The 53424-nt window shown below is 67.1% G+C and carries 50 protein-coding genes and 1 pseudogene (1 of these 51 running past the window's edge); 24 read left to right on the forward strand and 27 right to left on the reverse strand.

What is annotated here, in order from left to right; all coding sequences use genetic code 11:
- Together scpC and AC07Z7_RS01025 are read right to left on the reverse strand one after the other, a co-directional pair.
- On the reverse strand, nt 1-1271 hold the 5' portion of the coding sequence (gene scpC, locus AC07Z7_RS01020; protein ID WP_494765028.1) for a succinyl-CoA:acetate CoA-transferase ScpC. Its footprint begins 301 nt before the window's first position; the window shows 1271 of its 1572 coding nt (coding positions 1-1271); it begins with the start codon at nt 1269-1271; its stop codon lies off the left edge, out of view.
- 116 nt (nt 1272-1387) lie between these two features.
- Nucleotides 1388-2677, reverse strand: a complete 1290-nt coding sequence (locus AC07Z7_RS01025; protein ID WP_494765029.1) for a solute carrier family 23 protein — start codon at nt 2675-2677, stop codon at nt 1388-1390.
- A gap of 147 nt (nt 2678-2824) precedes the next feature.
- Here AC07Z7_RS01025 and AC07Z7_RS01030 point away from each other — a divergent pair, with 147 nt between their 5' ends.
- From AC07Z7_RS01030 to AC07Z7_RS01040, 3 genes are all read left to right on the forward strand, one after another.
- Complete coding sequence (locus AC07Z7_RS01030) at nt 2825-3568, forward strand: zf-TFIIB domain-containing protein (protein WP_494765030.1); 744 nt, start codon at nt 2825-2827, stop codon at nt 3566-3568.
- 422 nt (nt 3569-3990) lie between these two features.
- Nucleotides 3991-4194, forward strand: a complete 204-nt coding sequence (locus AC07Z7_RS01035; RefSeq protein ID WP_494765031.1) for a hypothetical protein — start codon at nt 3991-3993, stop codon at nt 4192-4194.
- A gap of 317 nt (nt 4195-4511) precedes the next feature.
- On the forward strand, nt 4512-5432 hold the full coding sequence (locus AC07Z7_RS01040; RefSeq protein WP_494765032.1) for a class I SAM-dependent methyltransferase: 921 nt from the start codon (nt 4512-4514) through the stop codon (nt 5430-5432).
- A 10-nt stretch (nt 5433-5442) separates the two neighbouring features.
- Here the strand turns inward: AC07Z7_RS01040 and ubiM are convergent, their stop codons facing one another.
- The 5 genes from ubiM to AC07Z7_RS01065 form a co-directional block, all read right to left on the reverse strand.
- Nucleotides 5443-6762, reverse strand: coding sequence for a 5-demethoxyubiquinol-8 5-hydroxylase UbiM (gene ubiM / locus AC07Z7_RS01045; protein WP_494765033.1), 1320 nt, complete (start codon nt 6760-6762; stop codon nt 5443-5445).
- 236 nt (nt 6763-6998) lie between these two features.
- Nucleotides 6999-7430, reverse strand: a complete 432-nt coding sequence (locus AC07Z7_RS01050) for a hypothetical protein (RefSeq protein WP_494765034.1) — start codon at nt 7428-7430, stop codon at nt 6999-7001.
- Nucleotides 7431-7547: 117 nt separating this feature from the next.
- Entirely contained in the window at nt 7548-9089 is a 1542-nt protein-coding gene (locus tag AC07Z7_RS01055) for a BCCT family transporter (protein ID WP_494765035.1), read from the reverse strand.
- A 471-nt stretch (nt 9090-9560) separates the two neighbouring features.
- Complete coding sequence (locus AC07Z7_RS01060; protein ID WP_494765036.1) at nt 9561-10523, reverse strand: alpha/beta fold hydrolase; 963 nt, start codon at nt 10521-10523, stop codon at nt 9561-9563.
- Nucleotides 10524-10761: 238 nt separating this feature from the next.
- Nucleotides 10762-11373: a TetR/AcrR family transcriptional regulator gene (locus AC07Z7_RS01065; protein WP_094290006.1), complete on the reverse strand. Its 612-nt coding sequence runs from the start codon at nt 11371-11373 to the stop codon at nt 10762-10764.
- Nucleotides 11374-11479: 106 nt separating this feature from the next.
- Between AC07Z7_RS01065 and AC07Z7_RS01070 the strand changes: the two genes are divergently transcribed.
- Nucleotides 11480-13555, forward strand: a complete 2076-nt coding sequence (locus tag AC07Z7_RS01070; protein WP_494765037.1) for an acetoacetate--CoA ligase — start codon at nt 11480-11482, stop codon at nt 13553-13555.
- Between the two features lie 286 nt (nt 13556-13841).
- Here AC07Z7_RS01070 and AC07Z7_RS01075 read toward each other — a convergent pair whose 3' ends face one another.
- Both AC07Z7_RS01075 and AC07Z7_RS01080 read right to left on the reverse strand, forming a co-directional pair.
- Nucleotides 13842-14837, reverse strand: coding sequence for a Bug family tripartite tricarboxylate transporter substrate binding protein (locus tag AC07Z7_RS01075; protein WP_094290007.1), 996 nt, complete (start codon nt 14835-14837; stop codon nt 13842-13844).
- 90 nt (nt 14838-14927) lie between these two features.
- Nucleotides 14928-16895 (reverse strand): acyl-CoA synthetase, encoded by a 1968-nt coding sequence (locus tag AC07Z7_RS01080; protein WP_494765038.1) that lies wholly within the window; start codon nt 16893-16895, stop codon nt 14928-14930.
- A gap of 116 nt (nt 16896-17011) precedes the next feature.
- On the opposite strand from AC07Z7_RS01080, the gene AC07Z7_RS01085 reads away from it, so the two are divergent.
- Together AC07Z7_RS01085 and pssA are read left to right on the forward strand one after the other, a co-directional pair.
- Nucleotides 17012-17974 carry a LysR family transcriptional regulator gene (locus AC07Z7_RS01085; protein ID WP_494765069.1) on the forward strand — a complete coding sequence of 321 codons (963 nt, stop codon included), beginning with the start codon at nt 17012-17014 and terminating at the stop codon, nt 17972-17974.
- On the forward strand, nt 17971-18597 hold the full coding sequence (pssA, locus tag AC07Z7_RS01090) for a CDP-diacylglycerol--serine O-phosphatidyltransferase (protein WP_252660620.1): 627 nt from the start codon (nt 17971-17973) through the stop codon (nt 18595-18597). The genes AC07Z7_RS01085 and pssA overlap by 4 nt, the downstream gene beginning before the upstream one ends.
- 66 nt (nt 18598-18663) lie before the next feature.
- Here pssA and AC07Z7_RS01095 read toward each other — a convergent pair whose 3' ends face one another.
- Nucleotides 18664-19587 carry a DMT family transporter gene (locus tag AC07Z7_RS01095; RefSeq protein ID WP_494765039.1) on the reverse strand — a complete coding sequence of 308 codons (924 nt, stop codon included), beginning with the start codon at nt 19585-19587 and terminating at the stop codon, nt 18664-18666.
- Nucleotides 19588-19757: 170 nt separating this feature from the next.
- On the opposite strand from AC07Z7_RS01095, the gene minC reads away from it, so the two are divergent.
- The 4 genes from minC to AC07Z7_RS01115 are packed head-to-tail and all read left to right on the forward strand — an operon-like array spanning nt 19758 to nt 22079.
- A complete protein-coding gene (gene minC, locus AC07Z7_RS01100) occupies nt 19758-20516 on the forward strand; it encodes a septum site-determining protein MinC (RefSeq protein WP_494765040.1) in 759 nt (252 codons plus the stop codon).
- 44 nt (nt 20517-20560) lie between these two features.
- On the forward strand, nt 20561-21379 hold the full coding sequence (gene minD, locus AC07Z7_RS01105; protein WP_063462148.1) for a septum site-determining protein MinD: 819 nt from the start codon (nt 20561-20563) through the stop codon (nt 21377-21379).
- Nucleotides 21380-21382: 3 nt separating this feature from the next.
- Nucleotides 21383-21649 carry a cell division topological specificity factor MinE gene (minE, locus tag AC07Z7_RS01110; RefSeq protein ID WP_015011987.1) on the forward strand — a complete coding sequence of 89 codons (267 nt, stop codon included), beginning with the start codon at nt 21383-21385 and terminating at the stop codon, nt 21647-21649.
- A 37-nt stretch (nt 21650-21686) separates the two neighbouring features.
- Entirely contained in the window at nt 21687-22079 is a 393-nt protein-coding gene (locus AC07Z7_RS01115; protein WP_094290012.1) for a VOC family protein, read from the forward strand.
- A 19-nt stretch (nt 22080-22098) separates the two neighbouring features.
- Here AC07Z7_RS01115 and AC07Z7_RS01120 read toward each other — a convergent pair whose 3' ends face one another.
- Both AC07Z7_RS01120 and AC07Z7_RS01125 read right to left on the reverse strand, forming a co-directional pair.
- Entirely contained in the window at nt 22099-22689 is a 591-nt protein-coding gene (locus AC07Z7_RS01120; RefSeq protein WP_494765041.1) for an MOSC domain-containing protein, read from the reverse strand.
- The gene (locus AC07Z7_RS01125) at nt 22686-23207 is read right to left on the reverse strand and encodes a flavin reductase family protein (protein ID WP_291469499.1); all 522 of its coding nucleotides are present in this window, start codon (nt 23205-23207) and stop codon (nt 22686-22688) included. The genes AC07Z7_RS01120 and AC07Z7_RS01125 overlap by 4 nt, the downstream gene beginning before the upstream one ends.
- 104 nt (nt 23208-23311) lie before the next feature.
- On the opposite strand from AC07Z7_RS01125, the gene AC07Z7_RS01130 reads away from it, so the two are divergent.
- On the forward strand, nt 23312-24100 hold the full coding sequence (locus AC07Z7_RS01130; protein ID WP_094290014.1) for an alpha/beta fold hydrolase: 789 nt from the start codon (nt 23312-23314) through the stop codon (nt 24098-24100).
- A gap of 48 nt (nt 24101-24148) precedes the next feature.
- Entirely contained in the window at nt 24149-24934 is a 786-nt protein-coding gene (locus tag AC07Z7_RS01135; protein WP_494765042.1) for a YdcF family protein, read from the forward strand.
- Between the two features lie 5 nt (nt 24935-24939).
- Here AC07Z7_RS01135 and AC07Z7_RS01140 read toward each other — a convergent pair whose 3' ends face one another.
- Together AC07Z7_RS01140 and AC07Z7_RS01145 are read right to left on the reverse strand one after the other, a co-directional pair.
- Nucleotides 24940-25515 (reverse strand): NAD(P)H-dependent oxidoreductase, encoded by a 576-nt coding sequence (locus AC07Z7_RS01140; RefSeq protein WP_494765043.1) that lies wholly within the window; start codon nt 25513-25515, stop codon nt 24940-24942.
- Nucleotides 25512-26162, reverse strand: a complete 651-nt coding sequence (locus AC07Z7_RS01145) for a TetR/AcrR family transcriptional regulator (RefSeq protein ID WP_494765044.1) — start codon at nt 26160-26162, stop codon at nt 25512-25514. Before AC07Z7_RS01145 ends, AC07Z7_RS01140 begins: the two co-directional genes overlap by 4 nt.
- Before the next feature lie 96 nt (nt 26163-26258).
- Between AC07Z7_RS01145 and AC07Z7_RS01150 the strand changes: the two genes are divergently transcribed.
- Complete coding sequence (locus tag AC07Z7_RS01150) at nt 26259-26942, forward strand: hypothetical protein (protein ID WP_494765045.1); 684 nt, start codon at nt 26259-26261, stop codon at nt 26940-26942.
- A 33-nt stretch (nt 26943-26975) separates the two neighbouring features.
- On the opposite strand, the gene AC07Z7_RS01155 is transcribed toward AC07Z7_RS01150, so the two are convergent.
- Nucleotides 26976-28313 carry a D-amino acid dehydrogenase gene (locus tag AC07Z7_RS01155; RefSeq protein ID WP_494765046.1) on the reverse strand — a complete coding sequence of 446 codons (1338 nt, stop codon included), beginning with the start codon at nt 28311-28313 and terminating at the stop codon, nt 26976-26978.
- Nucleotides 28314-28485: 172 nt separating this feature from the next.
- Between AC07Z7_RS01155 and AC07Z7_RS01160 the strand changes: the two genes are divergently transcribed.
- Complete coding sequence (locus tag AC07Z7_RS01160; protein WP_494765047.1) at nt 28486-29397, forward strand: LysR family transcriptional regulator ArgP; 912 nt, start codon at nt 28486-28488, stop codon at nt 29395-29397.
- A gap of 127 nt (nt 29398-29524) precedes the next feature.
- Complete coding sequence (locus tag AC07Z7_RS01165; RefSeq protein WP_094290020.1) at nt 29525-30139, forward strand: TetR/AcrR family transcriptional regulator; 615 nt, start codon at nt 29525-29527, stop codon at nt 30137-30139.
- A gap of 78 nt (nt 30140-30217) precedes the next feature.
- Here AC07Z7_RS01165 and AC07Z7_RS01170 read toward each other — a convergent pair whose 3' ends face one another.
- The 4 genes from AC07Z7_RS01170 to AC07Z7_RS01185 all read right to left on the reverse strand — a co-directional run bounded on the left by AC07Z7_RS01170 (nt 30218) and on the right by AC07Z7_RS01185 (nt 33717).
- Nucleotides 30218-31156, reverse strand: coding sequence for a fasciclin domain-containing protein (locus tag AC07Z7_RS01170; protein WP_494765048.1), 939 nt, complete (start codon nt 31154-31156; stop codon nt 30218-30220).
- 197 nt (nt 31157-31353) lie between these two features.
- Entirely contained in the window at nt 31354-31776 is a 423-nt protein-coding gene (locus tag AC07Z7_RS01175; RefSeq protein ID WP_094290022.1) for a universal stress protein, read from the reverse strand.
- A gap of 114 nt (nt 31777-31890) precedes the next feature.
- Nucleotides 31891-32736, reverse strand: a complete 846-nt coding sequence (locus AC07Z7_RS01180; protein WP_494765049.1) for a metallophosphoesterase — start codon at nt 32734-32736, stop codon at nt 31891-31893.
- 12 nt (nt 32737-32748) lie between these two features.
- Nucleotides 32749-33717, reverse strand: a complete 969-nt coding sequence (locus AC07Z7_RS01185; RefSeq protein WP_252660646.1) for a LysR family transcriptional regulator — start codon at nt 33715-33717, stop codon at nt 32749-32751.
- A gap of 125 nt (nt 33718-33842) precedes the next feature.
- On the opposite strand from AC07Z7_RS01185, the gene AC07Z7_RS01190 reads away from it, so the two are divergent.
- Nucleotides 33843-34283 (forward strand): hypothetical protein, encoded by a 441-nt coding sequence (locus AC07Z7_RS01190; RefSeq protein ID WP_094290025.1) that lies wholly within the window; start codon nt 33843-33845, stop codon nt 34281-34283.
- Between the two features lie 194 nt (nt 34284-34477).
- On the opposite strand, the gene AC07Z7_RS01195 is transcribed toward AC07Z7_RS01190, so the two are convergent.
- The 7 genes from AC07Z7_RS01195 to pdxR form a co-directional block, all read right to left on the reverse strand.
- The gene (locus tag AC07Z7_RS01195; protein WP_494765050.1) at nt 34478-36349 is read right to left on the reverse strand and encodes a phosphoenolpyruvate carboxykinase (GTP); all 1872 of its coding nucleotides are present in this window, start codon (nt 36347-36349) and stop codon (nt 34478-34480) included.
- Nucleotides 36350-36639: 290 nt separating this feature from the next.
- The gene (queC, locus tag AC07Z7_RS01200; RefSeq protein WP_252660652.1) at nt 36640-37350 is read right to left on the reverse strand and encodes a 7-cyano-7-deazaguanine synthase QueC; all 711 of its coding nucleotides are present in this window, start codon (nt 37348-37350) and stop codon (nt 36640-36642) included.
- 88 nt (nt 37351-37438) lie between these two features.
- A complete protein-coding gene (locus AC07Z7_RS01205; RefSeq protein WP_165773906.1) occupies nt 37439-37585 on the reverse strand; it encodes a hypothetical protein in 147 nt (48 codons plus the stop codon).
- Between the two features lie 77 nt (nt 37586-37662).
- Nucleotides 37663-38862 carry a threonine ammonia-lyase gene (locus AC07Z7_RS01210; protein WP_494765051.1) on the reverse strand — a complete coding sequence of 400 codons (1200 nt, stop codon included), beginning with the start codon at nt 38860-38862 and terminating at the stop codon, nt 37663-37665.
- Between the two features lie 936 nt (nt 38863-39798).
- Nucleotides 39799-40644, reverse strand: coding sequence for a hypothetical protein (locus AC07Z7_RS01215; protein WP_494765052.1), 846 nt, complete (start codon nt 40642-40644; stop codon nt 39799-39801).
- A gap of 144 nt (nt 40645-40788) precedes the next feature.
- Entirely contained in the window at nt 40789-42696 is a 1908-nt protein-coding gene (gene recQ, locus AC07Z7_RS01220; protein ID WP_494765053.1) for a DNA helicase RecQ, read from the reverse strand.
- Nucleotides 42693-44168: a MocR-like pyridoxine biosynthesis transcription factor PdxR gene (gene pdxR, locus AC07Z7_RS01225; protein WP_494765054.1), complete on the reverse strand. Its 1476-nt coding sequence runs from the start codon at nt 44166-44168 to the stop codon at nt 42693-42695. The genes recQ and pdxR overlap by 4 nt, the downstream gene beginning before the upstream one ends.
- Nucleotides 44169-44278: 110 nt before the next feature.
- Between pdxR and AC07Z7_RS01230 the strand changes: the two genes are divergently transcribed.
- The 7 genes from AC07Z7_RS01230 to AC07Z7_RS01260 all read left to right on the forward strand — a co-directional run bounded on the left by AC07Z7_RS01230 (nt 44279) and on the right by AC07Z7_RS01260 (nt 52140).
- A complete protein-coding gene (locus tag AC07Z7_RS01230; protein WP_494765055.1) occupies nt 44279-44740 on the forward strand; it encodes a rhodanese-like domain-containing protein in 462 nt (153 codons plus the stop codon).
- A complete protein-coding gene (locus AC07Z7_RS01235; RefSeq protein ID WP_494765056.1) occupies nt 44734-45282 on the forward strand; it encodes a GNAT family N-acetyltransferase in 549 nt (182 codons plus the stop codon). The genes AC07Z7_RS01230 and AC07Z7_RS01235 overlap by 7 nt, the downstream gene beginning before the upstream one ends.
- A complete protein-coding gene (locus AC07Z7_RS01240; RefSeq protein ID WP_494765057.1) occupies nt 45279-46343 on the forward strand; it encodes a homocysteine S-methyltransferase family protein in 1065 nt (354 codons plus the stop codon). The genes AC07Z7_RS01235 and AC07Z7_RS01240 overlap by 4 nt, the downstream gene beginning before the upstream one ends.
- A gap of 181 nt (nt 46344-46524) precedes the next feature.
- Entirely contained in the window at nt 46525-47454 is a 930-nt protein-coding gene (gene ttcA, locus AC07Z7_RS01245) for a tRNA 2-thiocytidine(32) synthetase TtcA (protein ID WP_494765058.1), read from the forward strand.
- 34 nt (nt 47455-47488) lie between these two features.
- Entirely contained in the window at nt 47489-48928 is a 1440-nt protein-coding gene (gene trhP, locus AC07Z7_RS01250) for a prephenate-dependent tRNA uridine(34) hydroxylase TrhP (RefSeq protein ID WP_494765059.1), read from the forward strand.
- Between the two features lie 29 nt (nt 48929-48957).
- A complete protein-coding gene (locus AC07Z7_RS01255; protein ID WP_494765060.1) occupies nt 48958-50328 on the forward strand; it encodes an SH3 domain-containing protein in 1371 nt (456 codons plus the stop codon).
- A gap of 159 nt (nt 50329-50487) precedes the next feature.
- The gene (locus AC07Z7_RS01260; protein ID WP_494765061.1) at nt 50488-52140 is read left to right on the forward strand and encodes a hypothetical protein; all 1653 of its coding nucleotides are present in this window, start codon (nt 50488-50490) and stop codon (nt 52138-52140) included.
- A 118-nt stretch (nt 52141-52258) separates the two neighbouring features.
- Here AC07Z7_RS01260 and AC07Z7_RS01265 read toward each other — a convergent pair whose 3' ends face one another.
- Nucleotides 52259-52900, reverse strand: coding sequence for a DUF8692 domain-containing protein (locus AC07Z7_RS01265; protein WP_494765062.1), 642 nt, complete (start codon nt 52898-52900; stop codon nt 52259-52261).
- 193 nt (nt 52901-53093) lie between these two features.
- Here AC07Z7_RS01265 and AC07Z7_RS01270 point away from each other — a divergent pair.
- A pseudogene (locus AC07Z7_RS01270) lies at nt 53094-53424 on the forward strand (hypothetical protein); the annotation flags it as partial.

Here is a 53424-nt window from a genome sequence, read left to right on the forward strand (position 1 = left end):
TCCACATGCGAGGCCATGGGCACGATGCACGAGATGCTGCCATTCTTGGCCAGCGAGGGTGTCATGAAGACCGACAGGTAGGCGTTGCGCGCAAAGTCGCCCGAGCCGCCGATGCCATTCATGATGGCCGAGCCCATGACGTGGGTGCTGTTCACGTTGCCGTAGATGTCGGCCTCGATCATGCCGTTCATCGCGATCAGGCCCATGCGGCGGATCAGCTCGGGGTGGTTGCTGATCTCCTGCGGGCGCAGCACGATGCGCTGCTTGTAGAACTCGATGCGGTCGTTGAAGTCCTGCATGGCGGCCGGGCTCAGCGACAGCGCGGTGGCCGAGGCGCTGGCCAGCTTGCCCGAGCGCAGCATGTCCAGCATGCCGTCCTGCAGCACCTCGGTGTAGGCCGTGAGGTTCTCGAACGGGCCGTTGTTCAGCCCCGCGAGCACCGCATTGGCGATATTGCCCACGCCCGACTGCAGCGGCAGCAGGTCTTTGGGCAGGCGGCCCTTCTTCACCTCGTGCTGCAAGAACTCGATGATGTGGCCCGCGATGCGGTTGGAGGTGTCGTCCGGCGCGGCATACACACTGTTGCGATCGGGCTGGTTGGTCATCACCACCGCGATCACCTTGGACGGGTCGCAGCGCAGATAGGGCTCACCGATGCGCTCGTCGGGCCGCGTCATGGGGATCGGCTTGCGGTGTGGCGGCAGGTCGGTGCCGTAGTAGATGTCGTGCATGCCTTCCAGCTTGGGGTTGTGCCAGGCATTCACCTCCAGGATGATTTTGTCGGCCTGGTCCAGCCAGGTCTTGTTGTTGCCGACCGAGGACGAGGGGATCAGTCGTCCGTCGGGCAACACGCCCGCCACCTCGACCACGGCCACATCCAGCTTGCCAAGAAAGCCAAACCACACAAACTGCGCCACGTGCGACAGGTGGATGTCCACATACTGCATCTGCCCCGCATTGATCTGGCGGCGCACCGTGGGGTCGGACTGGTAGGGCAGGCGCATCTCGATGCCATCCACCTGGGCCAGCGCGCCGTCCAGCTCGGGCGCGGTGCTGGCCCCCGTCCACAGCCCGATCTTGAAACCATGGCCCTGCGCGTTCAGGCTCTCGATGCGGCGCGCCAGCGCGCCGGGCACGGCCTTGGGGTAGCCCGCGCCGGTGAATCCGCTCATGCCCACATGGGCACCGGCAGGAATCAGGGCGGCCGCCTCGTCGGCAGACATCGTGCGGGAGAGAAAGTCGGGGTACAGCACCCGATCGGCCAGGGACATGAACAAACTCCGCAAAAAGAAAAAGGCCACCCGCCCGGTGAGCGGATGGCCCTGTGGACAAAACCCAGGATGCTAGCGGTCGTTGCTTACAAAATCAGGGTTAACCCTTGCATGATTCATTGGCCTTTGCGATTGAGCAAGGCATACAGCAGGATCGCGCCGAACGTGGCCGTGCCAATGCCGCCCAACGCAAACTGGCCGAACTTGAGCGTGAAGTCGCCCGTGCCCAGGATCAGGGTGATGGCCGCCACGATGAGGTTCTTGTTCTGCGAAAAATCCACCTTGTTGTCCACCCAGATCTTGGCGCCCGCCACCGCGATCAGGCCAAACACCACGATGGACACGCCGCCCATCACCGGCAGCGGAATCGTCTGGATCAGCGCGCCGAACTTGGGGGAAAAACCCAGCACCAGCGCAAACACACCCGCCAGCAAAAACACGGCGGTGGAGTAGATCTTGGTCGCCGCCATCACGCCGATGTTCTCGGCATAGGTCGTCACGCCCGTGCCGCCTGCGGCGCCGCTCACCATCGTGGCCACGCCGTCGCCGATGAACGCGCGGCCCATGTAGCGGTCCAGGTCCTGGCCCGTCATGGCCGTCACGGCCTTGATGTGGCCCAGGTTCTCGGCCACCAGAATGATGGCCACAGGCGCAATCAGCAGCATGGCATTGGCCTCGAACACCGGCGCGGCAAAGTTGGGCAAACCAAACCACGCGGCGTTGGCGAGGATGGAGAAGTCCATCGGCTTGCCCAGCCCCAGGCCATTGGCCAGCACCGCGTAGATGATGCTGGCCACGATCAAGCCCACCAGAATCAGCAGGCGCTGCACCATGCCACGTGTGAGCACCGCTACCAGGCCCACGCTCACAAAGGTCACCACCTGCATCCAGCTGTCGAAGTTGCTGGCCGCCATGTTCTTGATGGGGATGCCCGCCAGGTTCAGGCCGATCACCGCCACCACCGAGCCCGTGACCACGGGCGGCATGAAGCGCTCGATCCAGCCCGTGCCCACCGCCTGCACCAGCGCGCCAATCAGCGTGTAGAGCAAGCCGCAGGCGATGATGCCGCCCAGCGCCACGGCAATGTTGGCATTGGGCCCCTGGCCCGCATAGCCCGTGGCCGCAATCACCACACCAATGAACGCAAAGCTCGACCCCAGGTAACTGGGCACCTTGCCGCCTGTGACCAGGAAGAAGATCAGCGTGCCGATGCCGCTCATCAAGATCGCCACGTTGGGGTCAAAGCCCATCAGGATGGGCGCCAGCACCGTGGCGCCAAACATCGCAATCACGTGCTGCACCCCCATCACCGCCGTCTGCGGCCAGGGCAGCCGCTCATCGGGCGCAATCACCCCACCTTGTTGCAGCACCTCAGCGCTTTTTGTGCGCCAGTTCATGAATCCCATCTTGTTGGTTCCTTGTTGTTGAGGCGCGAATGCTAGTGGATGGGCAGGGCGTTGCCGTGAACCTGCGCGTCATGCGCCCGGCGTCCGCCTTGTGCCGGGTTAGCATTTGCGCCAATCCCCGCTCTGCCGCCTACAGGCACCGCCGCCATGCACCCTCTGCCGTCCTGCCCCTCCTGCCGCCAGCCCATGGAGGCCCACCGGTTCACCAGCAACCAGGGGCACACGCTGGAGCTGGACATCTGTTTTGCCTGCCAGGGCCTGTGGTTCGACCGGCACGAAAACCTCAAGCTCGCGCCCCAGTCGGTGGTCGAGCTGTTCCGCCTGTTGCACGAACACCGCACCGACCAGCACCAGCCCCTGGCAGAACGCATGGCCTGCCCGCGCTGCAACACCAGCCTGGCCAAGGGTTTTGACGTGGTGCGCAGCGGCCGCTACATGATCTACCGCTGCGGGCGCCAGCACGGCCGCTTCAGCAGCTTCTCGTCCTTCATGGTCGAAAAAGGCTTTGTGCGCCACATGACGCGCCCCGAGATCGACGACCTGGCCAAACGCGTGGGCGCCATCTACTGCACCAGCTGTGGCGCCCCCGTGGACATCCGCAAGGACCACGCCTGCCCCTACTGCCGCGCTGCCTTCTCCCTCATCGACCCCGACGCCGTGGTGCGCGCCATGGAGGGCTACGCCAAGGCCAGCAGCGAGCGTTCCACCCACGCCACCCCCTCGGTGGACATCGGCGACGCCCTGGTGGCCCTGGAGCGCGACCGCAGCCGCGCCGAGCGCGAGCGGCAAAAGCGCGCATTCACCAGCAGCAGCGATGCTGCCGACAGCTCATTCACGGGCGACCTGGTAGCGGCGGGGGTGGCGTTGGTGTGGGCGCTGGTGAAGGACTAGTGGGCACCAGGGCGTATGAGGCTGGACGCGCTGGCAGCCCCGCAGCCGCGCTGGCATTCCTGGGTTTGAAGCCAAATTGGGCGTTTCCGCCTGATAGGTAAGCGCTGATAGCTATCAATTCAGGAGCTTCTGACAGCCGCAAGCCCGCACTTGGGAGTGGGCTGTACTTCAGCTTGCATCCTCCGCTTCGGGATGCGACAGCTACCTTCACGTCCCTGACACGTTCCGGCGGCGCAGATCGTCAACAAATGTCATGCCTCCTTCTCACAGGTGTTGGGCAGAGGTATCTTTCAAATCGCACTTCCCGATCCTTTGCAGGCAGTCAAAAAGCGACAAGGCGCTGCATGGGGTTCCGCCAAATGGCGCAAAGGGGAGTCTCCAAAAAACATCCAAACATTCATCCCAATCAACCCACCAGCAGCATGACCGTCGAACACAGAAGAGGCGCGGAGCGGCGCAGCGGCAAAGATCGCCGCCAGATCGACAATGGCCCTCCCACCAATTTCGAGCGCCGCCGCGCAGTCGAAGCGAGGCAGCCAGAGCTGATAGAGGTGCATATGAGCGAGGACGAGATCCGCGCGCTGGGGTTCGTGTTTGAACAAGCCACGGCTTCAGCGAACGGCTGAGGCCGGTACACCCTGTTGTGTCATGGCGCTGCGCGCGTGCTCAAGGCCTCGCAGTGCGGGTTGAGGAGCACCTCGGTGGACATCGGCTATGCCGTGGTGGCGGCGGGGTGGCGCTGGTGAAGGCTTAGCGGGTTGCCCCCAGTCGCTGGGCACTGGCGGGCCACAATGTGTTGACATACCGCAGCGCGTGTTGCGGCCATTCGCCACGTTGCGTAGCGGAGCGATCAGAATGGCGTGGCAAGCCGTTCAAGGGCCCAGATTCCGGGCCTCCCGCATCCCACCCCACCGTGGCGCCCGCTGCCACAGGAGGAGCGCCCGTGCCGCAGACCCCCGCCCGACGCCGTGTTCGACCGCCGCGCAGCCCCGTGCCGCATGTGGCCCCGGCCAGCCGCTCTCCTGCCAACAACCTGCTGCAGAGCGCCCACCTGCACCCCGTGCCCAGCACCCTGCTGATCCCGCTGGCGGCGCGGGCGCGGGGGGCGCGCTACTTTCCGTGGCTGGACTGCCGCGATGCCGTGGCGGGCGAGCTGCTGCAGCGCCTGGGCGCCGATGTGGATGCGCTGCTGGACGACCTGCCTACGGTGTTCCAGGTGCTGTGGCGCACCGGGGCCGTCAAGGCGGCGGGGCGCGCTTTTTTTGCGGCGCACCCGCAGGGCCTGGGGGCCAACCTGGGGTGTGGGCTCACGCAGCATTTCCAGTGGCTGGATGCGGGTGCCAACCGGTGGCTGGATGCCGACCTGCCCGAGGTGATGGCGCTGCGCCAGCAACTGCTGCCGGTGCAAGGCCCGCGCATGCGGCAGGCCGATGTGGACCTTGCCCAGCCTGGCTGGTGGCAGCGCCTGCGGTTGCCGTCGCGCAGCAACGCACAGCCGGTGCTGCTGGTGTGCGAAGGTGTGCTGATGTACCTGCAGCCCGCGCAGGTGCAGGCCGTGCTGGCCGAGTTTGCGCAGTGTGCGCCCCCCGACTCGCGCATGGTGCTGGATGTGCTGACGCGCCAGGCCGTGGGCTGGGCCGCCCGGCACCCCAGCGTGGGGCCCACGGGGGCCGAATTCTGCTGGGGCGTGGGCCGCATGGCCGAGCTGGCGGCTGCGCATCCGCGCCTGCGTCTGCTGCGCGAGCAGAGCGTGGCCGAGGCTTACGGTTGGGCGGGGCTCGGTTTAGATGCGCTGTGGCAGCACTGGCTGGGGGCACCGCCGTATGGGGTGGCAACGCTGGGGGTAGGGGATGGCTCCCCCTGAGCCGCAGTAGCTAGTTTTTTCGCAATTCTGCCAACTGCCCGGGCGCCAGCACCCGCATCCACGCGGGGGCCTGGCCCGTGAGCTGCCCCACGATGGCCGCCTGCAGCGGCGGCAGGCGCCGCGCGCCCTGCAGCACCAGCTGGCGCAGCAGGCGCGGTACCGGGCGGGCGTCGGTGTACAGGCGCACGATGGCGTTGGTGCCCTGGTAGATGGGCCAGGCGTGGCGGTGGTGGCCCTGGGCGTAGGGCGCGAGTGCGTCGGCGCTGCCGATGTCCTGCCCGCGCTGGCGCGCGCTGACCAGCGCGGCGGTGAGCCGCTCCACCCCGGCCAGGCCCAGGTTGTAGCCATGGGCCGTCACGGGGTGCATCCCCACGGCGGCGTCGCCCAGCAGCGCACAGCGGTGGCCCGCAAAGCGCTGCGCATACACGGCGACCAGCGGATAGGCATGACGTTCGCCCACCAGGGCCATGGGGCCCAGCCGGTTGTTGAACTGGGCCTGCACCTGGGCGGTGAAGGCCTCGGGGGTCTGCGCCATCAGCGCGGCGGCGTCGGCCGCACCCGCCGTAACCACCACCGAGCACAGCGCATGCCCTTCGTGTGGGTCGTCCGGCAGCGGCAGCACGGCCAGGGTGCGGTCGTAGCCAAAGCACTCGTGCGCTACGCCGCCGTGGGGCTGTGTGTGGCGCATGCGGCAGACGATGACGGTGCGGCCAAAGTCGGTCATCTGTGCGCCGATGCCCAACTGGCGGCGTGTGGCCGAGAAGCGGCTGTCGGCGGCCACCAGCAGCGGTGCCGTCAGGCGCTGGGGCGTGGTGGGGTCGCCGGGGGCTGTGCTGGCAGGTACGCAGTCCAGCTCGGCATGGCCGGGCAGCGTGGCCACGCGGGTGACCTGGGTGCCGGTCAGCAGGCGCACGCCCGGCATGTGCGCCGCCACGGTGTGGGCCGTGCGGCGCAGTGCATGGTTGGGCACGATAAAGCCCAGCGGGCCGGGGGCTGCGGCACCAGAAGCGCCACCCTGGGCGCTGCTGGTCGTGTTCAGCTGCAGCGCACTGTGGCGGCCCAGCGGGCCGTCGTGCACCTGGGCCTCCACGATCTGGCCCACTTCGTGGTCTGCCAGATGGGCCCAGGTGCCCAGCCGCTGCAGCGTGGCCCGGCTGGGGTGGGTGAGGGCGATCTCGCGGCCGTCGGGCGCGGGCTGGGCCAGGGCGCTGTCGCTCTGCTGCTCCACCACCGTGGCGGTGAAACCGGCCTGGGCCAGGGAGATGGCCAGCGACAGGCCCGCCGGGCCTGCGCCGACGATGAGCACGTCGCTGTGGTGGGTGGTGGTCATGGCAGGGGGAAACCTAACGGGGCCGAACAAGAGCCCAAGCGCCTGCGATTGTGGGCGCAGCCCGCGCGGCGGGGTTTGCCCTGGGTCAAGCGGCCGTGCAGGTGATTGCTATTGAAATAATAGCTATTTGGGCAATGCCAGTGCGCGGTAGCGGCCCAAAAACCTTCAAATTTCTGAACCCCGGGCCTGCGTTGCGCAAGGTGGGCTCGTCCCCACCGTCCCCACCGCTCAGCCGTTCAGTCCTTGGCAACCTTGCGCGTGCCCCTGGCCGGTTTCTTCTTGGCCGTGCCTGCCTTCTTGCCGCGCAGGTGCAGCCCCCAGGTCACCAGCAGCCACAGATAGGACGCGGGGATGCTGTACGCAGCAAAGGCGGCCAGCGACAGCGGCGGCGCGGTGATGGAGCGCGGGTTGGCAATGGTCGCCAGCAGCTGGCGTGTGCCCGTGCCCACTTCGGGCGTGGTGTGCTGGCTGCCCGAACGTGCCATGAGCGCGCCCATGAAGGTGAAGAACTCCATGAGCAGCGCGCCAATCAGAAAACACGCGGCCAGGGCCAGCAGCTGCGCAAACGCCCGGCGGTTGCCCTTGGCCAGAAAAACGATGGCCGACACCAGCACCAGGGCGGGCAGCACAAGGACCACGGCGGGCCAGGCGGACAGGAGCAGGGGCATGGGAGTCGGTACCGGTATCAGCCGCGAAGCAACAAGAGGAGACAGAAGGACGCTGGGACGGGTGTGGCTGCGGATGATAGACGCATGCGCACCGCCCCTCGCGCCCATGGCGCCGGGCTACGGCTGCGGCTGCGGTGGCGTGGCCGGGCCTGCCATTTCGCGCAGGCGGCGGCGCAGTGCGCGGTCGCGGCGGTCTTCGGCCTCCCAGTCGGCCTTCACGCCGCGCCACAGCGCCAGCGCCATGAGCAGGATCACGGCGGTGAAGGGCAGGGCGAACACGATGGTGGCGGTCTGCACCGCCTTCACGCCCCCGGCCAGCAGCAGGCTCACGGCAATGCCCGAGATGAGCAGGCCCCAGACCACCTTGACGCGCGCGGACGGGTTCTCGTTGCCCCGGGTGCTCATCATGCCCAGCACCAACACGGCCGAGTCGCCCGAGGTGACGAAGAACACCACCACCAGCACCGTGGCCACCCCCGACATCAGCGCGCCCCAGGGCAGCGCGTGGAACAGCGAGAACAGCGCGGTGGAGACATCGGCGTTGACCGCATCGGCAATGGGCACGCCCTGCATGATCTGCAGGTGCAGCGCCGTGCCGCCAAACACCGAGAACCACACAAACGCCGCCAGCGTGGGCGCCAGCACCGTGCCCAGGATGAACTCGCGGATGCTGCGCCCGCGCGAGACGCGTGCGATGAACAGGCCCACAAACGGCGACCAGCTCACCCACCAGGCCCAGTAGAACACCGTCCAGCCGCTCACCCAGCCGCTGTCGCGGAAGGGCGTCATGCGCAGGCTCATGCGCACAAACTCGCTCAGGTAGCTGCCCAGCGTGTTGGTAAAGGTGTCGATGATCACCACCGAGGGCCCCAGCGTGAACACCGCCAGCGCCAGCAGCCCCGCGATGATGAGGTTGAAGGTGGACAGCCACTTGATGCCGCGCGCCACGCCCGACACGGCCGAGGCGAGGAACAGCACCGTGGTCACCCCGATGATGCCGACCTGCCAGGCTTCATTCACCGGCACGCCCATCGTGGCGGCCAGGCCGCTGTTGATCTGCAGCGCTCCCATGCCCAGCGATGCCGCCACGCCGAACGCAGTGGCGATCACCGCGAGCACATTGACCACCGGGCCGATGCGCTGCAGCGGCGCCCAGGGCAGGGCCATCACGGCGGTGCTGACCAGCGCCGAGCCGCCTTTGCGGAACTGAAAGAACGCAATCGCCAGCGCCACGATGCTGTACACCGCCCAGGGGTGCAGCCCCCAGTGGAAGAAGCTGTAGCGCATGGCCGCGTTGGCGGCCTCGGGCGTGTGTGGCGCGATGCCGGGCGGCGGCGTGCCGTAGTGCGAGATGGGCTCGGCCACGCCCCAGAACACCAGGCCAATGCCCATGCCCGCCGCAAACAGCATGGCAAACCACGCGCCGATGGAGAACTCGGGCTCGTCGTCTTCCTGGCCCAGCTTCAGGTCGCCGTAGCGGCTGAACGCCAGGATGAGCGCCATCACCACCAGGCCCAGCACCACCCACAGGTAGAACCAGCCGAAGTTGCGCGTGATGGCAGCCAGGGCCGTGTCGAACACGGCGCCGAGCGAGTCCGGCGCCGCCACGCCCCAGAGCACGATGGCGAGGATCAGCCCCGCCGAGATAAGAAGTTCCATGGATCACCTTTCTTCTGCTGAATCGACAAGGAGATGCGCGGCGCCTTGTGCCGGGCTTTGCCTGGCGTGCGGCGAGCGGTGTGCGAGACACGCCATGCCGCATTGGCGCTCCAGCAGCGTGCCACCGGGCACGCCCGGCGGTCAATGCGCCTGTGGCACCTGTGCGCCGTGCGCGAATGAAGCACAGGTACGCAGGTGCCGACCGCAGCGGTGGCTGCACATCTCGGAAGGAAAGACGGGCCGGCCTGGCGGATGGCAGGCCCACCGCAGGGGTGGCTTGTCACAACGCCGCATCGCAAGGATGAAGAGAAGGCCGGGCCCGGAGCCGATGCGCGCGTGGGAGCCAGCGGCGCGGCAAGGCAGGGCGTTTGCGCGGCACCGTCCGTGGACGGCGCCAGAGGGTTGGCGCAAACGGGGAAAAAGGGCGCCAGTGTAGGCAATGGCTGCGCTACGGCAGCGGCAATACCGCAGTCAAGCCAGGGGTTGTGGGCGGTGTGATGGTGCAGGGCCTGCGTTGGCGGGCGCCTGTGCATGTGCTGGCAGGGCCACAAAGTCCGCCACGGCCTGCAGCACCTCGGCCTGCTGCAGGATCTTGCGGTGGCCCAGCCCCTCGGTGGCCAGCAGCGTGGCGCCGGGGATGTGGTCGCGGTAGGCCTCGCCGTCGGCAAAGCGGTTGATGCGGTCGCCCCGGTCGTGCACCACCAGCGTGGGCAGGGCGATGCGTGGGCCCACGGCCGGGGGCTCGAACTGGCGCATCAGGATGCCTTCGCGCGCCTCGATGCGCCGCTGCATGGCCGCGCGGGTGCGCTCGGTCAGGCCAAACACCTGCGCGAACAGGCGCGTGTACTCGTGCGGCGAGGCGGGCGGCGCCAGCAGCACCAGCCGCCCGGTGGCCAGGCCCCGGCTGGCCGCGTGCGCTGTTGCATTGGCTGCGAGCGAATGGGCCACCACGGCGTGGGGCGCCGAGTCCTGCGCGTGCAGGCGGGCGGTGGTGTATTCGATGGCGCGGGCGAACTGCGGCAGGTTGCTCACGCGGCCCCGGCTGCCGCCGTGGGCGGGCAGATCCACCAGCACCGGGCGCAGGCCGCGCGCGGTCAGGGCATCGGCCAGCGGCAGCATCTGGCGCGCATGGCCGCCCCAGCCGTGCAGCAGCAGCACCGTGGGGCCATGTGGCTGGGCCTGGGGCAGGTAGAGCGTGATTTCGGCGTCTTCAAACGCCAGGCGCTCGGTGCGCCAGTGGCCGGGCGGCACGGCAGGGCGGCCGGGTTTGCGCAAAGGAAGGGGCGTGCCAAAGAGGCGCGAGGCCACGCGCACGGCCAGCGCGGGCCACAGGCGCTCGGTGGTGCCCAGCGCCAGGCGCAGCAGGCGCATGCCGGGGTGTTCACCGTAGAAGCTGGACGTGGCCTGCAGCGCGGTGGAGGGGGAGGTGTTCATGGTGGGGCTCCTGAAGGAATGGAGTGGGGCGAGCGCGGCGCCCGCTTCAGAAAAAGACCCAGTCCCGGTTGCTGCGCGGGAGGCTGGTGAGGGTGCTGCGCAGCGCCCGGATGGCGCCCGCTGCGGCCGCAATGGCGGCAATGCCCAGGATGATCAACATGGTTTTTCCTTTCTTCGCACGGTTGTGCGAAATTGGGGCATAAAAAAACAAGAGGTCTCCATGGCACACCACCGCGTCTCAGGCGGGGGAGGGGAGGTAACTCTTGACGAGGCGCGCCCAGGACGCCTCGGTGCGCTGCGCCGCCTGCGGATCGCGCAGGAAGCGAACGTCGTGCAACAGGCCCATGATCAGGGAATACATCTCGGCCACCAGCTGGTCGGGCGGCGTGTCGGGGGGCAGGTGCCCGGCCTCGATGGCCTGCAGCACCGTGCGGCGCAAGGCGGCGCGCCAGCGGGTGATTTCGGAATGCAGCAGGTCGCGCAGCTCGCCCTCGCGGTCGTCCAGCTCGAACGCGCCAGCGGTATAGATGCAGCCGGTGAAGGCCTCCACGTCGCGTGTGCGGGCAATCCAGCGGCGCATGATCTCCTGCAGGCGCGGCAGGCCCTTGGGGTGCTGCATGGCGGGCACAAACACGTCGGCCAGAAAGCGGCGGCCAAACTCTTCAATCACTGCCTTCTGCAGCGCCTCGCGCGAGCCGGCACGCGAGAACACGCCGCTCTTGGACAGGCCCACGCGGTCGGCCACGGCCTGCAGCGTGATCGACTCCAGCCCCTCGGCCGCAGCCAGGTCCAGCGCCGCGCCGACGATGGCGGCGCGGGTGAGTTCGGCTTTCTGGGTTTTGGCGTCCATGGGTGTAATTTAGCACGATTGTGCGAAACAAGGCAATCCCCGCGCTGTCAACCGGGCGACGGGTGTGGCTGGCCTCTGCCGGGCGCCGCTGGTACGCTGCGTCGCCATGGAGACAATACACACGACCCCGCCCTACATCCCCCAGATCCGCCTGTACCAGAACTGGCTGCGCGACCAGCACGGCCTGCAGTTCGACAGCTACGACGCGCTGTGGCGCTGGTCTACCACCGAGCTGGATGCGTTCTGGCAAAGCGTGTGGGACTACTTCCGGATCGAGTCGCCCACGCCCCACACCGCCGTTCTGGGCAAGAACACCATGCCCGGTGCACAGTGGTTCCCGGGTGCCCAGGTCAACTACGCGCGCCAGGCGCTGCGGCATGTGGATGCGGCGCACGCTGCGGGCCTGCCGGCCATCATCAGCCGCAATGAAAAGGGCAACCACCGCGAGCTGACCTGGCCCGCGCTGCGCCGCCAGGTCGCGTCCCTGGCGCTGCACCTCAAGGCGCAGGGGGTTGAGCCCGGCGACCGTGTGGCCGCCTACCTGCCCAACGTGCCCGAGGCCATGATCGCCTTCCTGGCCACGGTGAGCATCGGCGGTGTGTGGAGCATCTGCGCGCCCGACATGGGCACGCATGCGGTGCTCGACCGCTTCCGCCAGATCGAACCCAAGGTGCTGATTGGCGTGGACGGCGTGAGCTACGGGGGGCGCGACCACGACCGAACCGCTGTGCTGGCCGAGCTGCGAGCGGCATTGCCCAGCGTGCAGCACGCGGTGCTGCTGGGCAATCTGGATGCTTCTGTTTCGATAGCTGGTTGGGCAAGCTGGACGCGCGCAACGGCCCGAAATGACGCTGAAACTGCGGCCTTCGAGCCGATGTGGCTGCCGTTTGACCACCCGCTGTGGATCGTCTATTCCAGCGGCACCACCGGCCTGCCCAAACCCATCGTGCATGGCCACGGCGGCACGGTGCTGGTGGCGTTGCAGCTCAAGGTGCTGCACAACGACATCGGCTGCAGCTACGAGCCCAACAGCTTTGGCGAGCGCTACCACTGGTACAGCTCCACCGGTTGGGTGATGTGGAACGCGCAGCTCAGCGGCCTGCTGTCGGGCACCACCTGCGTGATCTACGACGGCAACCCCGGCGGGAGCAAGGAGCACCCGGACTGGGGCGTGCTGTGGCGCTTTGCGGCCGAGACGGGGGTGACCTTCTTCGGCGCGGGCGCGGCGTTTTTTGCCAACTGCATGAAGGCGGGCATCACGCTGGCCGACTATGGCGACCTGACGCGCATCCGCGCGCTGGGCACCACCGGCTCGCCGCTGTCGCCCGAGGTGCAGGAATGGGGCACGGCGCAGTTCGAGGCGCTGGGCACGCACGACATCTGGTGGAACAACATCTCGGGCGGCACCGACTTCTGCGGCGCCTTCATCGGCGGCAACCGAGAGATGCCGCAGGTGCCCGGCGAGATGCAATGCCGCATGCTGGGCGCTGCAGTGGAGTCGTGGGATGCGGAAGGCCGCCCCGTGCAGGACGCGGTGGGTGAGCTGGTCTGCGCGCAGCCGATTCCGTCGATGCCGCTCTACCTGTGGGGCGACAAGGATGGCAGCCGCTACCTGTCGAGCTACTTCGACATGTACCCCGCAGGTCACGGCCGCCAGCCCGGCGGTGGCGACGGCCCCGCCAGCATGGGCGCGGTCTGGCGCCATGGCGACTGGCTCAAGATCGGCGCCAATGGCGGCTGCGTCATCTACGGCCGCAGCGACGCGACTATCAACCGCCATGGCCTGCGCATGGGCACCAGCGAGATCTACAGCGCGGTGGAGGCGCTGCCCGAAGTGCTCGACAGCCTCGTGGTGGACCTGGAGTACCTGGGCCGCGAGAGCTACATGCCGCTGTTTGTGGTGCTGCGCCCGGGCTACGCGCTGGACGATGCCCTGCGCGTGCGCATCAACGGTGCCGTGCGCACCGCTTTAAGCCCGCGTTTTGTGCCCGACGACATCTTTGCCGTGGCCGAGGTGCCGCGCACCTTGAGCGGCAAGAAGCAGGAGCTGCCCATCAAGAAGCTGCTGCTGGGCCAGCCGATCGAGAAGGTGGTCAACAAGGACGCGATGGCGAATCCGGGGTGCCTGGACTGGTATGTGGCGTTTGCGGCCGAGCGGGCTGAAAAGCTACAAAATGCATAGCTATCAAGGCATGCTGGACGTGCGGTAGCGGCCATTTCTGCTTGAATTTTTGCATGGCCACACTGCTGGTACAGGCCCAAACCACTTGAGCACCAGCGGCGCTGCGGTGTGACTCCCTCTCCCCCCGTGGGAGAGGGTGGGGGAGAGGGGGCCTGTGCCAAGGCGCCGTGCCTCACCACCCCCTCTCCCCGGCCTTCTCCCGCGAGGGGAGAGGGAGTATTCAGGAGCGCCATGACCGAGCGGGGCGGTAGACGGCTGCCCCGCCCCTCGGTCTGTCAACCGTCCGTCAATCCAGCTTCGCCCCCGACGCCTTGATCAAGCGCTCCCACACCGGCCGCTCCTTGGCAATCGCTGCGGCAAACAGCGCGGGCGAGCTGCTCTGCACATCAAAGCCCATGGCCGCAATGCGCTGCGCCACGTCGGGCAGCTGCGTGGCCTTGCGCACCTCGTCCGCAATGCGTTCCAGGATGGCGGGTGGCGTGCCAGCGGGCGCGCCAAACGCCAGCCAGCCCGCCACGCGGTAGGCCTCGTCGTTCAGGCCCTGTTCGGCGAGGCTGGGCACGTTGGGCAGCGTGCCCATGCGGCGCTCGCCGCTCACGCCAATGGCCTTGAGCTTGCCCGCCTCGATGTGGGGCTTGGCCTGCAGCGCGCTGGCAAACGCGATCTGGATCTGGCCGCCCAGCAGGTCCTGCACCATGGGCGCCTCACCCCGGTAGGCCACGTGGCTCATGTCGGCGTTCTGCGTGAGGCTCATGTACGCCCCGGCCAGGTGCGGATAGGCGCCCGTGCCGTACGAGCCATAGGCCACCTTGCCCTTGTTCGCGGCCACGTACTTCAGCAGCTCGGGGCCGGTGGATACGGGCACGCTGGGGTGGGCCACCAGCACCAGCGGCGCAATCGCGATCTGGTAGATGGGCGCAATGTCCTTCTCGGGACTGTAGGGCAGCTTGGTGTACAGGAACTGGTTGGTGAGCATGGAGTTGCTCAGGCCCAGCAGCAGGGTGTAGCCGTCGGGCGCGGCCTTGGCCACCGCGTCGGTGCCGATGATGCCGGCCGCGCCGGGCTTGTTGTCGATGACCATGGGCTGGCCCAGGCCCACGGCCATCTTTTCGGCCAGCACGCGCGCCAGCACGTCGGTGGCGCCACCAGCGGCAAAGGGCACCACGATCTTGATGGGCTTGTTGGGGTAGGCCTGCGCAAAGGCCGACGTGCCGGTGAAGGCAGCGGCCAGTGCAGCGGCGCCGAGCCAGGTGCGGCGGGACATCAGGGGGTGGAAGGGCATCGGTTTGTCTCCTGTCATGGTTATAGAAACGTACTCAGCGGGCTCCGCATGCATGGTGGCGGGCCGGTGCCTGGCTGTCACGCCATGGGCTTATGCGGTCTGGGGGCTCCCTGCGGCGGGGGCGGTGGTGATGCGCACGGTCAGGGGCAGGGGCGCAAGCACCTCGCGCAGGCGGGCGGCCAGGGCGTCTGCCTGCACACCGGGGGGAACGGTCACGCGCACCGCGTTGTCGCCTTCGGTCTGCACCTCGGGGCGGGGCTGGCCTGGGGCTTCGGCGGCACACACGCCATCCACCAGCGCCTGCACCGTATGGCAGGCGGCGCGCTGGCGCAGTTCGGGCTTGTAGATCTTGCCCACGTTGGTCACGGGCATGGTCTCCAGCACCTGCACCCAGCGCGGGCGGGCCACGGCCTCGTCCACACGTTCGGCGGTGAAGGTCAGCAGTTCGGCCTCGGTCACGGCCTGTGCACCGGGCACCAGCGTGGCGTAGACCACGGGCAGCTCGCCCGCATAGGCGTCGGGCGCACCCACGGCGGCAGCAAGCTGCACGGCGGGGTGGGCGCCCAGCGCGTCCTCGATCACCTTGGGGTCGATGTTGTGGCCGCTGCGGATGATGAGGTCTTTGGAGCGGCCGCTCAGGTGCAGGCGGCCCTGCTCGTCCACAAAGCCCAGGTCGCCCGTGGCCAGCCAGCCGTCGGGCGTGAACGCCTTGGCCGTGTCAGCCGCGTCCAGAAAACCCGAGAACAGGTTGGGCGACTGGAACAGCACCATGCCCGGCTGGCCGGGTGGCAGGTCCTGGTCGGACGCATTGCCGTGTGCATCCAGCGCCACCACGCGCAGCTGGGTGTACGGCAGCCGCCAGCCCACGCAGCCTGCGGGCGCGTTGACGCCGGGCGGGGTGATGGTGGAGATGCCCGCCATCTCCGTCATGCCCAGGCTTTCGTGGATGTGCAGGCCAAACAGCCGCTCAAACCGCGCCGCCAGCTCGGGCGCCAGGATGGCTGCGCCCGTGCGGCAGTAGCGCAGCGTGGAAATGTCGGCGCCGTTCAGCGGCACATTGGCCAGCGCCGCCAGCACCGTGGGCACGGCAGACAGGTAGGTGCAGCGGTAGCGCTCCACCAGCCGCCAGTAGTTGGCAATCACCTCGCGGTTGCGGAACAGGCCGGTGGTGGGGATGATGGTCTCCACCCCCGCCGACAGTGCCGCCAGCGAGCCCGGCAACACGCCCGCCACATGGAACAGCGGGTAGCCGTTGATGCCCACGTCCTGCGGCGTGATGCCCTGCATCTGCACGCTGCCCCAGGCCGTGAACACCTGCGCGCCGTGGCTGTGGCGCGCGAGCTTGGGCGCGCCGGTGGTACCACCGGTGTGGAAGTACGCGGCGATGTCTGTGGCCGCGATGCGGCGGCCGCTCACCAGGTGGTCGCCAGGGTGCTGGTGGCGTTCGGCCAGGTCCACCACACCGGCAGGCAGCGGGCCTGCCGCGCCGGGGGCTTCCGTGTGGGGGGCCACACGCAGCACGGTGGTGAGTGTGGGCACCAGGGCGCGCAGGCGCAGCGCCTTGCTCCAGTAGCCCACATCACCTTCGGCGCCATAGGCAATCAGCACCCTGGCACCCGCCAGGGTCATCATGGCCGCGATTTTCTCGTCGGTGAGCATGGGGTTGAGCGGCTGCACGATGCCCGCCGCCTCGCCGCCCCACAGGGCCAGGTGGTATTCCAGGCAGCCGGGCAGCAGCACGGCCACGGCATCCTGCGGCCCCACGCCCAGGTGGTGCAGCAGGTTGGCCGTTTGGTGGATGCCGGTGAGCAGCTGCGCATACGACCAGCGGATGGGTTCGGCGGCAGGGTCGGCCGTGGGCAGAAAGGTGAGTGCCGTCTTGTCGCCAAACGCCGCCGCCGCGTTCACAAAAATCTCGTAGGTGCTCTGCACCGGCAGTGCCTCGGCCAAGGGCCGGGCTTCGAGCCGCTGCACGTCCTGCAGGCTGCGGATGGGGGCGGACCGGGTGAACGGGGGGTGGAGAGGCGGGAGCAGTTGCTGAGCAGGGGTCGTGGCCATGGACGCATCAGGGGGAGCAGAACAGCCATTGTTGTGGCGACAGGATTTCTTGACAATCCCATGAAGCATTGACACTCTGTATGAAAAATTTTGACAAACCACTGGCTGCCGACCGCCTGGACCTCTCGGCCCTGACCCTGCTGGTGGAGATCCTGGACGCAGGCAACCTCAGCCTGGCGGCACGCAAGCTCAAGATGAGCCGCGCCAACGTGAGCTATCACCTCGCCCAGCTCGAAAAGTCGGTGGGCGTGCAGCTGGTGCGCCGCACCACGCGGCGTGTGGAGCCCACCGAGGTGGGGCTGCGCCTGTACGACCATGGCCGCAGCATCGTCAACGAGATCCTGGCCGCACAAGAGACCATTGCCACCCTGGGCAAGAGCCTGCAGGGCCGCGTGGGGCTGAGCATGCCCGTGGGCTATGGCCAGGTGGTCATGGCCGGGTGGCTGATCGAGTTCAAGCGCCTGTACCCCGGCATCCTGCTGGAGGTGATGTTTGAGAACCGCGTGAGCGACCTGGTGCGCGAGGACGTGGACATCGCCATCCGCATCATGACCGAGCCCCCGCCCACGCTGGTGGCCCGCCCGCTGGGGGCCGTGCGCTATGTGGTCTGCGCCTCCAACGGCTATGCCCAGGCCCAGGGCCTGCCCCGGCAGCTCAGCGACCTGGGGGCGGTGCCCCTCATCTCCGCAGGGTTCATCGGCCGCGAGCTGCGCGTGGCCGCCTACCGCAACGGCCAGCGCGAAGAGGTGCTGCCCCGGCCCACGCTGCTGTCCGAGAACATGCTGTTCCTGCGCGACGCCGTGCTGGCGGGCCTGGGCGTGGGCCTGATGCCCGACTACGTGGTGCAGGACCTGGTGGACCGGGGCCAGTTGGTGACCGCGCTCGACGACTACCGCCTGAGCGTTTTCGGTACGCAGATGTTCTTGCTCTACATGCCCAACCGCTACCAGACCAGCTCGGTGCGCACGCTGATCGATTTCATCCTGGCCAAGGTGGGCGAGGGCCGCACGGCCCACCCCGGCGGCGCGCCCATAATGCCGCTGATGTCCACTGCGCGCACCCCAGCGCCCCTTTCATGAACACACCCAACCCCCCCAAACGTTTTTCGATGATCCGTGAATTCCACCTGGCGGACTGGTTCACGCTGGGCAACGCGTTTTGCGGCGTGGGGGCCCTGTTCTCGGTGATGTCGTACCTGGAGACCGGCGGCATCGTGCACATCTACTTCGCTTGCGCCCTGGTGCTGGCCGCGCTGGTGTTCGACGTGCTCGACGGCCGCATCGCCCGCTGGCGCCAGAAAAGCTCGGCCATGGGCCGCGAGCTGGACTCGTTGGCCGATGTGATCTCGTTCGGCGTCGCCCCGGCCATCATCGCCTACGGCTGCGGCATGCAGGGGCTGTACGACCGCATCGTGCTGGCCTACTTCGTGGCCTGCGGCGTCTCGCGCCTGGCGCGCTACAACGTCACCGCCGAAACGCTGTCCGAAGGCACGGGCAAGGTGAAGTATTTCGAGGGCACGCCCATCCCCACCTCCATCGTGCTGGTGGGCCTGATGGCGCTGGCGGGTGCGATGGGCGCGGTGCGCGAGCACCTGTGGTTTGGCAAGGTGCTGATCGGCGGCTTCACGCTGCATCCGCTGGTGCTGGTGTTTGCGGTGTCGGGGTCGCTCATGATCAGCCGGATTCGTATTCCGAAACTCTGATTGCTATAAAATTAGTAGCTAAAAATTTAATGCAGTTGCGCGCAGGCGGCCTTTTTTCTTCATATTTCAAGGTGCAGCCGCCCGCCGATTCACCAGCACGATGCCCGCCGCCACCAGCACCAGGGCCACCACCAACCCGGGCGTCACAGGCTCGCCCAGCCACCAGGCGCCAAACAGCAGCGCGAACACGGGCGTAAGGAACACAAACACCGAGATCTTGGTGGCCGGGTAGTGCGCCAGCATCCACATCCAGGCCAGGTAGCTCACAAACGCCCCCACCAGTGCCTGCGCCAGCAGCGAGCCCCAGGCAAACGCGCTGAACTGCCAGACCCAGGCCTCGCCCAGGCCCAGCGACAGCACGGGTAGCACCGCTGTGCTCACCGCCACTTGATAGAAAAGTTGCTTGGCTGGGGCCACACGCGCGAGCGGCGTGGTGCGGATGACCACCGTGGTCAGCGCCCACATCAGCCCGGCTGCCAGCCCGAGCAGATCGCCCAGCCAGGCCTGGGGCAGGGCGGCATTGGCAGGGCCCAGCAACCCGTCCCCCAGCGCCAGCCCCACGCCCACAAAAGCAGCAGCCAGGCCCAGCCATTGCCTGCCCTGCAGGCGCTCGCCGGGGATGAAACGCGGCAGCAGCAGCGCCACCCAGAAGGGCGAGGCATACAAGAACACCGTGAGCCGCGACGCACTGGTGTACTGCAAGCCCAGGTAGATGCACGCGAACTCGCCTGCAAACAGCGCCCCCGCCAGCAGCCCGGCGCGTGCGGCCCCGGCGGGCTCTGCCGCGGCCGACAGCCGCACACCCCGCCACAGGCACCAGGCGGCCACGGCCACCGTGGCCAGCGCAAAGCGCACAAAGGCCTGGAACACCGGAGCCACCTCGGCCACCGTGGCCTTGACCAGCACCTGCTGGAAGCCCCAGAACATGCAGCAGGCGAGCAGCAGGGAGATGGCGAGGGCGTCGAGGTGGGTTTTGCGGGCGGAAGGCATCGGGGGATTATCAAAGGGGTGCTGCGCCCGAGTGGTCGCCTGTGTGGCGCGGCCGGTTGCAACCCTGCTTTTGCGCACCCATAGCGCCGGAACAGGCACTTACACGGGCCCACGGTACACTTTGCGCCTTCTGAAACAGCTTCCCGCGCCCCTTTCCACGCCCTTCATTCATGGCCCTTACGACGGCGGCCCAGGCCCGCACCAGCTTTGACCTCAAGAGCGCCTCGCTGCCCGTGGTGGCCGTGTTGCTCAAGACCACCGACGCCGCGCAGTTTGCGGCCGATCTGGCCGAGCGCGTGGCCGATGCCCCGGGCTTTTTCGACAACGACCCGGTACTGATTGACCTGGCACCTGTGCGCGAGGCCGAAGCGCCGATCGACTTTGTCGCCATCGTGGCCGAGCTGCGCCGTCACAGCACCCTGCCCGTGGCCGTGCGTGGCGGCAGCCCCGCCCAGATGGAGGCGGCACGCACTGCAGGCCTGGCCGCAGCGCCCGACGCGCCCCCCGCCCGTGCCGAGGCGCCAGCGCCGGTACAGGAAGTGGTGCGTGAGGTGATCCGCGAGGTCGAGGTGGTACGCGAAGTGCCCATGCCCGGCCCCGGCACGGTGGTGGTGGACAAGCCCTTGCGTTCTGGCCAGCAGGTGTATGCGCGCGGCGCCGATCTGGTGGTGATGGCCGTGGTGAGTTTTGGCGCCGAGGTGATTGCCGACGGCAACATCCACGTCTATGCCCCGCTGCGTGGCCGCGCGATTGCCGGTGCGCGGGGCAACACCGAAGCCCGTATCTTTTCGACCTGCCTGGAGCCGCAACTGGTTTCCATCGCAGGTATCTACCGCACCACCGAGACCGAGCTGCCCGCCGAGGTGCGCGGAAAGCCGGCCCAGGTGCGCCTGGAAGGCGAGAAGCTCCTGATCGAGCCGCTCGCCTGAGCCCCCATTTCATTCGTACCAACCCCACAGAGAATCAGCAACACATGGCCAAAATCGTCGTCGTGACCTCCGGCAAGGGTGGCGTGGGCAAGACCACCACCAGCGCCAGCTTCGCCTCCGGCCTCGCCCTGCGCGGCCACAAGACTGCCGTGATCGACTTTGACGTCGGCCTGCGCAACCTGGACCTCATCATGGGCTGCGAACGCCGCGTGGTGTATGACCTGATCAATGTGATCCAGGGCGAGGCCAACCTGAACCAGGCCCTCATCAAGGACAAGCAGTGCGACAACCTGTTCGTGCTGGCCGCCAGCCAGACGCGCGACAAGGATGCGCTGACGCAAGACGGCGTGGAGAAGATCCTCAAGGACCTGGCCGAGATGGGTTTTGAGTACATCGTGTGCGACTCGCCCGCCGGCATCGAGAGCGGCGCGCTCATGGCCATGCACTTTGCCGACGAGGCGCTGCTGGTGACCAACCCCGAGGTGTCCAGCGTGCGCGACTCCGACCGCATCCTGGGCATGCTGGGCAGCAAGACCAAACGCGCCATCGAAGGCGGCGAGCCCATCAAGGAACACCTGCTCATCACACGCTACAACCCCAGCCGCGTGGAAGACGGCCAGATGCTGAGCCTGGAGGACATCCAGGACATCCTGCGCATCAAGCTGATCGGCGTGATCCCGGAATCGGAAGTGGTGCTGCAGTCGTCCAACCAGGGCACGCCCGCGATCCATTCGCAAGGCAGCGATGTGAGCGAGGCCTACAAGGATGTGATCGACCGCTTTCTGGGCGCCACCGACAAGCCTCTGCGCTTTATCGAGGCGGAAAAGCCCGGTTTCTTCAAACGCCTGTTCGGGAGCAAATAAGCCATGGCTTCTTTCCTCTCCTTCCTGCTCGGCGAAAAGAAAAAGACGGCCAGTGTGGCCAAGGAGCGCCTGCAGATCATCCTGGCGCACGAGCGCAACGGCCGCAATGCCTCCGAGCCCGACTACCTGCCCGCGCTGCAGCGCGAACTGGTGGCTGTGATCTCGAAGTACGTGAAGATCAACCCCGACGACCTCAAGGTGCACCTGGAGCGCCAGGACAACCTCGAAGTGCTCGAAGTCAAGATCGAGCTGCCGGACACGGTGCGTTGAAGCGCGGCGTGTCAAGTGCCGTGCGAAAGGCCCTGCCATGCTGTCCCATGTGTTCATCGGCGTGAACGACTTTGACCGGGCGATGGCGTTCTACAGCCCCGTGCTGGAGCGCCTCGGGCTGGTGCTGCGTTTTGCCGAGTCCGATCGCCCCTGGGCCGGATGGCAGACCCCCGGGGTGGCCCGCCCACTGTTCCTTGTCGGCCGGCCCTTTGACGGCCAGCCCGCCGCGCCGGGCAACGGCGCCATGAACGCGCTGCTGGCTGCTGACCGTGCCACGGTGGACGCCGTGCACGCGCTGGCCCTGCAGCATGGCGGCCGCTGCGAAGGCCCGCCCGGCCTGCGGCCCGAGTACCACGCGAACTATTACGGGGCGTACTTTCGCGACCCGGAGGGCAACAAGCTCTGCGTCTGCTGTCACAGCGACGCCTGAGCCTGCGGAACCGCTGTTGTCAGCGCGCGTGTTTGGCGAACTTGCCCGCAAACGCCTGGGCGATGTTCAGCCCGCGCTGCCCGGGCACCACGGTCCCGGTCTGTCCGGCGGCGATGGTGCCGGGCCGCTCCACCGCCAGGTAGTAGCCACAGCAGCCCGCCACCGCCATGGCACGGCCTGCCTGGGCAAAGCCCATGATGGTTGTGAACTTGAAACAGGGCTCGCGTGGGGCCGTCACGCGCAGCACGCAATCGGGGAAATGCCACTCGTCGCCCACAAACACATCGTGCTCCAGCGGGCCGTCGATGGTGAGGTTCTCGCCCACGAAACCCGGCGGCAGTGCCTCGTCAAACAGACTCACCCCACGCTCGCGGCGCTGGGCCTGCCAGAACGCGTAGTGCGCGGCAGGGTAGGCGTACACCGCCTTGGACAGGCCGCCGTGCACGCTCAGGTCGGCCTGCTCGTCCCCTGCCAGGCCCAGCGGGCCCACGGCCACGGGGCCGGTGGCGGGCGCTTTGCCGATGGCGCTGAGGATGGAACGCTCGCCCATCTTCAGGCGCCGGGCTGTGCCGATGTTCACGTGGCGCACCACCACGGGGGCGGTGGTCACAGCGGGTGCTCGGTGTAGAACTTGCCGCCGTGGTACAGCAGCGGCGATGCGCCTGCGCGGTGCTCGCAGCGCTCCACCTCGCCCACGAAGATGGTGTGGTCGCCCTCCTTGTACTGGCTGCGGTTGAAGCACTCGAAGGTGGCGGCGGCACCGGCCAGCAGCGGGGCGCCGCTGATGCCGGGGCGGTGCTCCAGCCCGGCCCAGCGGTCGATGCCGCGTGTGGCAAACCGCTCGGCCAGCGTTCGTTGGTCTGCGGCCAGCACATGGATGGCGTAGTGCGAGCCATCGGCAAAGGCGGGCATGGAGCTGGCGCCGTGCGACAGGCTCCACAGTACCAGCGGGGGCTCCAGCGACACCGAATTGAACGAGCTGGCCGTGAGCCCCACCAGCTCACCCGCCGCGTTGCGGGCGGTGACGATGGTCACGCCCGTGGCAAACATGCCCAGCGCATTGCGGAACTCGCGCGTGGAAAAGCTCGGAGGCAGGGCGAGGGCGGGGCGGGGGGGCGAGGGGTTCACGAAGGGCGGCGCCCGCAGGGGCAGCAATGGGGCAATGGAAGGGAACAACTATTATCAGGCGGCTCCCACCACCGCGCTGTTGCGGGGTTTACTGGTTCCACTGCATGGCCGTCCTTCCTACCTTCACCACCCTGGGCTCGGGCCCCACCGTGCTCATGCTGCACGACGCCGACGGCGACCACCTCACATTCGCCCCCCAGGTCGAGACCCTGGCCACCGCCGGGTACCGTGCCGTGGCCTGGGACATGCCCGGCTATGGCCGCAGCGCCCCCGTGGAGCCCTACACCTTCAAGGCACTGGCGCAGAGCTGCCTGGCCTTGATCGACGCGCTGCAGGGCGGCCCCGTGGCGCTGGTGGGCCATGGCATGGGCGCCATGGTGGCGCTGGAGGCGGCCGTGCGCGACCCGTCCAAGGTGCGCCGCCTGGTGCTGTGTGCGGGCGGGCCCGCGCTGGATGCACAGGCGGTGGAGGACTGGGTGGCGCCCCGCCTGCGTGCCCTGGAGGCGCTGGACGCCGGTGGCAGCATGGAGCAGCTGGCGCAGACATTGGTGCCCCAGTTCATCGGCACCGGCGCGTTGCCCGAAGGCGTGCGGCTGGCCAGCCACGCGCTGGCCCAGGTCTACCCGGGGGCCTACCGGCGCGCGCTGGCGGCCCTGCCCACGTTCGACCGGGGCGCCGCCGCCCTGGCGCAGCTGACCATGCCCGCCCTGCTGGTCGGTGGCGACCTGGACCGCTGCACGCCGCCGGTGGCCCTGGAAGCCCTGGCCCAGGTGCTGCCCGATGCGGCAACGCTGCGGCTGCCCCATGTCGGGCACTGGCCGCAGCTGGAGGACCCCGAGGGGTTTGACGCTGCGCTGCTGGACTTTCTGGCCCGGCGCCGCTGGCTGCACTGACCAGCGGGTGGCTGCCGCCCGGGCAGGGACCGGCCGCTGCGTGCTGGCATGATCGCCGCCTCGGATGTGACCCCTATGCTGTTTGCCCTCAAGAAAATCCTGTCTGCACTGCTGATGCCGCCGGTGTTCAGCATCCTGCTCGCGTTTGTGGGCCTGTGGCTCGCGCGTTACCACCGCCGCACGGGCATGGCCGTGGTGGTGCTGTCGCTGTTGTCTGTGCTGGCGCTGTCGTGGCCGCCCGTGGCCGATGCGCTGGTGCGCAGCCTGGAGCGCCACCCCGCCGTGGCGCCCAAACAGCTGCCTCAGGCGCAGGTCCAGGCCATTGTGGTGCTGGGCGGCGGGGCCGACACCGTGGCCCCTGAGTACGGGGTGGACGTGCTCAGCCGGGGCGCCCGCGAGCGGGTGCGCTACGCCGTCTACCTGCAGCAGCAGACGGGGCTGCCCATCCTGGCCACGGGGGGCTCGACGGGGGGCATGCGCGCCGAGGCGCTGGTGATGAAGGACGTGGTGGAGCGCGAGTTCAAGGGCCGGGTGCGCTGGACCGAGGTGGAATCGCTCGACACCCGCAGCAACGCCGAAAAATCGGCCGTGCAGCTCAAGGCGGCGGGTATCGAGCGCATTGCACTGGTGACCCATGCCTGGCATATGGTGCGCGCAACGCGCGACTTTGAGCGCGCCGGGCTGCAGGTGCTGCCAGCTCCCATGGGCTTCAAGGGCGGTCAGGCGCGCAAGCTGTACCGGCTGCTGCCCCGGGCCTCTGCGCTGGCCGACAGCAGCCTGGCGCTGCATGAATGGCTGGGCATCCTGGCCCAGCACTGGTCGCTCGATCGCTGACGCGATCAGGCTGCGGCAGGCGCCGTCAGAAAGCGGCTGGCCGCCGCCACGGCCTGCGCATCATTCTGCACCGCTCCCGGTGGCCCGCCCTTGCCCCACAGTGCGCCGCCCCAGGTCATCGACAGAAACTGCGCGCACAGCGCCACCGAGTCGATCATGGGCTGGGCCTTGGTGCGGTCGCCGCTGGTGGTGATCAGTGCCAGCGTCTTCGCGCCCATGGGTTCCTTGAAGGCCAGGCCGGGCACGCGCATCCAGGCGCTCCAGTGGTCCAGGTAGGTCTTGAGCGGCGAGGGGATGCTGTACCAGTAGACCGGGGCCACAAAAACGATGTGTGTGGCCGCCAGGGTGGCGCCGAGCAGGGTTTTCATGTCGCCCTCGGGCGGCGCGTAGGTGCCGGAGGTGTGGCGCTGGTCCACAAAAGGCGGCAGGTCCATGCGGGCCAGGTGGTGCCAGGTTTGTGGGGTACTCGCTGGCAGTGCGGCGGCGGCTTGCCGGGCCAGCCATTCGGTGTTGCCGACATGGCCCGGTTCGCGGGTGGAAGTGGTGAGGAACAGGTAGTGAGCAGCGGTGGGTGTGGTCATGGCGCCATCGTAGCGCTGGCCTGCACGGGCTGAAGGTACGCCAGGCACAGCGCGACCAGTGCATCCTCAAACTCTGCGCTGTCCAGCAGCGGCGACTGCTCCAGCGACGCGGCCCGCACCGCCCCCATGAAGGCGCGCGTGAGCACGAACAGCTGCGCGGCCGACGGCGCTTGCAGATGGTGCTCGTCGGCCATGCGCTGCAGGTGCAGGGCGATGCGTTCGCTGCTGCCCCGCACCGACACCAGCATGGTCGCGCGGTAGTCCTGCTTCCACGACAGGCGGGCGAGAGCCCGCAGCTCCTGCGGTCCGCCGCCAAACGCCTGCAGGTAGTGGCGCACATAGCGGCGCACCTGCTGCTCGGGGGGCCAGCCCTCGGTGCGCGCCTGGGCCAGCAGCGCATCCAGCTCCAGCATCACGCGGTCGCAGTGCTGGTCCAGCATGGCCACCAGGATGGCCTCCTTGCTCGGAAAGTACTGGTAGAGCGAGCCCACGGACACACCTGCCAGTTCGGCAATGCGGTTGGTGGTCAGGGCGCCCTCGCCCTGCGTGGCCACGATGCGGGCCACGGCTTCAAAGATGGCATCCACCGTGAACTGAGAGCGTTCCTGCCGGGGGGTGCGTCTGGGGGGTGAAACGGCTTTTGACATGGGCAAATCTGAGCGCAAAGCGAGTAGCCGGCCAAGCCGGACCGACCTATTCTGCCGCCATCCAACCACCCAACCCACCACCTGGAGAACCCCGCCATGAACGACACCAGCCAACTCGCCTTGGGCGCCACTGCCCTGGGACTTGCCGGCACCTGGGTGTGGCGCCAGCGCCCGGCCCTGCGCACCCTGCACCGGGGCAGTGCCCTGGCGCTGGCCCTGTTCCTGGTGGCGCATGTGCTCGGGCATTTGGCGGGCCTGGCGGGGGTGGCCGCGCACCAGGGGGTGCTGGAGGTGCTGCGCAGTGTCTACCGGCAGCCCGTGGTCGAGGGGTTGCTGCTGGCGGGCGTGCTGTTCCAGGCGGTCAGCGGCCTCACCTTGCTGTGGCGTGGCTGGCGCCAGTGCCGAGGTGCCGTGGCGTGGGCACAGGCGGTGTCGGGGGGCTATCTGTCACTGTTCCTGCTGATCCATGTGACGGCGGTGCTGGTGGCGCGCCTGTATGGGGTGGATACCAACCTGCAGTTTGCGGCGGCGGGCATGCACCGGCCACCCTGGCAGTGGTTCTTCGGGCCGTACTACTTTCTGGCGGTGCTGGCGCTGTGCACCCATGTGGGCTGTGCGCTTTACTGGAACCTGCCCCCCAGGCTGCGCGCCCCGGTTCTGGCGGCGGCCCTGGTGGTGGGGGTGTTGCTGGCGGCCACGTTGGTGGTGATGCTGGCGGGGGTGCCTCCGGTGCAGGGCGCCGGTGGCTGGCTGACGGGGGCCACCCTGCCACCGGAGTGAAACCGTGCGCCCATGGCGCAGCGTGTTCGCCGATCAGGCCGCCTTGGCCGTCAAGGTGCGATGGCCCTGTTCCATGCCGCAGAACCCGAAGTTCATTGCTGGCACCTGGCCGCTGATCAGCTCGGCCAGCGCCTTGCCCGAGCCTGCACCGTGCGTCCAGCCCAGCGTGCCATGGCCTGCGTTCACCCATAGCTTGCCCACGCGCGTGCGGCCGATGAACGGGATGTTGGTGGGCGTGGCCGGGCGCAGGCCGGTCCAGTACTGGGGGTTGCCGCCTTCCTCGGGGGTGCGGGTGTCGCACACGCCGGGCAGGATGGCTTCGATGCGGCGCGAGAGCATGTGGCAGCGGGCGCGGGCCAGGGAGCTGTCGAGTGTCAGGTCCCAGCCGTTGAGCTCGATGGTGCCCGCCACGCGCAGGAAGTTGCCCAGGCGGCTCATGGCGATCTTCTTGCCGTCGTCGATGGTGGAGACCATGGGCGCGCCCTCGGGCTTGAGCAGCGGGAAGGTCGCGCTGTAGCCCTTGCCGGGGTAGATGGGCAGATCCACGCCCACGCTGCGCAGCAGCGGCGCGCTGTAGGAACCGCAGGCCACCACGACGGCATCGGCCTTCAATATAAAGTCTTTTTTGCCTCCACCGCCCGGCTGGTGTGCCATGACAGCTACAGAATCAATAGCATTGCCGATCTTGTTCAGGCGCAGCACATCGTGGCCGTACAGGAACTGCGCGCCCCGTGCCGCGCAGCGGCGCGCCAGCTCTTGCGTGAAGACACGCGCATCGCCGCTTTCGTCGGTGCTGGTGTAGGTGCCGCCAGTGATCTTGTCGCCGTAGGCCTTGAAGGCGGGCTCGATCTTGAGCAGCTCGTCGCGGCTCACCAGGCGGCGCTGCACGCCATGCTTGCGCATCAGCTCCACGGCGTGGCCTGCGGCGTCGAACGACTTCTGGTCGGTGTAGAAGTGGGCAATGCCGCGTTCGAGCCGGTTGTATTCAATTCCGGTGGTGCTCACCAGGTCCTTCAGCGCCGCATGGCTGTAGGCGCCCAGCGCCACGATCTGGGCCACATTGCGCTCGAACGCCGCGTCGTTGCACTGCGCGAGGAACTGCAGGCCCCAGCGCCATTGCTGCCAGTCCATCTGCGGGCGAAACAGCAGCGGCGCCTCCTTGTCGAACATCCACTTGAGCGCCTTGAGCGGCGCCTCGCGGTTGGCCCAGGGCTCGCAGTAGCTCACCGAGATCTGCGCCGCGTTGGCAAAGCTGGTTTCGAGCGCCGCATCGGGCTGGCGGTCGATCACGATGACTTCGTGACCGCGTTCCAGCAGGTGCCAGGCCGTGCTGATGCCGATGATGCCGGCGCCGAGAACAATGGTTTTCATATGCGGAATGCCTTGTGAGCCTTTGCGTGCCACACGCCCCAGTGCGGGACACGATGGGGCGCAGTGTGCGCGACATTGCATTCAACTAAAAGCAAAATTAAACTTACTCCAAAAACATCAGAGTGCCTAATAAAGTGCGCACTCTGGCACCGCCTTGTTGGAGACCCATGCCATGAGCACCTACGACCCCGCCGCCCTGGAATGCCTTGCCGCCATCGTTGAAGAGGGTGGCTTCGAGCGCGCTGCGCAGCGCCTCAACGTCACGCAGTCGGCCGTGTCGCAGCGCCTGCGCGCGCTCGAAGCGCAGGTGGGCTCGGTGCTCATCGTGCGCAGCCGGCCATTGCGGCCCACGTCGGCGGGGCAACTCTTGCTCAAGCACACGAAGCAGATGCGCCTCTTGCGCGCCGACCTGGAGCGCGATCTGCAGGAGCTGGCGCCCAGCGCGCCTGGCGGTACGCGCGAGGACGAGCGCATCTCGATTGCCATCAACGCAGACAGCATCGCGACCTGGGCCATGGGCGCGCTGCACGACCTGGTGCGCGAACGTCTGCCGCTCGAAATCATCGTGGACGACCAGGACTTCACGCAGGAATGGTTGCGTTCGGGCCAGGTGCTGGGCTGCGTGACCACGCTCAAGCAGGCGCTGCGCGGCTGCAAGATGGTGCCGCTCGGGGCCATGCACTACGTGGCCGTGGCCTCGGCCAGCTATGCCGAGCAGCATCTGCCGCAAGGGCTCACGCCGCACAACTTCCGCGACGTGTCGTTCCTGTCGTTCAACCGCAAGGACGACATGGCGGCCGAGTTTGTGGCGCGCGCCTTCGGGCTCAAGCGCGTGGCGCTCAACCACCTGTTCGTGCCCGGCTCCGAGGCCCAGATGCGTGCCGTGGCCGCAGGCTGGGCTGTGGGCGTGGTGCCCGAGCTGCTCGCGCGGGGCGCGATTACCGACGGCAGCATGGTGGACCTGGCGCCCGGTCGGTCCCTGCCCATCCAGCTCTACTGGCATTGCTGGAACCTGGAGTCCGAACTGCTCGATGCGCTGTCGGCCGCGCTGACCGGTGCCGCCGCCCAGTCGCTCGTGTCCTGAACGCACCTGCGTGCACTCCCTCAGCGCACGGTGGAAGGCACACTTTATGCTGGTTAAAACGTGAACGGCGTAGTTGCATTGCAACTTAGTCATTTATTTTTTTACCGCAATGTATAAAATATAGGCCATGCAAACCCAGCCCCCCAAAGTCTCGTTCAAGGAGCAGATGCACCAGGCGCGCGAGGAGGCCATCCTCCAGTCGGCCTGCCGTCTGCTGGGCGAAAAGGCCTTTGACGCCATGACCATGGACGATGTCGCCAATGCCGTGGGCATTGCGAAGGCCAGCCTGTACAAGCACTTCTGCAGCAAGGAAGAGCTGTGCAGCGCCGCCATGGTGCAGATCCTGGGGCGTGTGCAGACCTACCTGGCAGGCCTGCCCGCTGAGATGCCGCCCCTGGACAAGCTGCGCGCCCTGGTGCGCTGGTCGCTGGAGCGCCTGCTGACCAACGAGATGCCACTGCTGCCCAGCCGCAACTCCACGCTGCGTGCGGTGCTGATGGCCAACAAGGACTACCTCAACGGCCTGGTGGGCGTGAGTGACCAGATCGGCGAATGGATCACCGAGGCCCAGGCCCAGGGCGGGATCAGCCCCAGCCTGCCGCCCATCGTGGTGCTGTACACCCTCTATGCCCGCGCCTGCGACCCGGTGGTGAGTTTTCTCAAGGAAAGCGGCCAGTATTCGGACGCGGAGATCGTGGACCTGGTGGTGCGTACCTGTTTTGACGGGTTGGCGGCGCGTTAAGCCATTCCCTGGGCTCACCTGACAAACAAGAAAGCCCGGCATGCCGGGCTTTCTTGTTTGTGGGGACAACCCCGGGGATCACTTGGGAAGGATCACCTTGTCCACCACGTGGATCACGCCATTGCTGGTGAACACATCGGCGGCCGTGATGTTGCTGGTGCGCATGTTCTGGTCAGTGATCACGAGGCTGGAGTTGATGGTGAACGTCTGGCCCTGCACGGTGGTGATGGCAGTATTCACGGGCACTTCGGCCTTGAGCACGCGTGCGGACACCACATGGTAGGTCAGCACCTTGGTCAGCAACGCGGTATTGGCCAGCAGCTCGGCCTTGCTCACGCCCAGTTCGGTCAACAGGGCGGCAAAGGCGGCATTGGTGGGGGCAAACACCGTGAACGGGCCGGTGCCCTGCAAGGTGGTCACCAGCCCTGCAGCCACCACGGCCTCGACCAGGATGCTGAAGTCCGGCAGGGCCGAAGCCGTGGCGACGATGTCCTTGTCGGCGGGTAGCAGCACCTTGTCCACCAGATGTACCACGCCGTTGCTGGCCTGGATGTCGGTGCTGGTGATGGTGCTCATGCGGTTGCGGCCGTCGGTGATCTTGAGGCCGTTGTTCGACTCGATCTTGAAGAAGCCGCCTGACACCGGTGTGATGGCCTTGCCCAGCGGCACATCGGCCCGCATTACCTTGCTGCCCAGCACGTGGTAGGTCAGCACGGCGGTCAATAGGGGCTTGTTGGCCAGCAGCGCTTCCTTGGTCACGCCCAGCTCGGTCAGCAGCGCCGCAAAGGCGGCGTTGGTGGGGGCAAACACGGTGAGCATGCCGGTGCTCAGGGTGTTGGCCAGCCCGGCAGCCGTGACGGCCTCGACCAGGATGCTCAGGTCGGGAGTGTTCTGCGCCAGTTCGACGATGTTGCGCTGGGGCTCGTCATCGCTGCCCCCACAGGCTTGCAACAGGGTGGTGCCCGCGCCCAGGGCGGCGGCCATCAGCACGGTGCGGCGGTTGAATGCGGTGTTCATGGGTCGCTCCTCTCGGTATCGATGGAAATGACACGCCAGGATGGGCGCGGAGCGAATTTATAACCAATCGGTGCAAAAGTAAACCAATCAGTTATTTGTGGACCGATTGGTATTGGATGGGCAAAAAAATGCCCTGCGCAGGCAGGGCGGATGCAGCGGGACGGGAGAGCTCCCGGCGAGGGAGCCCGGCCAGTCGCTCAGCGCACGATCAAAAGAGGCACCTTGCTGTGGGCCAGCACCTGGGTGGTGACCGAGCCCATCACCAGCGTGGCAATGGCGCCATGGCCATGCGAGCCCATGACCAGCAGATCGAACTTGCCGGTGTCGGCCACCTTGGCAATGGTTTCGCCCACGGTGCCCACCTTGACGCTGCGCTTGGCATCCACGCCATGGCGGCCGAGGAACTTGCAGACGGGCGCGAGGATTTTTTCGGCCTCTTCGGCGTGGTAGGCGTCCACCACTTCCTTGCCCAGGGCCGCGCGGGCGCGGGCGGGCAGCGGGGCCTGCACGGTCAGTACGGTGTAGGTGTGGGTGCCGCCCAGCAGTTCTTCGTGGGTGGCCAGGTAGGCCAGCATTTTCTTGGTGTAGGCGCTGCCATCGACAGCAAGCAGGATGTTCATGGTGTTCTCCGAGAAGGGATAAGGCAGACTACTCTGCGCAGGTGCCTGTTGTCTTGACCTGGGTCATGCTTTTTTGTCCGGCGCGTGGCGAATTCACAAGAACCGCGCGCTGGATCATACGGTGACCGTCCAGCAAGGCCGGAAGGTGGCCTGTTCCCCCTTGCGGGCATAGCCCAGCGGGTTGGCGACCACGCGGCACTTCCAGGCAGAACCATCACCGTGCGCGCCTTCCACGAGGTAGTCGCTGGGCGCGTGCAGGTGGCCATGCAGCCACAGCTGCGCATGGGGCAGCAGGTGGTCCAGAGCGTTGCAGAAGCCCGCCGTGCCGGGCACCAGGCCATAGCGGGGGTCGGCACTTTTCAGGCTGGGCGCAAAGTGGGTGACGGCCACCGTCGGCCCATCAAACGGCTGCTGCAGTGCGGCGGCCAGCCACTCCTGGCAGGCCAGGGCCTGCTCGCGCAGGGGTTCGGCCAGGAACGGCCCGCCATGCCGCGTGCCGCCGGTCTTGCGCAGGTAGAAGTTGGCGGCGCGGAAGGCTTTGTCGCGCAGCTTCAGCCGCCGGGCCAGGTCGGTGCTGCCCTCGTGGTCGGCCAGGGCGTCAAAGTCGCTCCAGAGCGTGGTGCCCACGAAGCGGACGCCCTGCAGCACCATGGTTTCGCGCTCCAGCCAGACGATGCCCAGGCGGTCGCAGGTCTGGCGCAGGCGCAGGTGGGCGGCGTCGAAGTCCTGTGCGTCGTATTCGTGGTTGCCGGGCACAAACAGCACGGGCGTGGGCCAGCCCGCGTGCTGGGGCAGCGGAGAAAAGCGCGCCAGGCCAAAGTCGTCGTCGGCCAACTGCGAGCCAGGCTGGTAGGAGCCCACATCCCCCGCCAGCACCAGCAAGTCGGCACCGGGGGCGGGTTCGGGAACAAAGTGGGGATGGGCCTCCAGGTGGAGGTCGGACAGGAGCTGGATGTTCATGCAGCACGCAGTCTACGGGCTCTCCTGCTCCGGGAAGGTGCGCCGCGCAGAACGCGCCAGTGCATGCAGCAGCCAGGTCATGGCCGCCTGCTGCGGGCCCCGGCGCCGCCATAGCGCGTCCACGTGCACCGGGGGCACATCCAGCGGCAGGGCCCTTTGCACCAGCTTGTCGGCAATGCCGGTCACGGGCACAAAGTGGCGTGGCAGCACGGTGAGCAGGTCCGAGCCCGACACCACGCGCCCCGCCGTGAAGAACTGGTTCACGGTGATCACCACCTTGCGCTCGCGCCCCAGTGAGGCGAGGGCCTCGTCAATGAAACCAAAGGGTCGGCCCGAGAAGCTGACCAGCATGTGGCGCGCCTGGCAGTAGGCGTCCAGCGTGAGAGGGGCATCCGCCAGCGGATGCCCTTGGCGCATCACGCACACATATTCGCCGTCGTAGAGGCGGCGGCTCTCAAACGCCACCACGCCGCCCGACTGAGCGCGGGCCGTCAGATCGGCCAGTGCAGCCGGGAAATAGCCCACGGCCATGTCGGCGGCTTCTTCGTCCAGCAGACGGCGCGGGTCGCGCGTGGTCAGTGGCAGCACGCGGATGGCAATGCCGGGCGCTTCGCGCTCAATGATCTCGACCAGGGCAGGCACCAGCGTGGCGGCCGTGGCATCGGCCATGGCCAGCACAAAGGTAGATTCGGCGGTGGCCGGGTCGAAAAGGCCTGGTGCCAGGGACTCCTGCAGATGGGCCAGCGCCTCACGCACTGGGGGCCACAGTGCCAGCGCCCGGGGCGTGGGCTCAACCCCCTGGCCGCTGCGCACCAGCAGCTCATCCCCCAACACCTCGCGCAGGCGCCGCATGGCGTTGCTCACGGCGGGCTGGGTGATCGAGAGCTTGTGCGCCGCGCGGGTGAGGCTGCGCTCCGCCATCACTTCGTCGAAAACGCGCAGCAGGTTCAGGTCCAGGGTGCGGAAGTTCAGGGGTGTCATGGTTGGTCATCACCATTGTGAATATCCATGATTCAAAATATAAACTTGAACATGCAAAGGGTAAACCCTAATATCACCCCATCGCCCGGCAATCTCGCCACAAGCGTTAGAAAAGGGAAACCGAAATGACCGCCTTTGCACACGTTGAATACCCCACCGAACACCCCGGCGTTGTCCGCGCCGAAAACGCCGCTGCAGCCCTGAAGGGCGCTGCTGCCCGCTTTGATGGCGCCCGCGGCGCTGCCTCCCTCCTGCTCGCGGCCGTGGTGTCCGCACTGCTGGTGGTGGCCAACCAGGTGATCGACACCTGGAGCGAAGGCCACCTGCTGGCCGCCTGGATGGTGCTGTGGCTGGTGGCGTTTGCCGCCTTGGCCCTGCTCACCGCCCCCGCACGCCGCGCTGGCGTTGCCCTGCGCGCTGGTGTGCAGGCATGGGCCGAGAGCCGCCGCCGTGCTGCTGAAGATGAGCGTACCTGGCAAGTCGCCATGAAGGACCCCCGCATCATGGCCGAACTGAACCACGCCATGGGCATCCCCACGGTGGAAGACATCCGCAAGTACTACTGACCACCGAACCCGCCGCACTGGTGGGCGGCGAGGAAGCAATTCATTGAAAGCCGTGGCCTGCCACGGCTTTTTTTATGCCTTTTTCCTGGCAACTGGGGCTTGTCGTGCCCCGCAAGCCAGGCGCAAAAAAGCCGCTCTGCCAGAAAGCAGAGCGGCTTTGAAGGGAAAGCTTCTTAGGTACTGGTACAGCAATATCAGGCTGCCAGACGCTTTTCCAGAGCGGCCTTGGTGTTCAGCAGGGCCTGGGGCAGGTGGTACGCCAGCTGCTGGAAGTGCGCATCGTGCAGCTTGAACTCCTCGGCCCAGGCGGCCTTGTCGATGCTGGTCACGGCGTCGAACTGCTGGGCGCTGAAGTCCAGGCCCGTCCAGTTGATTTCGGCGTACTGCGGGGCCACACCGAACATGGTTTCCTGGCCCTGGGCCTGGCCTTCGATGCGGTCGATCATCCACTTGAGTACACGCATGTTGTCGCCATAACCGGGCCAGACAAACTTGCCCGCCTCGTCCTTGCGGAACCAGTTCACGCAGAACACCTTGGGCAGCGCCTTGCCGGTGGCGGCGATCTTGCCTTCCATGCTGAGCCAATGCGCGAAGTAGTCGCTCATGTTGTAGCCGCAGAAAGGCAGCATGGCGAACGGGTCGCGGCGCACCACGCCCTGGGCGCCGAAGGCGGCAGCGGTGGTTTCGGAACCCATGGTGGCGGCCATGTACACGCCTTCCGTCCAGGTGCGGGCTTCCGTCACCAGCGGCACGGTGGTGGAGCGGCGGCCGCCGAAGATAAAGGCATCGATGGCCACGCCGTTGGCGTCATCCCACTGGGTGTCCAGCGCGGGGTTGTTGGTGGCGGCCACGGTAAAGCGCGAGTTGGGGTGGGCCGCCTTGGCGCCGGTTTCCTTGGCGATCTGGGGCGTCCAGTCCTTGCCTTGCCAGTCGATCAGGTGGTCGGGCAGCTTGCCCGTGTCCTTTTCCATGCCTTCCCACCACACGTCGCCGTCGTCCGTCAGGGCCACATTGGTGAAGATCACGTCCTTGTCCAGGCTGCGCATGCAGTTGGGGTTGGTGTGCATGTTGGTGCCGGGGGCCACGCCGAAGTACCCGGCTTCAGGGTTGATGGCGTACATCTTGCCGTCGGCATGGGGCTTGATCCAGGCGATGTCGTCACCGATGGTGGTGACCTTCCAGCCCGCAAAGCCCGCCTCGGGCGGCACCAGCATGGAGAAGTTGGTCTTGCCGCAGGCGCTGGGGAAGGCCGCTGCCACGTGGTACTTCTTGCCCTCGGGGTTGGTCACGCCCAGGATGAGCATGTGTTCGGCCAGCCAGCCCTGGTCGCGGCCCATGGTGGACGCGATGCGCAGTGCCAGGCACTTCTTGCCCAGCAGCGCGTTGCCGCCGTAGCCCGATCCGTAGGACCAGATTTCGCGCGTTTCGGGGTAGTGGACGATGTACTTGACCTTGGGGTTGCAAGGCCAGCTGGTGGTGTCCTTTTCGCCTTCAGCCAGCGGCGCGCCCACGGTGTGCATGCAGGGCACGAACTCGCCTTCCACGCCCAGCACGTCGTACACGGCCTTGCCCATGCGGGTCATGAGGCGCTGGTTCACGGCCACATAGGCGCTGTCGGTCAGTTCCACGCCGATGTGGGCAATGTGGCTGCCCAGCGGGCCCATGCTGAAGGGCACCACGTACATGGTGCGGCCCTTCATGCAGCCGTCAAACAGGGGCTGCAGCGTGGCGCGCATCTCGGCGGGGGCCATCCAGTTGTTGGTGGGGCCGGCGTCTTCCTTGGCGGCCGAGCAGATGTAGGTGCGGTCTTCCACGCGCGCCACGTCCGATGGGTCAGACCAAGCCAGGAAGCTGCCCGGGCGCTTGGCGGGGTTGAGCTTCTTGAAGGTGCCAGCATCGACCAGCTGCTGGCACAGGCGGTCGTACTCTTCCTTCGTGCCGTCGCACCAGTAGATGCTCTCGGGCTTGCACAGGGCGGCCATATCGGCCACCCAGGCGAGCAGCCGGGCGTTTTTGACGTAGGACGGGGCGTTGAGATTCAGGCCCTGCATGGTGGGTGCGTTCATCGGGGGAGCTTCCTAAGTTGAAAAACAGTTTTTTCAAAGGAAGCGGACCGGGCGGAACGCGGCAAGGCCTGGCGCAGTTGCGGTGCTGAGCGCTGCCTTTGAAAAAACGGCTTTCGTGCTCAGTCGGCGGGCGGGAGCGTGTGTCAGCCCCACGGTGTGGAGGCTATTCCACGGAATCCGCGGGTCGGCTGGGATGTCAATTTTATGAATCTGCCGCCGGTTTGTCTGTCAGACAGGGGTCAAAACCATGCAAAAAAAGCATGAGGTTATGCATCTAGAGTCCGTGCCGCTCACGTACCGACCGGGCTGCCTTTCCACCGCTCGTAGCCACTCTTGCGCAGCGCGCAGGCCGGGCAGGTGCCGCAGCCGTAGCCCCAGGCATGCAGCGTGTCGCGCACGCCGTGGTAGCAGGTGTGCGAGTCGTTCACGATCAGATCGACCAGTGCCTGCCCACCGAGCGTCCGGGCCAACTCCCAGGTCTCGGCCTTGTCCAGCCACATCAGCGGGGTATCGAAGGTGAAGCGCTGTCCCATGCCCAGGGACACGGCCACTTGCAGGGCCTTGAGCGTGTCGTCGCGGCAATCGGGGTAGCCCGAAAAGTCGGTCTCGCACATGCCGCCCACGAGGGTGTGCAGACCCCGCCGGTAGCCCACGGCCGCTGCCAGCTGGAAGAACAGCAGGTTGCGCCCCGGCACAAAGGTGTTGGGCAGGCCGGCGGCGGTCATCTGGATCTCGGCATCGCTGGTCAGCGCGGTGTCGCTGATGTGGCCCAGCACCGCCAGATCCAGCATGTGGTCGTCACCCAAGCGGGCGTTCCACTGCGGAAACCGCGCGCGCAGCGATGACAGCACCGTCTGCCGCGCCTGCAGTTCGATGTGGTGGCGCTGGCCGTAGTCGAAGCCGATGGTTTCCACATGGGCGAAGTTTTCCAGCGCCCAGGCCAGGCAGGTGGTGGAGTCCTGGCCTCCAGAAAAAAGAACAAGCGCGTGTCCGGGTCGCATGGGGGGCTCCTGGTCAAAGGGGGAACAGGGAAGGCGGGGGCAAAAAAAAGCCCCGCAGCGCGGGGCGTTTGGCAGCCTTGCGTGCGGATCAGGCCATGAACACGGCGATGAAGGCCAGCAGGAAAATCAGCACGCCACCGACCACGGGGAGCACCAGGGGCATCATGGGCACAACGTTTTCCACGGGATCGTGCGCTGCGGTCTGAGGGGCGTGAGAAGTGTTGTGGTCGGACATGATGGGGCTCCAGATGCTGAAAACTTGCGCAATTCTAGCCGCCTGCATGCCAGGGCGGCCAGCAGGCCATATAGGGGTCACATCAGCGCGGCCTCCATGCCTGCCGCGCGCAGCCGCTCCAGCACCTCGTCCACATGGGCCTTGCTGCGGGTTTGCAACACCAGTTCAATCTCGACGTTCTGCGCGGCCAGCATGGTGAAGGCGCGCTGGTGGTGCACCTCGCCGATGTTGGCGCCCGCGTCGGCCACGGTGGCTGTGATGCGTGCCAGCACCCCCGGCACGTCACGCGCGCTGACCTTGATGCGTGCGAGGCGGCCAGACCGCACCATGCCGCGCTCGATGATGGCTGCCAGGAGCAGCGGGTCGATGTTGCCGCCACACAGCACCAGGCCCACGCGCTTGCCCCGGAAGCGCTCGGGGTAGCGCACCAGCGCCGCCAGGCCAGCAGCCCCTGCGCCTTCCACCAGCGTCTTTTCAATTTCCAGCAGCATCAGCACGGCCTGCTCGATGTCGCCTTCGTCCACCAGCACCAGGTCGTCCACCAGGCGCTTGACGATCTCCTGAGTGATCTTGCCCGGCGTGCCCACGGCAATGCCCTCGGCGATGGTCGAGGTGCCCTGCGGGTGGTGCGTGCCCTTCACCGCGTTGACCATGGCCGGGAAGCGCGCGGTCTGCACGCCCACGATCTCGATGCCTGGCTTGATCGCCTTGGCGGCCGTGGCCACGCCCGAGATCAGCCCGCCGCCGCCCACGGCGATCACCAGCGTGTCCAGGTCGGGCACGGCCTGCAGCATCTCCAGGCCCAGCGTGCCCTGGCCTGCGGCCACGCCCTCGTCGTCGTAGGGGTGCACAAAGGTCAGGCCCTGCGCATCGGCCAGCGCGTAGGCGTGGGCGCGGGCTTCCTCCAGCGTGTCGCCGTGCAGCACCACCTCGGCGCCAAAGCCGCGCGTGCGCTCCACCTTCACGGCGGGCGTGAAGCGTGGCATCACGATCACTGCGCGCAGGCCCAGGCGCTGCGCGTGATAGGCCACGCCCTGCGCATGATTGCCCGCGCTCATGGCCACCACGCCCCGGGCGCGTTCGTCCTCGGACAGCAGCGTGAGCCGGTTGCAGGCGCCACGTTCCTTGAACGAAGCGGTGAACTGCAGGTTCTCGAACTTGAGGAACACCTGCGCGCCCACGATCTGCGAGAGTGTCTTGGATTCGACACAGGGGGTGTCCAGCACCTGGCCTTGTAGGCGGGTGGCGGCGTCGCGGATGTCTTGAAGGGTCAGCATGGCGCCATTGTGGCGCACGGCTGCATAGGGCCGCTACAGGGTTGCACAGGGGGCGTGGACTGGCATCGGTTGGCTTTACTGCGGACTATTGGAATTAGGAAGGCCGTTACCACATCCAATAGGCACTGATAGCTATAAAACCATAGTGTTCAGACTCAAAGTGCGTGCCCTGAGTCACTCTTTCCCTGCAGAAGATTCTGCCCTAACCGCCGTCAGCTCAACGGTGACGAGCGCCAGCCCTGCGAGGCCTTGCCCGCGTGACGGGGTACCACCACCCCATGGCCAGCTTCAGCACTTGCAAGCAGGACAAGCACAACGGAAGCTGTGTTTCTCGAAAACTTTGACTGCCGTAACAACGCCGATGTGATCTGCTGGACGCCGCCGTGCCTCCGCCAGTTGCCCTGGGTTTGTGCGTTGGCCTCCTGCAAAGCTGCCGGGGTTTGCCCGATGGCGTGGTGTTTTCCAGCCTGAGCCCACCCTAGAAGCAGGCGTGTGCATCGCGCAAGCCGAAGTCCATGCTATGGGCGTTGCAGCAGGCCTGCACACAGGGGCATGTGCCCGGCACGCTCTATGGCCCTGCTACCTCTGCTTGATGGGCACGGCTGGGCGTCAGAAGTGGGAAGAATCGGCGCGATGCGACGCTGGGTACCCCGGCAGCAGCGCCAAAGCGATTCAGCCATTGCGCCATCTGCTTGAAGGTGGAGTGGCGCATGGGTGCAGCGCGGCATGGCATGCCGGGCTTTTGATCAAGACGACTTACGGGTTTTCGGTCGATTTCTGGCGGCTCGGCCTGTCGAGGACTGGGTGGTCAAGAGTACCGTCCAGCCAATGGCGCGTTTTGGTGGCACACCCTGCCGTGCGGTCTGCGGTTCGTATCGACCCACATCTGCAGGGCATGGACCTGTGGTAGCCCGTGGTACGGGCCCCGAGGGTTGTTTACTGCGTCATACCGAAACGGGAGATATGTTCGATCTGCTGCCGCAGAGCGCTCGGACCCGAGCCCTGTTCTGCATCCTTGTAGAACAGCCCCGTGCCAACACCTTTGGGTGTCGTAATGCGTCGCACTTGCAGGGACTGCTGGGTGCTGGTGGCAGAGGCTTGCGAGTACCCTTCACCTTCATTCACGCTGTAGATCAGTACGTAGGTGCGCAGCAATTGGCCACTGCCGTTGATTTTGGCGCACAGCACGTTGCCAGCTAGGGAGCCCCGCACTTGGTGTTCACAGCCAAAGGTCTCCCCTGCATTGGCCATCAGGCCATTGCCATTGGCTGTGGCGCCCAGGTTCCTGGAGAGCTCCACCAGATCCGACTGCAGGCCTTCAGACCCAATCGAATTCAATGTCCAGAATCCACGCAGGCTTTCAGCAACGGCACCATAGCCGAAGTTGAAGCGAGAAATTGCAATCTCGCCTTCGTTGGGGAATTTGATGAATCCAGTGGTTCCGGACGTAAAACGAATGCTCACGCTGCCCGCGCTGCCTGCCTCGGTTCCAGACCGAGCTCCGCTACCAAAATAGCGACCTCCGTTGTACTTGTTCAGCGATGCGGTCACTTTGTTGTCAATGACCTCTCCTACAGCAAGATAAAAGGTGGCTTGGCCGCTGCTTTCATACGCGTACATCTGCATCACCATAGTGGTGTTCTGTACATCAATGCCGAAGCCACGGCCCGGCTTGCCATCCATCTCGGACGTCACGATCCAAGTGCCTGCTTGGGGTGCGAATGCTTGCGCCAGGCTCGCCCCGGTGAGCAGTGCGGCAGCCACCAATTTCTTAAAAAACATCTACATACCCTCTCTTGAATGAATGTGTGAACTGGCTGTTGAAATGAAATGCCGAGTTGAATGTATCCCGGGCCAGCAGATTTGTAACGCATTTGCTCGCAAGGCGTCGTGACGATCTATTGATCGTCCGCGGGCCACCCCTGACTAGTTGTTTCCAACTACGCGCAGCACTTCCGCCCCATACGCCTCCAGCTTCTTCGCCCCCATGCCGCTGATGCCCTGCAGGTCGTCCAGCGACGCGGGGTTGCGCTCGGCAATGGCGGCCAGTGTGGCGTCGTGGAAGATCACATACGCGGGCAGGTTGTGCTCGCGCGCGACTTCGGCGCGCCAGGACTTGAGGTTGATGAAGCGCACCTGCGCATCCGGGCCCAGATTCGCGGCAGCGGCCGGTGGGGCGCTGCCTGTGCCTTTGCGGGTGCGTGCGCGCTTGGCGGGTGCGGCGGCGGTGGATTCGCGCAGCTGCACCGGCACCTCGCCCTTGAGCACGGCGCGCGAGCCTTCGGTGAGGCTCAGGGTGTCAAAACTGTGGCCGCTCTCCAGCATCACCTTGTGCAGGCCCACGGCGCCTGTGGCCAGCAGCTGGCGCAGCACGCCGCGCAGCTGCGCTTCGGAATACTCCTTGCCCACGCCAAAGGTCGAGAGCTTGTCGTGCCCGAACTGCTGGACTTTCTCGGTGTCCTTGCCGCGCACGATGTCCATGATGTGGCCTGTGCCAAAGGTCAGCCCACTGGCTGCGTGCACGCGGTAGATGGTGGACAGCAGCTTGCGCGCGGCGTCCGTGCCGTCCCATACCGCCGGAGGGTTCAGGCAGTTGTCGCAGTTGCCGCAGGGTGTGGACTGCTCGCCAAAGTAGGCCAGCAGCCGCACGCGGCGGCAGTCGGTGGCCTCGGCCAGCGCCAGCAGGGCGTCGAGCTTGCCGCGCAACGCCTGCTTGAACTCCTCGCCCGCCGGGCTTTCGTCGATCATGCGGCGCTGGTTGACCACGTCCTGAAGGCCATAGGCCATCCAGGCGTCGGCATTCAGCCCGTCGCGGCCTGCGCGGCCGGTCTCCTGGTAGTAGCCCTCGATGTTCTTGGGCATGTCCACATGCGCCACAAAGCGCACGTCGGGCTTGTCGATGCCCATGCCGAACGCAATGGTGGCCACCATCACGATGCCTTCCTCGCGCAGAAAGCGGTCCTGGTTCTTCTGGCGCACCTTGGTGTCCAGCCCTGCGTGGTAGGGCAGGGCGGTGAGGCCCGCATCGCTCAGCGTGGCCGCCAGTTCTTCCACCCGCTTGCGCGACTGGCAATACACCACGCCCGCCTCGCCCGCATGCTCGCGCTCAATGAAGCGCAGCAACTGCGTGGTGGCGTCCTTCTTCTCGACAATCGTGTAGCGGATGTTGGGCCGGTCAAAGCTGCTGACGAACAGGCGCGCGTCCTGCAGTTGCAGCCGCTCGACGATGTCCTCGCGCGTGAGCGCATCGGCCGTGGCCGTGAGTGCGATGCGCGGCACCTGCGGGTAGCGCTCGTGCAGCAGCGTGAGCGCCCGGTACTCGGGGCGGAAGTCGTGGCCCCACTGGCTCACGCAATGCGCCTCGTCAATCGCAAACAGGCTCAGGTGGCCGCCCTCGTACAGGCTGTCGAGCAGGCCGAGGAAACGTGGCGTGTTCAGCCTCTCCGGCGCGGCATACAGCAGCGTGATCTCGCCCGTCTGAAGCCGAAACTCCACGTCCTGCGCCTCGTCGTAGCTCAGCGTGGAGTTGAGGAACGCCGCCTCCACCCCCGCCTCGTGCAGTGCGCCCACCTGGTCGTGCATCAGCGCGATCAGCGGCGAGATCACGATGCTCACCCCGCGTCCCTGCTGCTGGCGCACGATGGCGGGCACCTGGTAGCACAGGCTCTTGCCGCCGCCGGTGGGCATCAGCACCAGTGCGTCGCCGCCATTGCTCACATGCGTGACGATCTCTGCCTGCGCGCCCCGGAAGGCCTTGTAACCGAAAACTTCGTGCAGAACGGCGGAGCAGGCCGACAGTGTCTCGCCCGGGGCAGAAATTTCGATCACATTCATCCCCGGTATTGTCCATGAGCGCCGATGCGCCCCAGCGCACGCGCTGCCGCATCAATGGCGTCGGGCGGGAGGGCCGCAAAGCCCAGACGCCAGCCTGCGATGGCAGGCGCCGTGTGGTACAGCGCGCTCAGGCTGGGGGTGGCAATGCCCAGGGCTGCCGCCTGGCGGGTGTATGCCTGTTCGCTTCCTTCGGGAAGGCGCACTGCCATCTGCAGGCCGCCCCGGCTGTCCATAGGGGTGGCCCAGGGCAGGTGGCTGTGCAGCGCCTGCAGCAGCACGTCGCGGCGGCTGCGGTATAGCTGCCGCATCAGCCGCAGGTGGGCCGCAAAGTGGCCCTGGTCCATGAAATCTGCCGCCACCGCCTGCATGGGCTGCGCGGGGTGGCCATCGTAGATGGTGCGCGCCGTCACCAGCGGAGTGACGAGTGCCTCCGGCAGCACCATGTAGGCCAGCCGCACCGACGGAAACAGTGATTTGGAGAAGGTGCCGATGTAGACCACCTGGCCTTGGTCGTCCAGCCCCTGCAGCGCTGGGGTGGGCTGGTGGTCGTACAGAAATTCGCTGTCGTAGTCATCCTCGACCAGCCAGGCCCCGGTGGCCCGGGCGTGGGCAATGAAGGCCAGCCGCCGCGCCAGCGACATCGCTTGGCCCGTGGGGAACTGGTGCGAGGGCGTCAGGTAGATCAGCCGGGGCGTGGGGCGTGCCGCGTCCAGCGTGGCGCCTTCGCCGTCCAGGGGCATGTCCACCAGGCGGGCCCCGCTGGCGCTGAAGGCCGTGCGGGCGCCCGCGTAGCCCGGGTCTTCCATCCACACCGCATCGCCGTCGTCCAGCAGCGTGGCCGACAGCAGCTGCAGCGCCTGCTGCGAACTCGTGAGCACCAGCACCTGCCCCGCGTGGCAACGCACCCCGCGCGACTGGCCGAGGTAGCGCGCAATGGCCTCGCGCAGCGCGGGCAGGCCCTGGGGGTCGCCATAGAACATCAACGCCGCCGTGTCCTGCCGCAGGCGCCGCTGCAGCAGCTGGCGCCACAGGCCTGTGGGAAAGGCCTGCAGGTCCGGGCTGCCTGCCACAAAGGCGCGCGGGCGCTCGGGCTCGTGGCAGCCCCCGGTGTCCACCATGCGCTGGCCCCGGGCCGACAGCCGCCGCTGCGCGCCCGCAGTGCCCGTCGGGCGGAGGGCGCCACTGGCCTGGCGCGGCGCGGCGGCCTCCATGTCGATGGCCACAAAACTGCCCTGGCCCACCTGGCGGCGCAGGTAGCCCTCGGTTTCCAGCTGGGCATAGGCGGCCTCCACCGTCACGCGCGACAGGCCCAGGTCCTGTGCGAGGTGGCGGCTGGACGGCAGCCGCTCGCCCAGCACGGCCTGGCCGCTGCGCACTGCCTCGCGCAGGGCGGCGCACAGGCGTGCCCGCCGTCCGCCGTCGGTCTGGGTTTCCATCAGCGCCAACAAAAGACGGGGTTTGATCGTGGCCATGGAAACAGATTGGTCTTATGTTCATCGAGAAATTGGCCTCATTTATAAGGCCAAAGCGGCGCACACTGGCAGCCATCGGTACATCACCACGGCATCACTCAAGGAGCCCCATGACCCACCCCGCCCCCGCCTCCAGCGTTCTGGCCTTTCCCGTCCCCACCCCCGCGCAGTCGTGCGACTACATGGCCGCCAAGCTCAGCTTTCATGCCGATGCCTGGGATGTGGCCGAAGACCTGCGCAACAGCGTCGATGCCATCGTGGTGATCGACACCCGCTCGCCCGCGCACTACGAACAAGGCCATGTGCCTGGCGCCGTGAGTTTTCCCCACCGCACCATGGACGCGGACAGCACGGCCCACCTGGACCGCAGCAAGGTCTATGTGACCTATTGCGACGGCATCGGCTGCAACGGCTCGACCAAGGGCGCCTACAAGCTCGCGCGTCTGGGCTTCACGGTCAAGGAGATGCTGGGCGGCCTGGACTTCTGGATCCGCGATGGCCAGCCCGTGGCCACCGGCCCCGAGCGCGGCACCATGCCCGCCGCCCGGCCCGCCATCGAGTGCGCATGTTGACCGCCACGGCTACCAGCCCGGCCCCTGCGGGCTGGGCCCTGCGCCCCGCGCTGGCGGCCGATGCCGAGGTGCTGGCCCGCCTGTGCGCGGCGCATGCGGCCTATGAGCAGATTCCGCACTGCGCCGACGGCCACGCCGAGCGGCTTGCGCACGGGCTCGAAGCCGGGCAGCTGAACGCCTGGCTGGGTTTTCTCCATGGGCGCGCTGTGGGCTACGCCAGTGCCACCCTGGACTACGCCACCCTGGCGGCGCAGCCCTTTCTGCACCTGGACTGCCTGTACCTGGACCCGCCGGCACGGGGCCTGGGGCTGGGCCGCGCATTGCTGGATGCAGCCGTGTGCCGCGCGCGCTCTCTGGGCTGCGCGCAGCTGCAGTGGCAAACCCCGGTGTGGAACGAAGGCGCGATCCGCTTTTATGACCGGCTGGGGGCCACGCGGCTGGCCAAGCAGCGTTACACCCTGGTTTGTGGCGACGTTGCGCCGACGGTGCCGAAACCCCTTGCGGGCCCGGCCGCTGAACGGGTTTCTACAATCGGGGGATGAAAACGCCTGCCTACACGCGCGCCGCGCAACTGCCCGACATCCTCGCCCAACGCATCGTCATCCTCGATGGCGCCATGGGCACCATGATCCAGCGCTTCAAGCTGGGCGAGGCGCAGTACCGGGGCGAGGGCTACACCGGGCCCGATGGCGCGGGCGACCGGTTCAAGGACTTTGCGTACGACGTGAAGGGCAACAACGAGCTGCTCAGCATCACCCGGCCCGACGTGATCCGCGACATCCACGAGCGGTACCTGGCGGCCGGCGCCGACCTCATCGAGACCAACACCTTCGGCGCAACCACCGTGGCGCAGGAGGACTACCACATGGCCGAGCTGGCGCGCGAGATGAACCTGCGCTCCGCCCAATTGGCGCGCGCTGCCTGCGACAAGTATTCGACGCCCGACAAGCCCCGCTTCGTGGCCGGCGCCCTGGGCCCCACGCCCAAGACGGCCAGTATCAGCCCCGATGTGAATGACCCCGGCGCCCGCAACATCGACTTCGAAACCCTGCGCGCTGCCTACTACGAGCAGACCGAGGCGCTGGTCGAAGGCGGCGCCGACGTGCTGCTGGTCGAGACCATCTTCGACACGCTCAATGCCAAAGCCGCGCTGTTCGCGATTGATGAGTTCTTTGAAAAGAGCGGCGAGCGCCTGCCCCTCATCATCAGTGGCACGGTGACCGATGCCTCCGGCCGCATCCTGAGTGGGCAGACGGTGACGGCTTTCTGGCACAGCGTGCGCCACTCGCGCCCCCTGGCCATCGGCCTGAACTGCGCGCTGGGCGCCACGCTGATGCGCCCCTACATCCAGGAGCTGAACCGCGTGGCCGAGGACACCTTCATCAGCTGCTACCCCAACGCCGGGCTGCCTAATCCGATGAGCGACACCGGCTTTGATGAAACGCCCGAGATCACCAGCCGCCTGGTGCACGAGTTCGCGGCCGAGGGGCTGGTCAACATCCTGGGCGGCTGCTGCGGCACCACGCCGGACCATATCGGCGCCATTGCCAAGGCGGTGGCCGATGTGCCCACGCGCAAGATGTTTTACCCTGCAGAAGCCTGAGAATTTGAGAAAAATTGGCCGCTTGCGCGCGACCATCAAGCGCTTGTAGCTACTAAATATGTAGCAATTAATGCGCCACCGCCCTGCGGTAGCGCATTGCGTGCCGCCGGAAGCTGCGGCACCCTTGCGCCTTTCCGCTGAAGTCTTTTCCGTACCCTCTGTCAGCCCCGGTCTGTTTGCCATGTCCGTTATCGCCACCTTGCCCGACACCCCCTCTGCGGAGGCTGCCGAGAAAGCCGCCGCCCACGCCGCGCTCAAGCTCGAAAAGCGCCTGGTGCGCCAAGTGGCCCAGGCCATTGGCGACTTTGGCCTCATCGAAGACGGCGACAAGGTGATGGTGTGCGTGTCGGGTGGCAAGGACAGTTATGGAATGCTGGACGTGCTGCGTTTGCTGCAGCAGCGCAACGGCAACCGCTTCGAGCTGATTGCTGTCAACCTCGACCAGAAGCAGCCCGGCTTTCCGGCCCATGTGCTGCCCGAGTATTTGACCCAGGTGGGCGTGCCCTTCCACATCGAAACGCAGGACACCTACAGCGTCGTCAAGGAGCACATCCCCGAGGGCAAGACCATGTGCAGCCTGTGCAGCCGCCTGCGCCGGGGCATCCTCTACCGCGTGGCTGACGAGCTGGGCTGCACAAGAATCGCGCTGGGCCACCACCGCGACGACATGCTGCAGACCTTCTTTCTCAACATGTTCTTCGGCGGCAAGCTCAAGGGCATGCCGCCCAAGGTGCAAAGCGACCGGGGCGACCACCTCATCATCCGCCCGCTGGCCTATGTGGCCGAAGACGACCTCACGCGCTGGGCCGAACACCGCCAGTTCCCCATCATCCCCTGCACGCTGTGTGGCAGCCAGGAGAACCTGCAGCGCAAGCAGATCGGCCAGATGCTGCGTGACTGGCAGCAGCTGTACCCCGGCCGCATCGAGAACATGGCCGTGGCGCTGCGCAACCTGGTGCCATCGCACTTCATGGACACGCGCCAGTTCGACTTCAAGGGCCTGGTGCCTAACGGCGTGCAGGATGCCGATGGCGACAAGGCGTTTGATGCCGAAGAGTTTCCAGCACAGGCCGTGGGCATGCTGGGCGGCCTGCCCCTGATGCCCCGCTGACCTGACACCGACGTTTTTTAGATTGGGCCACCCCATGACCACGCTCAAAGCCCCCGAACTCCTCCTGCCCGCTGGCTCGCTCGACAAGATGCGCGCCGCCTACGACTTTGGCGCCGACGCGGTGTACGCCGGGCAGCCGCGCTACAGCCTGCGTGCGCGCAACAACGAGTTCCGCCTGGAGCAGATCAAGCAAGGTATTGACGAGGCCCACGCACGCGGCAAGAAGTTCTTTGTGACCAGCAACCTGATTGCGCACAACGACAAGATCCGCACCTACCTGCGTGACATCGAGCCCGTGATCGACTGCAAGCCGGATGCCCTCATCATGGCCGACGCGGGCCTGATCATGATGGTCAAGGAAAAATGGCCCGAGCAGGTGGTGCACCTCTCGGTGCAGGCCAACACCACCAACTGGGCGGCCGTGAAGTTCTGGCAGAAGATGGGCGTGGAGCGCATCATCCTCTCGCGCGAATTGAGCCTGGACGAGATCGAGAAAATCCGCCAGGAATGCCCCGACATGGAGCTGGAAGTGTTCGTGCACGGCGCGCTGTGCATCGCGTACTCGGGCCGCTGCCTGCTCAGCGGCTACTTCAACCACCGCGACCCCAACCAGGGCACCTGCACCAACGCCTGCCGCTGGAACTACGCCACGCACGACGCCGACATCGACCCCACCACGGGCGAAGCCATTGCGCAGAAGATGGAAGGCGACTTCAACTTCGAGGCCGCGCAGCAGAAGGCCGAGCAATCCTTTGCCTCCACCACCGGCAGCGGCCAGCGCCACCCCAAGGCCGACAAGGTCTACCTCATCGAAGAGGCCGGCCGCCCCGGCCAGCTCATGCCCATCATGGAGGACGAGCACGGCACCTACATCATGAACAGCAAGGACCTGCGCGCGGTGGAGCATGTGGCGCGCCTGGCGCAGATCGGTGTCGATTCGCTCAAGATCGAAGGCCGCACCAAGAGCCTGTACTACGTGGCCCGCACCGCCCAGGTCTACCGCCGCGCCATCGACGATGCCGTGGCCGGCCGCCCGTTCAACCCCGAGCTGCTGATCGAGCTGGAAGGCCTGTCCAACCGCGGCTACACCGGCGGCCTGCTGGAGCGCCGCCCCAGCAACGACTACCAGAACTACCTCAGCGGCCACTCGGCAACCCAGCGCAGCCAGTACGTGGGCGAGGTGCTGGGAGCTGAAGGTCAGGCCGAGGTGGGGCTGTCAGGCGACTGGGTGCAGGTCGAAACCAAGAACCACTTTGCCGTGGGCGATTTGATTGAAGTGGTGCACCCCAGCGGCAACACCACGTTGCGCCTGCACGAGATGCGCAACGTGGAAGGCCAGCCCGTGCAGGTCGCCCAGGGCAGCCCGGTGCGCGTGTGGATTCCGCTGCCCGCACGCTACAGCGGCGCGCTGCTGGCACGCGTCATCGAATCGCAGCCGCCTGCGGCGGCGGCAGAGCCTGCGCTGGCCGCCTGATTTTTTGATAACGACCCGGGGGCTCCCGCATGACAACTTTTTTTGAATGCAGCCCCCACCGGGTCGTTGCGGTTGCTGTGCTTGGTGTGGTTTTGTCTGGCGGTGCCAGCGCCCAGGCCCCCACCGTCGCCCCCGCCAAGCAGCGCTACGTGCAGGGCTCGTGGGTCAACCTGCGCGAGTCGGCCCAGTCGCAAGCGCGCGTGGTGGCCCAGGTGCCTGCCAACACCGTGCTGCAACAGCTCACCGAGCGCGACGGTTGGTGCGCCGTGCTCTATGCAGGCGACGCGCGCCTGGGTCCGCCATTGCCTGAGCCATTGCAAGCCCATGTGGCCTGCAACCTACTGGCCGACCAGCCCCTGACCCTGGCCCAGGCGGGCAAGGACGCTGCCCGCGCCTTCTGGGTGGCGCCGTCGGCCAACCGCATGCGGGCCTACGGCAACGCCCTGCCACGCCCGCCCGCGCTGCAACTGCCCGCGCTGGCCAAGAGCCACGCGCATGAAATGCCGGTGCAGTACCCCACCCGAGCTGAGTGGGAAGCCGCCAAGAAGCTCATGCGCGCTGGCGTGGTGCTGCGGCCCGAGCAGGAGATCGACCGGGGCAGCCCCATCAACCCGCTGGACGACCTGAAGCTGGCCACCCGTGCCGTGGACCACATTCCCGCCGTGACCCCTTTGGCCGCTAAGCCTAACTTGCCAGCGATTGCCCCGTCGTACTTTCGGTCCCACACCGGCGTGGCCCTGTTGCACGAGACCGATGCCGACGGCCTGGCCGCCGTGGCGGGCACCCGCATCAGCGTCATCCCTACCGGCGTGCCCGTGGGGCGGTTCAATCGCCACAGTGGTCCCGAAATCGAGTACATCACCGGCTTCTGGGACGTGGGCACTGCCGACCAGGCCTTTGCCCCTGCGCTGACCCTCTATGCCATTACCCACCAGGGCCTGGTGGGGGCCCACACCGTGCGCCAGCGCTATTGGGACATCAGCAATGAAGAGCACTACTGCGGTGGCCACTACCCCGGCCGGGGGTTCAATGACCCCGGCGAGGAAGCCCAGCCCTTGCGCGGCTACGCCCGGCTGCCGGAAAGCGCCGAGGTGCTGGCCCGCCTGGTGGTGCCCGGCAAGCTGCCGCCCGATGCGGTGAAGGTAAAGACCCGGCGCTACGCCACCAGCTGGATGCAGCCCGCCGACCCGCCCATCCGCGACAAGCCCACACGCAAGCACACCGCCGTGCTGGTGCACGAGATCGACCTGGACCGCGATGGCGTGGCCGACATCCTGCGCATCGACACGCCTTCGCCCGGTGGCATGAGTTTTGAGCCCATCTTTGAATGGCGCTGGTACCTCAACATCAACGGCCAGTGGTTCCGGGCCGGGCATTGGGTGGATCAGGAGTGCACCTGAGCGGCCCCTGAGGAGGGGCGCTGTGGCCTGCAACCTGCCAACGGCCCGAGCAGGTCCCCCGCCCCCGGTGGTTTTGGGTAGCATCGTTTCGGAGATCGCCCATGGGGTTTGCCAGCCAGCGCCTGGCACGCAGCCCCGACCCCCACGAAAGGCCCGCCCATGTCCGTTGAGTCCCATCCCCCCTGCGTGCGGGAGTTGCGCCAGGTTTTGTTGTGGCCGCTGCGCCTGATGCCGGTGCGGGGCTCCGAGGGGCGGCACGCCAAGCCCTGGGAGGTGCTGGCGGACATGGGCGAGGCCTCGCCCTGGCGCGAGGTGGTGGATGAGTTCACGGGCGACAGCCAGCGGTTTCACGAGCGGCATTACAACGAGTTCGTGACCTTTTTGCCCTATGTGCAGCGCTTCCTGTACGGCGAGGGGCGCAGCCAGAAAGGTGGCAGCGCCACGGGCTCGCCGATGCGGGTGTTCCGGCGCAGCGATGTCAGCGCCGTGCGGGCGGTGCTGCACCCCGGCGCGGTGCCGATCACGCTCGACATCGTCCATGTGGACCTGTACTTCTTTCTTGACCTGGACCTGGTGCTGCTCAATGTCGAGGTCAGCGCGCGCGACCTGGCGCTGCCCCAGGCGCAGGAGCTGCTGTACCGCTTCGGCCGGGGCTACCCGGCCGGCTGGGACGCGGACGGCCACGCCCAGCACTGCCTGTTCAGCGCCGAGTGGCTGGACCCCGCCGGGCAGGTGCTGGCCCAGTCCGACGCCAACCAGCGCGACCTCTTCATGGCCCATGTCAGCAGCCACCGCGCCCCGCGCATCGCGGCCCACTGGGCCTGGCTGCTGGAGCCGCTGGTGAGCGATCATTCCGAGCGCAGCGGCCCCCTGCGCTACCGGCAGATCGAGTACTACCGCATGCCGCAGCTGGCGTTTCTGGCGCTGGACGACCCGCGCGCCTTGAGCCGCAGCGACTTCGTGCGCCTGGGGCTGGTGACCGGCGCGGCCCGGCCGGGCGACGACCCCTGCCTGCCCTATGCCGAAGAGCACCTGGCCGACTTTGAACAGCGGTTCTGCTACGACCGCTTCTGGAGCAGCAGCGGCGCCGCCCCCTACACGCGCTATCTGTGCAGCGGCCATTCGCTGCTGGTGCTGGGCGACGCCAACAGCCCGTTTTTTGTCTGCCGCGACCGGGGTGTGCTCGCGCAGTTCCGGCACCAGCATTTCTTGCTGTTCCTGATTGCGCATTTCCAGAAAGCGGCGCTGCTGATGTTCTCGGACCGGCTGGCCGAGGCCCTGAAGAACCTGGACATTGCCGACGCTGCCAGCGTGCGCCGCTTCAAGCGCACCATCCGCGACAGCTTTGCGAGTTTTCTGCGCTTCACGCACCGGTACTGGTTCCATGAGGTGTCCGAGCAGGCCCAGGTGCGCGCGCTGTTCCGCATGTGCTCCAGCCACTTGGGGCTCGACCCGCTCTACACCGAGGTCAAGGAGCGGATCGGCGAGATGAACCAGTACCTGGACGCGGACAGCCTGCGCCGCCAGGCCAACACCGTGGTGCGGCTGACGGTGGTGACCATCTTTGGCCTGATCGGCACCGTGACCACGGGCTTTCTGGGCATGAACCTGCTGGCCGAGGCCGATGCGCCGGTGGGGCAGAAGCTGGGCATCTTTGCGCTGGTGTTTGTGTTCACCACCGCGCTCACGGTCTACACCATGGTCAAGTCCAAGCGCCTGTCGGACTTTCTGGACGTGCTCTCGGACGAGCGTGCCAGCGCCTGGCAAAAAGTCAGGGCGCTGGGGCTGGTGTGGCGGCGCACGGGGGAGTGATACGGCTTCGCCTTCAACCGCATCACGTCGTTGGTTCGCCTTGCCGTGCTACAGCACGGTCTGCGGCTTCCCGCCTGGTTATGCGGTCGAATGCAAATCCGTAGGACGCGCCCGCGCTTTACCGTGCTCCCGGCTGCCGCAGCAGCGCCGCCAGCACCAGCGCCTCGGCCACCACCTCCAGCACCTCTTCCAGCGTTGCCAGCCACTGCGGCAGCGCTGGCAGCCAGGGCCCGTGGGGCTGCAGCGCGGGCCACTGGTCCACGGCAATCGCCGCCAGCCCCACGGCAAAACCGGCCCACAGCAGGCAGCGCGTGCTGCGGTGGCCCAGGGCCTGGTGCAGCCACGCCAGCATGGCCCCGCCCACCCCGGCCACTGCCAGCATCGGCGCCTCGCGCACGGGGCCCCAGCGGCAGGCATCTGTCCATTCGTGGCAGCGGAACTTCCACAGCTCGTGCAGCATGAACTGCTCGTCCACCGCGAGCACTGCAAACGCCAGCGCCAGGCACACGCCCAGCCGCCAGGGCAGGCAGCGCTCGGCCGTGAGGCGCAGCGCGGTGGTGCACAGCGCCAGCAGCAAGGCGCTGGAGAGCCAGGCAGCGGGCGAATGGTCGGAGCGAAAGGCGCGCTCCCAGCCCGGCGCAAACAACCAGGCGGCCAGCAGCAAATAGCCCAGCACCGCACACAGCAGGGCGCTGGCCACCCACCGGTGGGGCGGGGGCAGGGCGCTGCGGGAGGGGGCGGGAGCAGGTTCTGAAGGCATGGCGGGCGGAGCGGGCGTGAGGGGTGCCCGGATTTTGAGTCAAAAACGGCCTCTGCGCGCTATGGATATGTCTTATAAGCTATGTAAATGATAGCAATTGCAGCCTACATGCAGTGCAAGCGCTGCACAGGCGCCAGGACTGGTCATGCGCAGGGAATGGCGACAGAATCCGGCATCCTCCCGCTTGCCCTGTATGGCCCTCCCCATCGACCCTTCGCGCAACGCCTTGCCCCCCGTGGCCCAGTTTCTGGCCGAGGCCGCGCTGCAGCGGCAGACGGCGCTGCTGGGGCTGGACAAGAAGCCCGGCGTGGCCCCTGCGCCGCTGCCCCCGGCCGATGCCAGTGCGCCGCCGCCCACGGCCACCTCGCCCAGCCCGGCGGCCGGGCCTTTGCCGGTACCGGCCGACAAGGCCAGCATCTCGCCCCAGGCGCGCGAGCAGCTGGGGGCCGGTTTTGAGCCCCGGCGCGAAGCGGCGGGCCCCGGTGCGCGTGCCGTGGGGGCTGCGCCGGGCACGCGGCCGGGGC

This window comes from Acidovorax sp. GW101-11A03 (assembly GCF_059424825.1).

Bases quoted from the DNA above. Each gene is read 5' to 3' on its own strand.
- AC07Z7_RS01025 (WP_494765029.1), bottom strand. From the start codon at position 2,677: ATGGGATTCATGAACTGGCGCACAAAAAGCGCTGAGGTGCTGCAACAA.
- AC07Z7_RS01030 (WP_494765030.1), top strand. From the start codon at position 2,825: ATGCACCCTCTGCCGTCCTGCCCCTCCTGCCGCCAGCCCATGGAGGCC.
- AC07Z7_RS01035 (WP_494765031.1), top strand. From the start codon at position 3,991: ATGACCGTCGAACACAGAAGAGGCGCGGAGCGGCGCAGCGGCAAAGAT.
- ubiM (WP_494765033.1), bottom strand. From the start codon at position 6,762: ATGACCACCACCCACCACAGCGACGTGCTCATCGTCGGCGCAGGCCCG.
- AC07Z7_RS01050 (WP_494765034.1), bottom strand. From the start codon at position 7,430: ATGCCCCTGCTCCTGTCCGCCTGGCCCGCCGTGGTCCTTGTGCTGCCC.
- AC07Z7_RS01055 (WP_494765035.1), bottom strand. From the start codon at position 9,089: ATGGAACTTCTTATCTCGGCGGGGCTGATCCTCGCCATCGTGCTCTGG.
- AC07Z7_RS01060 (WP_494765036.1), bottom strand. From the start codon at position 10,523: ATGAACACCTCCCCCTCCACCGCGCTGCAGGCCACGTCCAGCTTCTAC.
- AC07Z7_RS01065 (WP_094290006.1), bottom strand. From the start codon at position 11,373: ATGGACGCCAAAACCCAGAAAGCCGAACTCACCCGCGCCGCCATCGTC.
- AC07Z7_RS01070 (WP_494765037.1), top strand. From the start codon at position 11,480: ATGGAGACAATACACACGACCCCGCCCTACATCCCCCAGATCCGCCTG.
- AC07Z7_RS01075 (WP_094290007.1), bottom strand. From the start codon at position 14,837: ATGCCCTTCCACCCCCTGATGTCCCGCCGCACCTGGCTCGGCGCCGCT.
- AC07Z7_RS01080 (WP_494765038.1), bottom strand. From the start codon at position 16,895: ATGGCCACGACCCCTGCTCAGCAACTGCTCCCGCCTCTCCACCCCCCG.
- pssA (WP_252660620.1), top strand. From the start codon at position 17,971: ATGAACACACCCAACCCCCCCAAACGTTTTTCGATGATCCGTGAATTC.
- AC07Z7_RS01095 (WP_494765039.1), bottom strand. From the start codon at position 19,587: ATGCCTTCCGCCCGCAAAACCCACCTCGACGCCCTCGCCATCTCCCTG.
- minC (WP_494765040.1), top strand. From the start codon at position 19,758: ATGGCCCTTACGACGGCGGCCCAGGCCCGCACCAGCTTTGACCTCAAG.
- minD (WP_063462148.1), top strand. From the start codon at position 20,561: ATGGCCAAAATCGTCGTCGTGACCTCCGGCAAGGGTGGCGTGGGCAAG.
- minE (WP_015011987.1), top strand. From the start codon at position 21,383: ATGGCTTCTTTCCTCTCCTTCCTGCTCGGCGAAAAGAAAAAGACGGCC.
- AC07Z7_RS01115 (WP_094290012.1), top strand. From the start codon at position 21,687: ATGCTGTCCCATGTGTTCATCGGCGTGAACGACTTTGACCGGGCGATG.
- AC07Z7_RS01130 (WP_094290014.1), top strand. From the start codon at position 23,312: ATGGCCGTCCTTCCTACCTTCACCACCCTGGGCTCGGGCCCCACCGTG.
- AC07Z7_RS01135 (WP_494765042.1), top strand. From the start codon at position 24,149: ATGATCGCCGCCTCGGATGTGACCCCTATGCTGTTTGCCCTCAAGAAA.
- AC07Z7_RS01140 (WP_494765043.1), bottom strand. From the start codon at position 25,515: ATGACCACACCCACCGCTGCTCACTACCTGTTCCTCACCACTTCCACC.
- AC07Z7_RS01145 (WP_494765044.1), bottom strand. From the start codon at position 26,162: ATGTCAAAAGCCGTTTCACCCCCCAGACGCACCCCCCGGCAGGAACGC.
- AC07Z7_RS01150 (WP_494765045.1), top strand. From the start codon at position 26,259: ATGAACGACACCAGCCAACTCGCCTTGGGCGCCACTGCCCTGGGACTT.
- AC07Z7_RS01155 (WP_494765046.1), bottom strand. From the start codon at position 28,313: ATGAAAACCATTGTTCTCGGCGCCGGCATCATCGGCATCAGCACGGCC.
- AC07Z7_RS01160 (WP_494765047.1), top strand. From the start codon at position 28,486: ATGAGCACCTACGACCCCGCCGCCCTGGAATGCCTTGCCGCCATCGTT.
- AC07Z7_RS01165 (WP_094290020.1), top strand. From the start codon at position 29,525: ATGCAAACCCAGCCCCCCAAAGTCTCGTTCAAGGAGCAGATGCACCAG.
- AC07Z7_RS01170 (WP_494765048.1), bottom strand. From the start codon at position 31,156: ATGAACACCGCATTCAACCGCCGCACCGTGCTGATGGCCGCCGCCCTG.
- AC07Z7_RS01175 (WP_094290022.1), bottom strand. From the start codon at position 31,776: ATGAACATCCTGCTTGCTGTCGATGGCAGCGCCTACACCAAGAAAATG.
- AC07Z7_RS01180 (WP_494765049.1), bottom strand. From the start codon at position 32,736: ATGAACATCCAGCTCCTGTCCGACCTCCACCTGGAGGCCCATCCCCAC.
- AC07Z7_RS01185 (WP_252660646.1), bottom strand. From the start codon at position 33,717: ATGACACCCCTGAACTTCCGCACCCTGGACCTGAACCTGCTGCGCGTT.
- AC07Z7_RS01190 (WP_094290025.1), top strand. From the start codon at position 33,843: ATGACCGCCTTTGCACACGTTGAATACCCCACCGAACACCCCGGCGTT.
- AC07Z7_RS01195 (WP_494765050.1), bottom strand. From the start codon at position 36,349: ATGAACGCACCCACCATGCAGGGCCTGAATCTCAACGCCCCGTCCTAC.
- queC (WP_252660652.1), bottom strand. From the start codon at position 37,350: ATGCGACCCGGACACGCGCTTGTTCTTTTTTCTGGAGGCCAGGACTCC.
- AC07Z7_RS01205 (WP_165773906.1), bottom strand. From the start codon at position 37,585: ATGTCCGACCACAACACTTCTCACGCCCCTCAGACCGCAGCGCACGAT.
- AC07Z7_RS01210 (WP_494765051.1), bottom strand. From the start codon at position 38,862: ATGCTGACCCTTCAAGACATCCGCGACGCCGCCACCCGCCTACAAGGC.
- AC07Z7_RS01215 (WP_494765052.1), bottom strand. From the start codon at position 40,644: ATGTTTTTTAAGAAATTGGTGGCTGCCGCACTGCTCACCGGGGCGAGC.
- recQ (WP_494765053.1), bottom strand. From the start codon at position 42,696: ATGAATGTGATCGAAATTTCTGCCCCGGGCGAGACACTGTCGGCCTGC.
- pdxR (WP_494765054.1), bottom strand. From the start codon at position 44,168: ATGGCCACGATCAAACCCCGTCTTTTGTTGGCGCTGATGGAAACCCAG.
- AC07Z7_RS01230 (WP_494765055.1), top strand. From the start codon at position 44,279: ATGACCCACCCCGCCCCCGCCTCCAGCGTTCTGGCCTTTCCCGTCCCC.
- AC07Z7_RS01235 (WP_494765056.1), top strand. From the start codon at position 44,734: ATGTTGACCGCCACGGCTACCAGCCCGGCCCCTGCGGGCTGGGCCCTG.
- AC07Z7_RS01240 (WP_494765057.1), top strand. From the start codon at position 45,279: ATGAAAACGCCTGCCTACACGCGCGCCGCGCAACTGCCCGACATCCTC.
- ttcA (WP_494765058.1), top strand. From the start codon at position 46,525: ATGTCCGTTATCGCCACCTTGCCCGACACCCCCTCTGCGGAGGCTGCC.
- trhP (WP_494765059.1), top strand. From the start codon at position 47,489: ATGACCACGCTCAAAGCCCCCGAACTCCTCCTGCCCGCTGGCTCGCTC.
- AC07Z7_RS01255 (WP_494765060.1), top strand. From the start codon at position 48,958: ATGACAACTTTTTTTGAATGCAGCCCCCACCGGGTCGTTGCGGTTGCT.
- AC07Z7_RS01260 (WP_494765061.1), top strand. From the start codon at position 50,488: ATGTCCGTTGAGTCCCATCCCCCCTGCGTGCGGGAGTTGCGCCAGGTT.
- AC07Z7_RS01265 (WP_494765062.1), bottom strand. From the start codon at position 52,900: ATGCCTTCAGAACCTGCTCCCGCCCCCTCCCGCAGCGCCCTGCCCCCG.